This window comes from Wenjunlia vitaminophila DSM 41686 (genome assembly GCF_000380165.1).
Taxonomy (GTDB): Bacteria; Actinomycetota; Actinomycetes; order Streptomycetales; family Streptomycetaceae; genus Wenjunlia; species Wenjunlia vitaminophila.
Genome location: NZ_KB904634.1, coordinates 57672 through 115342, shown reverse-complemented (window position 1 = coordinate 115342; position 57671 = coordinate 57672). Strand labels below are relative to the sequence as shown.

The window sequence follows — 57671 nt, the reverse complement described above, 5'->3', positions numbered from 1 at the left end:
CACAAGCCGGTGAAGCAGTACAGCGGCGGCATGCGCCGGCGCCTCGACCTCGCCGCCGGGATGATCCTCGCCCCGAGGGTGCTGTTCCTCGACGAGCCGACCACGGGCCTCGACCCGCGCAGCCGCAACGAGGTGTGGCAGGCGGTGCGCTCCCTGGTGGCCGGGGGCACCACCGTGCTGCTCACCACCCAGTACCTGGACGAGGCGGACAAGCTCGCCCACCGCATCGCCGTCATCGACCACGGGCGGGTCGTCGCCGACGACACCCCCGGCGAGCTGAAGGGCGCCATCGGTGGGGACCGCGTCGAGGTGGTCCTGCACGACCAGGCCGACGTCCCCGCCGCCACCCGGATCCTGGTCCGCGCCTGCGGTACCGAGCCCGAGGTGGACGCCGAGGAACGCCGGCTGCACGCGCCGGTCGTCAACCGGGTGGCCACCCTCACCGAGGTGCTGCGCACCCTGGAGGACCAGGGGATAGGCGTGGCCGACATCGGGTTGCGCCGGCCCACCCTTGACGAGGTGTTCCTGCACCTCACCGGGCGCCGCGCCGAACAGTCAGCCCCCGGTGGGGGACCCGCGGAGCCCGCCGGAACCGACCCGGCCGGGCAGCGGACACACAAGGAGAGCACCGTCGCATGACCGCCGTCACCAACCCGACCCCGAGCCCCCTGGCCCCGACGCCCCCCGTGGTCCAGCTCCCGCGGAGCCGTGCCTACTGGGCGGTCGCCGACTGCCTGACCATCGTCCGCCGCGACCTGATCCACCGGGTCAGGGAGCCGGCCGGCATCGTCTGGCAGCTCGCCTTCCCCATCGTCTCCGTACTGCTGTACGGCTACGTCTTCGGCAGCGCCATGACGGTGCCCGGCGGCGGGGACTACCAGGAGTTCCTGATGCCCGGCATGTTCGTCATGACGATGGCCTTCGGGTTCATGAACACGGCCACCGCGGTGGTCTCCGACAAGGCCAAGGGCGTCACCGACCGCTTCCGTTCGATGCCGATGGCTCCCTCGGCGGTGGTCACCGGCCGGGGCATCGCCGACATCATCGGCGCCTGCATCGACCTGGTCATCCTCGGACTGTGCGCACTGGCGATCGGCTGGTCGCCCGACGACGGGCCCGTGGCGGCGGTCGCCGGGTTCGCCCTGCTCCTGCTGCTGCGCTTCGCCCTGCTCTGGGTGGGCGTCTTCCTCGGCCTGCTGATACCCAGCGTGGAGACCGCGGGCAACCTGTACGCCCTGGTCTTCCCGCTCACCATGATCTCGAACGTCTTCGTCGCGCCCAGCCTCATGCCCGACTGGCTCGGCGCCATCGCCACCTGGAACCCGCTGTCCGCCACGGTCACCGCCACCCGGGACCTGTTCGGCAACCCCGTCGCCAGCGGCGGTGGCTGGGCGGACGACCACGCCACGCTGCTCGCCGTGGGCTGGCCGCTGCTGCTCACCGCGATCTTCCTGCCGCTGGCCGTGCGCCGCTTCCAACGCCTGAGCCGCTGAGCGCCGGCCCGTGCTCGCCACGAGCCGACGCGGACCGCGGACGGGCCCGGCCCCGGGGGAATCCCGGGGCCGGGCCCGACCGCTCCGTGCTGGCTCCGTGTTTCGGAACGCCGGTGGATCACCGGTTCGGTGGCGCCGCGCTGATGTCGGCGAGCGCCGACCGCTCGTCCCGTTCGATCGCCAGATCACCGATGCTCACCACGCCGACGGTGTGACCGTCCTGCGTCACCGGCAGCCGACGCAGCGCGTTGCTGCGCATCAACTGCACGGCCGCGGCGGCGTCGTCCTCCGGCTGCACCGTGACCACCGGACCGCTGCACACGCTGTACACGGTGGTCTGGTCCGGATCGCGTCCTTCGGCCAGGCAGCGCACCACCAGGTCCCGGTCGGTGACCAGGCCCTGCAGTTGCTCGCCCTCGACGACCAGGATCGCACCGATGTCCTCGTCCCGCATCCGACGGGCGACCTCGGTGACCGAGGCCAGGCTCTCGATGGTGACCGGGGCGCCGGTCATGACGTCGCGTACCTGCTGAGCCACGACTTCTCCTCGCAGTGGATGGGTGTGTCCTGCGCTGGTTCGCCGCGCCGCTCGACGCCCGGACCCCCGTCGCACCCGGCCGGCGGCCGTCGCACGTGAACGATCCGGTGTGCGGTCCCGGTCGCCCCGGTCCGTCGGTCTGTGCCGACGGACCGGGCCGGGCGCGCACCGGGTGCACGTGACGACGTGTCGCCTTCGCGGGCACCCGGGGTGCGGGCACCGTTCGCCGGCGCCGTCAGGTCAGCGTCGCATCCTCCCCACGGCAGCCGTGGCGAACCCAAGCAGCACCGCCACACCTCCGGCGATGGCGTTGCTGATGATGATCCTCTTGGTGTCCACATTGCCGGCCACCACGAAGGGCGCGATGATCGTCCACACGCCGATCGCCGCCGCGGCCATGCTCATGCCCCGGGTCCGCTCGTAGACCGAGCCGAAGCCGAAGGCGAGCACCGCCAGGGCCAGTCCGGTGATCAGGTTGTTGGTCCTGATCGTGGTGGCGCCGTTGAAGCCCACGATCCAGGGCGAGACCGCCAGGTAAAGACCGGTGAGCAGACTCAGCCCCTCGATCCCTTGAGCCACGGGCGTCGAAGCCGCCCGCTCGTACTGGGCCCGCATGGCCACCAGATCGGGGTGGTGTTCAATGCGAGTCGTGGTCACAGTGACCACCTCCTAGGCATTTGCTCCACAAGCGCCGGGTTAGCCGCCACCCGGGGGCCAAAACCTCACCCCGGGGAATGACGGGCGAAGGCCGGGCAGGATTCCACTCCGCGGGACGGAACGGGGCAATGAGGCGGTGAGCGGTGACGGAGGGTGAGTGACCGACGCCGTGGAATGGTGACGCTGAGTGAGTGGTGAGTGATGTCGAGTCACCCACGGCGGGCCGCCAGGACCCACGGGTCCATGGCAGGAAAGGAGGGAAACTCGACCTTGTCGCCATCGCCGTCCCCGCTGACCATGGGGAGATGTCTACGCGTTCCGTGCTGATCGTGCTGTTCGACGGCGTGCAGAGCCTGGACGTCACCGGTCCGCTCGAGGTCTTCGCCGGGGCCAGCCAGTACACGGAGGCCCGGGGGGCCGGCCGGAGCTACACCGTGCGCACCGCCTCACCGGGAGGCACGCCGGTCCGCTGCTCCAGCGGGCTGCGCCTGAGCCCGGACGCGGACCTGGAACGCTGTTCCGCGCCGCACACCCTGATCGTTCCGGGCGGGGACGGGGCGCTGCGCCACGAGAACGAACGGGTCGTCGCCTGGCTGCGCGGGAAGGCTCCACGGGCCGCCCGGACCGCGTCTGTGTGCACCGGCGCCTTCCTGCTGGCCGAGGCCGGACTGCTGGCCGGACGCCGGGCCACCACCCACTGGGCCCTGGCGGACACGCTGGCCTCCCGCTACCCGGAAGTGACCGTGGACCCCGCGCCGGTCTTCGTCCGGGACGGCGCGGTGTTCACCTCGGCCGGCGTCACCACCGGCATCGACCTCGCCCTGGAGCTGGTGGAGCAGGACCTGGGCAGACACGCCGCGCTGACCATCGCCCGGCACCTGGTGGTGTTCCTGCGCCGGCCGGGGAACCAGCGACAGTTCAGCAGCCACCTGGAGGCCCAGACCGCGCACCGGGAGCCGCTGCGGGAGGTGCAGCGGTGGATCGCCGAGCACCCCGCAGACGACCTGTCGGTGGCGGCGCTGGCCCGCCGCGCCGCGCTGTCCCCCCGGCAGTTCGCCCGCGCCTTCGCGGCCGAGGTCGGCGTGCCGCCGGGCAGGTACGTGGACCGGGTGCGGCTCGAGGCGGCCCGCCGGTTGCTCGAGGACACCCGGGACGGGATCGAGGAGGTGGCCAAGGCCTGCGGCTACCGGACCACCGAGGCGATGCGCCGGGCCTTCCACCGCGAGCTCGCCGTCTCGCCCGCCGAGTACCGGCGCCGGTTCTCGCCGGCAGCCTCCTCCCCGGCGACCCCCTGAGCACTTCCGTGGACCGCGGCTCGGGCCGCTCGGCGCAGCCCCTGGGACGACACCGGCGCCCCGTGCCCGGTCCCCGGTCCGTCCCCCGCGGACAGCGACCACCGACAAGGAGTTCCCCCGTGCAGATCGCCATCCTGGTCTTCGACCGGTTCACCGCACTGGACGCCGTCGGACCCTATGAGGTCCTCAGCCGGCTGCCGGGAGCCGAGGTGGTGTTCACCGCCGAGTCCCGCGGGCCGGTGCGCGCGGAGACCGGGAGCCTGGCCCTGGTCGCCGACGCCGCGCTGGACGAGGTGCCCCGGCCCGACGTGGTGGTGGTCGCCGGTGGCCCGGGCCAGGGGGCGTGCATGGCGCCGGGCCCGGTGCTGAGCTGGCTGAGGGCCGTGGACGCCACCAGTGCGCACACCACGTCGGTGTGCACCGGTTCGCTGCTGCTCGCGGCGGCGGGCCTGCTCGTCGGCCGCAGGGCCACCACCCACTGGCTGGCGATCGACCAGTTGGCGGACCTCGGTGCGATCCCGGTGCACGAGCGGTTCGTGGCGGACGGCAAGTACCTCACCGCGGCGGGTGTCTCCGCCGGGATGGACATGGCGCTGTCCCTGGCCGACCGGATCGCCGGGGAGCAGGTGGCACGGACGATCCAACTCGGCTTGGAGTACGCACCGCAGCCACCGCACGGCGTGGCGCCGGGGTGCGCCGCGACAGCGGCTCCGGCGATCGTGGAGGGGCTGCGTGCCCGACGCCGGCAGATCCTGACCTGAGCGGGTGGTGCACCGGCACCCCGCGGCCGGGGCGGGTTTGCCGGCGCGGGGCACGTGGTACTGGCGTGACGGACCACGGCTGCCCACCGCGCCGCGCCGCTGGCAGCCGGGAAGCGCCGCGGGCCGGCGCGGGAGCCACGAGCCACGGAGGAGCGGCGATGAAGACCCACGAGCAGCGGGTGAAGGAGATCGTCGCCCGGCACTTCGGCGTCGCCCCCGGCGACGTCGGGTACACCTCCCACTTCGTCGACGACTTCGGCGCCGACGAGGCGAGCCTGCGCCTGCTGCTGGAGACACTCCAGCGGGAGCTGTGCTTCGACATCCTGGAGAGCGACACCCAGAACCTGCTGACCCCCAAGCAGGTCGCCGAGTTCATCCAGGAGTACTGCGGTCAGTGACCCCTGCCCCCGGCCCCCGGCGCCCGCGGGACCGCCGCACCCGGGGGCCGGAGACGGTCACGTCAGTTCCGGCCAGCCGAAGTACTGGGCGAACCCGGAGGGCAACTGGCTGATCAGCTTGTTGACCTCGCCGCCGCTGACGTCCTCGCCCAGCACGGACAGCACCGCCCGGGCGTGCATGTCGGCGATCCGCTCGTCATCACCCGTGGCCTCGGCCACATGGTGGATGAACTCGGTCACGCCCCAGTTCTGCGGGGCGGCCTCGGCCTGGTTGAGGGCCTCGGCCAGCTCGGGTGGGAGCTGGTCGGCCAGGTGCTCGGCCGACGCGGGGGTCAGCCGCCTGCCCAGCGTGGCCACCACGGCCTCGGTGATCCGACCCGCCTCGTCGGCGGCGTACTCGTCACGGTCGCGGACCGCCGCGACTATCTCTCCGTACTTCATGGACTGCTCCGCTCTGGATGCTTGTCCCGGCTCACACCGGCCGTGAATACCACTCCTCTGCCCCGTTAAACCGGGTCGAAGAGCAGCGAAAACCTCAATGCTGACTCATGGGCGAATACCCGGGAAATCGGGCCGCACTCACCCGGTGCGGCCCGGCGGAGGACCCGCGCAGAGCTGTTCCCGTCGCTGCCGGTGAAAACTTCCGCGGCCAAAACGAAACCCCAGGCGCCCCACTGGCAGTACCCCTTCTGGGTGGACATCAGCCACCCACCACTCGCAGCCGGACCGAGAGGCCGGTTGTCCAGCGACAGTCAGGAATGGGTCATGAACATGGGTCTGTTCGACAGGAGTAGGGACTACATCCTCGCCATGTTCCGCGTCCTGGTGGGGTTCCTGTTTGCCTGCCACGGGGCGGCGACGTTGTTCGACGTGCTGGGCGGGCCCAACAGCGGGCAGGTGCCTGGCGCCGGCGCCTGGCCCGACTGGTGGGCCGCGGTCATCCAGTTGTTCGGCGGAGCCCTGGTCGCCGTGGGGCTCGGCACCCGTGCCTCAGCCGTCCTGTGTTCGGGGTCGATGGCCTACGCGTACTTCGTCGAGCACCAGAGTGAGGCGTTGTTCCCGCTGGAGAACGGCGGGGAGAGAGCGGCGATGTTCTGCTGGGCCTTCCTCATCATCGCGTTCAGCGGGCCCGGAAGGTGGGCGCTGGACTCGCTGATCCAACGCCAGCGGGCCGCGGCGCGGTCGCAGAAGTCGCCCGCGGTGCCCGCCTGACCCACCGCTGTCGATCCGGAGCCCACCGCACCGACATGCCGCTGGCCGGCACGGGGTGCCGACCCGGCACCGGTCGGTGGCCACGCCCCTGGGGGCCTCCGGGTCGTCAGCCCTGCTTCTTGTGCGGTTTCCCGGTGACCGCGGCGTGCCCGTCCCCGCTGACCAGGGTCTGCCCGTCCCCGCTGGCCGGAGCCTGCTTCGTGTGATCCGGACGGAGCATGTCCACCACGCGCAGCAGCTCCATCGGCAGGGGGAAGATCAGCGTGGAGTTCCGCTCCGCGGACACCTCGGCCATCGTGGAAAGGATGCGCAACTGCATCGCCGCCGGGTGCCCCTCCAGGCGCTCGGCGGCGTCGCTCAAGGTCGCCGCCGCCTCGAACTCCCCCTTGGCGTGGATGACCTTGGCCCGCCGGTCCCGTTCGGACTCCGCCTGCCTGGCCATGGCCCGCCGCATCACCTCGGGCAGCTCCACGTCCTTGACCTCCACCAGCGACACCTTGACACCCCAGGGCTGGGTCACGTCGTCGATGATGTTGCGCAACCGCTGGTTGATCGCCTCCCGGTTGACCAGCAGCTCGTCGAGGTCCACCTGCCCCAGGATGCTGCGCAGCGTGGTCTGGGAGATCTGGGAGGTGCCCTTGATGTGGTCCTCGATGGCCAGGACCGACCGGTTGGGTTCCACCACGTTGAAGTACGCCACCGCGTTCACCCGGACCGTGACGTTGTCCTTGGTGATGATGTCCTGTGGCGGGATGCTCATGGTGACGGTCCGCAGGGACACCCGGACCATCCGGTCGACGTACGGGATCAGGAAGAACAACCCCGGCCCCTTGGCCCCCCCGGTCACCCGCCCCAACCGGAAGATCACGGCCCGTTCGTACTCCGGGATGATCCGCACCGACATCATCGCCAGGATGAGCACGACCAGGACGACGACCACGATGACGACGATGCCGGCGGTACTCACAGCCGCCCCGTCTCGTCGGCGCGGGTCGTGGGCATCAGGGTCCTGATGTCCCTGGGCAGGACGCGACTGAGGCGTTCCATGAGCTCGGGTGACACAGCGGCGTCGAGGACCTCGAGCACCGCGGTGGCGTCCCGGATCGCGGCGTCCTCGGGGGAGCCGGTTCGCCAGGAGATCCGGCCGAGGAACGTGGTGAGGTCGAACCGGTCACCCTTGCCCCGCTGCTCGCGGGTCCGGTCGTGTGCCGCGGTCACCCGCAGCACGTGTTCGCCCACCTCCGCGGGGAGCTGGGCGGCGAGGTGCTCGGCCACCCCGTCGGGCACCCGTTCCGCCACGGTCTCCAGCGTCGCCCGAACGGCGCGTTCCGCGGCGCCGCGGTCCGGCAACCCCGCTCTCGCCTGTACCTGACCGATCAGTTCGTCGTGGCGCATGGTCGTCCTCGTTCCTGGTCGGGACTCAACGCTGGTAGAGACCGACCAGGGTGCCGCTGGCCAGTTGCCGGTTGTCGACGATGTCGTGCACCTGGTCGGCCGAGGCGCCGTCCGGGATGGAGACCGGCTCGGGCAGCGCGTACAGGTGGAAGAAGTACCGGTGCGCCGGATCGCCGGTCGGGGGCTGGGGGCCGCCCCAGCCACGCTCCCGGTAGCCGTTGGTGTGCGGGGAGCCGCCGAGGGGTGTCTGTCCTGCCTCGGTGCCGGCGCTTCCCGGGTCGATGCCGGTGACCAGCCAGTGCAGGAAGTTCCCCGACGGGGCGTCCGGGTCCTCGCAGAGCAGGACCAGTTCTGCCGTGCCTTCGGGGATGTCAGACCAGGTCAGCGGCGGTGAGACGTTGTCCCCGTCCTTGGCGTAGCGACGGGGGATCACGGTGTGGTCGCTGAACGCGGCGCTGAGGAGTTCTATGCCAGCCATAGCCGTCGGTAGTACCCCTGGACAGGCCAGCCATGCCGCCGCGCCCCTCCGGTCCGCGCGTTGCTGGACCGGTGGGGCGCCGAACGCTCGTCCGTCCCCTGCGGTCCGTTACGGTCCGTGCTCTGTGTGCCCGCGGCGAGCACTGTCGGGGAACTGGTGTCCGAATTCAGGGGTGGTGAACCGGACGGCCGTGCGTCCCGTCAGGTCATAGGCCCCCCGCGATCGTGTCGAGGTACGCGGCGAGGTCCGCGGGACGGGAGTACATCGGGCCGTGACCGGTGTCCCACTCGGTGGTCCGCGCTCCCATGCGGGCGGCGAGTTCCCGCTGGGTGGCGACCGGCAGCGCCCGGTCCTCGGTGGCGACCAGGTAGTGGGTGGGCAGGTCGCGCCAGGCGGGAACCCCGGAGGGGTTCGCCTCTATGCCCAGGCGGGGGAACTTCTGTACGGCGCCGGCGATCGCGTTGCGCTCGGGGGTGGCGTCGGCGGACATGACCGTGCCGTAGTCCGGGCGGTCGAGGTAGGAGTAGCCGTCCTCGGTGACCTTCAGGTGCTGGAACAGCAGGCTGCCGGGATGGCGGCGGACGATGTCGCCGACCGTCTCGCCCTCGTCGGGCGCGAACCCGGCGATGTAGGCGAGGGCCGCGACGTCGTCCCGGCCGCGGGCCGCGTTGGTGACGACGGCGCCGCCGTACGACCAGCCGACCAGGAGGACGGGGCCTTTGACGGTGGACAGGACCCGGTGGACGACCGCGACGTCGCCGTCGAGGGACTCCAGCGGCAACTGGACGGCGACCGGTTCGTGGCCGAGGGCACGCAGGGCGGTGATGGTCTCGCTCCAGCAGGAGCCGTCGGCCCACAGGCCGTGGACGAGGACGATCGCGGGCATCGTGGGAACTCCGTGGACGTGGTGGATGTCGGACTCGGGCGCGACCGGGAACGAGGCCGCGGAGGACCATTCCAGCAGCACCGCGCCGTGCACGGGGCGGAACCCCCGATCGCGCTCCCGCACACCGGCCCCCGGGGACCCTCCCCGGCGGGAAACCCAGATGCCGGCCGGTGGGCCGGCATGTTGTGATGCCCGCCATGGACCGACCCCGACACCCCACCGGCGGTGACCCCGACCTGTGGGACGCAGTGGAGCAGAACCTCGCCGAGCACGCCTGTCACCTGCACCGGCACCTGGGTGGCTGCACCGTCGTGGAGACGGACGACCTGCTGGTCGCCGACAGCGGCCTGGACGACGACACCTTCAACATCGTCGCTGCGGCACGCCTCGCCCCGGACACGGCCCCGGCCCGGGTCAGGCAGACCGTCCGGTCCCTGACCGCCACGGGACGCCCCTTCTCCTGGTGGGTCGGACCCGCCTCCACACCGGCCGAACTCCCCGCACTCCTGGAGGCCGCCGGTGTGCACGCGTCCGGGACGGAGTCGGGCATGTGGCGGGACCTCGAGGAGCCCCTGCCCGAGCCACGCGCCGGGGGCCTGGACATCCGCCGGGTGACCACCCAGGGGCAACTCGCCGACTTCTCAGCCGTCCTGGCCGCGAACTGGGACCCACCCGCCGCGACCGTGCGCCGCTTCTTCGCCGAGGCGGCCCCGTGGGCGTTGGCCCCGACGAGCCCGGCCCGCTACCTGGTCGGCTACGTCGAGGGCCGACCGGTGTGCTCGGCCGAGGTGTTCCTGCACGCGGGGGTCGCCGGCATCTACAACATCGCCACCCTGGCCACCGACCGGCAGCGAGGACACGGCGGCGCCATCACCCTGGCCGCCGTGCGCGCCGCGTACGACGAGGGCGCGCGCACCGCGGTCCTCCAGGCGTCCGCGGACGGCGAACGCGTCTACCGGCGGCTGGGGTTCGACTCCTGCGGCACGTTCACCGAGTACGCCATCGTTCCCTGAGACGGCCCGGAGACCAGCCCCCGGGGCGCCGTCGCCGGTCAGAGCGGCGGCTCGGCCGACACCGTGCGGAACGTGAGGGTGAACTCGACCGGCTCCGGGCGGAGCTGGTGCTCCGGCAGCACCCCGGGGCCGCAGGACGCACTGCCGACGCCGTGCATGGCGTGGTCCAGGTTCACCCACACCGTGTCCCGGGAGGGGACCAGGTCCAGGGGGTGCCGTGCGGCGTCGAGGTGCTCGCTCGTCCAGCGCCGCGCGGTGAACCAGAACGTCGGCTCGCCGTCCACGCGCAGTCCGTTGCCCTCGGCGTCGGACAGCCGGGCCCACCGCACGTCGATGCGGGCGCCGTTCTCCTGGGGACGGACGTACGGGGTCTGGAGGGCGTCGACCGAGCGTTCCCAGCGGCCCACCGCGGCGGCCTCCCTGGAGTCCGGGTACGCCTCCTCGGGGCCACCGCCGAACCACGTGGCCGCGTCGAGCGCCGCGGGAACGCCGAGGCGCACCCCGAGCCGCGGCAGGGTGCACGGCCACTGGCCTTCCGGGTCCACCCGGACGGTGAGCCGGAGCAGCTCCCCGGTGGCTGTCCACCGGTAGGTGGTGCGCAGGGCGACGTCCGTCGCCGCGGGTGCCACCCGGGACCGCACCACGAGCTCCCGGCCCCGGAGCGTCACCGCGTCCACCCGGTGCTGCATCCGGTGCAGGCCGACCTGCCGCCAGAGCAGGGCGTGACAGGGCTCGGACGGGGAGGCCGCCCCCTCGTCGTTGTCGGTGGGCGCGCGCCAGACGTCCAGGCGGGGGCCGGTGAGGTCCAGGGAGCCCAGCCGCACCAGCGTGCCCGACGCGGTGTCGAAGGTGGCCGGACCCAGGACGACCACCGAGCCGCGGTCGCGGGGGACGGCCGCGGCGGGGGCAGCACGGCCCCCGGCCAGCGCTCGGCGCCCGGGGCCGCGGTCCGCCGGGAACTGCCCCCAGGCCACCAGGTGACCGGCGGGCGCCCACGCGGTGTCGGACGCCAGGACCGCCCGCACGGTCCACCATGCCTCTCCCGGCGGTGCCGAGGCGGACAGCGGCGCCGCGGGAAGCGTGAGCCCGGCGGACTCCCCGGGCGCGAGCGGGGGGACCGCGAGCGGTCCCCCGTCCACCGCCGCGCCCTCCACCTCCCGGGACCACGAGAAGCTCAGGTGCGACAGGTCAACCATGTCGTGCAGGTTGGTTACCCGCACCGTCCCCGGCTCCGGGCCGCCCACGATGCGGACGGGTTGGATCACCTTCCGGTACTCCAGCAGGGCGGGGGAGGGGGTGCGGTCGGGGAACAGCAGGCCGTCGCAGACGAAGTTGCCGTCGTGGACCTCCTCACCGAAGTCACCGCCGTAGGCGTAGAACGGCGTGCCGTCGGCGGCGCGCCTGACCAGTCCGTGGTCGATCCACTCCCACACGAACCCGCCCTGGCAGCGCTCGTGGGCCTCGAACAGCCGCTGGTACTCGCTGAGGCCGCCCGGCCCGTTGCCCATGGCGTGGCCGTACTCGCACTGGATGAACGGCAGGGTGCGCCGCCTGGCTACCAGCTCCGGATCGGCGGTGCCGGTGGCCAGCCAGGCGTCGAGCGGGGCGGAGGTGCCGTCGGGGGCCACGGGCTGGTCCTCGACGCGCAGACCGATCCGCTCCACCTCGGCGTGCGACGCGTACATCCGTGAGTAGACGTCGACGTCGGCGCTGGACAGGTCTCCCTCGTAGTGGATCGGCCGGTCCGGATCGCGCCGTCTGATCCACGCCGACATCGCGGTCAGGCCCCGACCGGTCCCGCACTCGTTGCCCAGCGACCACATGATCACGCAGGGGTGGTTCTTGTCCCGCTCCACCATGCGTTCGGCACGGTCCAGCAGCGCGGGGGTCCAGCGGTCGTCGTCCACCGGGTTGCCCCGCCAGCCCACGGTGGCGAAGCCGTGGGTCTCCAGGTCGCACTCGTCGATGACCCACAGCCCCAGCTCGTCGCAGAGGTCCAGGAACGCCGGGTGCGGCGGGTAGTGGCTGGTGCGGACGGCGTTGATGTTGTGCTGCTTCATCAGCAGCAGGTCACGGCGCATGGTGTCGGCGTCCAACGCCCGACCGGTGCGGGGGTGGAACTCGTGGCGGTTGACCCCGCGGAACAGGACACGCCGGCCGTTGACCCGCAGCACCCCGTCCTCGACCCGGACGGTGCGGAAACCCAGCCGCAGCGGGATGCGCTCGCCGCCGGTGCTCAGCTCGGCGTCGTACAACCGCGGTTCCTCGGCCGACCACGGCCGCACCGGCACCGTTGCCGGTTCCCCGGTGGCCAGGTCGAGGCCGAGCTCGGGAACGGTCACCCGGCCCGCGGGGGAGCAGTCCACCCGGAGCGTTCCGTGTCCGCGGCGGTGGTCGTACGAGGCGTGGACGAAGAAGTCCGCGACCGAACCGTGCGGTCGGTGCAGCAGGGTGACGTCCCGGAAGATCCCGGGCAACCACCACATGTCCTGGTCCTCCAGGTAGCTGCCCGACGACCACTGGTGCACCCGGACCGCGAGCACGTTGCCGCGGTCGCGCAGCAGGTCCCCCACCGCGAACTCGTGCGGCAGCCGGCTCCCCTTGAACGACCCGAGTTCCTGGCCGTTGAACCAGACCCGGGCGCAGGACTCCACGCCGTCGAAGCGCAGCACCGCCGCACCGTCGGGCCAGTCCCCGGGGAGGTCGAAGACCAGGCGGTGGTCACCGGTCGGGTTCTCGGTGGGGACCCGGGGCGGGTCGAGCGGGAAGGGGTACCGCACGTTGGTGTACGCGGGAGCGCCGTACCCGTGCAGGCACCAGTGCGAGGGCACCGGCAACGTGTCCCAGGCCGAGTCGTCGTGGTCGGGCCGGACGAACGCCTCGTCCCACGTGGTCGCGGTCGGGGCGAACCGGAAGCGCCAGGAGCCGTTGAGGCTCAACCGGCGGGCATCGGACGACGGGTACCAGGCGCGCGGCGGCAGACCACCGGTGCCGGGTGAGACGTCCTCGTGGAAGGGCGGGCGGGCGGCGTCCTGCGGGACGGTCATGTGCTCTCCCTCGGTGGTGGTCGGTCTCAGCCGGCGGTCCCGGACCCCGACGGACCGCCGAGGCGGGCGACGTACCGCAGCCCACCCAGGAGGTGGCGGCGGAAGTCGGGGTCGGCGTAGATCTCCCGGGTGTGGCCGAGGGACGTGAAGAACGACCGGCCGCCGCCGTCCAGTTCGCGGGACCACGCCAGTGGGTGGTCGGCCCCCATGGTGCCGGAACCGTAGCTGTCCTCGTCCACCCGGAGCAGGACCCGCACGCGCCCACGGGGGTTGTCCTGGAACTCGTACCACTCGTCGACCAGCGGCCAGGTGTCACCGAGGTGCCGGGTGGCCGGGTGGTCGTGGTCCTCGACCACCACCACCCCCGGTTGCAGCGGGGGGTGGTGGGTGAAACGGGCGCCGATCAGCTCGCCGAAGTACGGCCAGTGGAGTTCCGTTCCCGCGGCGGAGTGCACCCCCACGAAGCCACCACCCGCGGCCATGTACCCGCGCAGGGCGTCGCGCGCCTCGGGGGTGAGCACCTCCCGCATGGTGGAGAGGAAGACCACGGCCCGGACGGTGCCGAGGTCGTCCGTGAAGGCGTCGGGGTCCTCGGTGTGCCGCACCGAGAAGCCGTGCTCGGCACCGAGGGCCCGGAACGCGGCGACACCGTCGGGGATGGAGTCGTGGCGGTACCCGTTGGTGCGGGTGAACACGAGCACGCTGGGGGGTCGCATGGCCCCCATCGTAGGAGCCGCCCCTAGGGCCTGTCTGATAAGTAGCGTCGTCCGCCCGGAGGGCGGGGGTCGCGGCGTCTGGTGCGTGCGATCGCAAGGCGGAGGGTCGTCCTCGTACTGGGCGTACGTGGACGATCCCGACAACGCAGCGAGCGTGCGTGCCAGGCGTCACGACCCAGGCGGGATTTATCAGACAGGCCCTAGCGGACCGGCGCGCGCCGCAGGGGCTCCCGGGATCAGCCCCAGCGGAAGGACCAGTGGTCCCTGCCCCGCAGATGCTCGCGCGCGTAGCGGGCCAGCGTGCCTCCGCACCGCCGTACGTTGTCGGGGCAGAACGCGAGGTGTTCGGCCGCCACCGCCACGGCCTGGTCGAGCGTCCGCGGTGGCCCCGCCACCGAGACGTGCAGCACGCCGTGCTCCTCCAGCGCGACGACCCGCACCCCGAACCTGTCCTCCCAGCTCCGCAGCACCGCGCTGGACTGCGCGGCGTCGTGGCCGTCACAGCCCCCCGGCCGGCCGGTCCAACCGACGGCGGCCAACACGTCGGCCCCACGCCCCGCCGGAACGAGGCCCACCCGGGGCCGACACAGCATCGCGTGCTCCACCAGCTCACCGGCGACCCTGGCCGCCACCACGTCGGGATCGTCCTCGGGCGGCGGGGTGGCGGCCAGGCCGGGCCACCGGGGACGGGGGGAGGCAGAGGTGCCTTCCCAGCAGGTCCTGGGGGCCTGGTGGGGGGCCGGGGGGACGTGCCGCGCCCACCACCACCGCAGGAGCGCCTCGGCGTCGAACGCGCCCGGGTCGGAGCCCGGGTGCGGGGCGGGCGCGCGGTCCCAGGGACGCCCGCGGCGCCCGCCGAGCAGCACCGGCCACAGCCCCGTCGTCCGGTGCGCGGGAAGCAGCCGCGCCCAGGAGTCCCCCGTCGCCTCCTCGTCCGCGCGCCACAGCAGGGAGTGGCGCCGGCCGCCGCGGCTGCTGGCCGACGCGCCCCGTAGCGGACCGTGGCCGGCGGACACCGTGGAGCGGCCCGCGCCGTGAAGGGGGGTGCCGCCCCGGGCGCGCGAGGGGCGAGGAGGCAACGTCATGACCCGAACCCTAGGCACCGGGTCGGACAGTGGCTCTCGACGCCCGGCGCGAAGCGGGCCGGCTGCCTCAAGGCCCGCTGGGGACGCCCGTGGGCCGTCCACCACCGCGCTCCGGCCTATCCCTCGGAGGCCAGCCGGTAGGTGCAGACGTGCACGCCCGTGCTGCTGGTGACGGTGGAGACCAGCTCCAGGGTCCGCAGCACGCCGTTGTCGGGGAAGATCGTCTTGCCGCCGCCGAGGATCACCGGCTCGATCATGAGGCGGAGCTCGTCCACCATCCCCTCGCCAAGCAGGGCGCGCACGAGCGTGGGGCTCCCCATGACGACCAGGTCGCCCCCGTCGGAGTCCCGCAGCTTCCGGATGCCGGCGACGGCCTCCTCACCGGGGATGCGTGTGGTGTTGTCCCAGGTCAGCTCCGCGTCGCTCAGCGTCGAGGAGACGACGTACTTGGGGATGGCGTTCATCCGGTCGGCGAACGGGTCACCGGCCCGCTCGGGCCACGCCGCGGCCATCGTCTGCCACGTGCGGCGCCCGAACAGCAGAGCCTCGGCCTTGGTCATCACGTCGTTGAAGACGGGACCCATGACCTCGGGGTCGAAGAACGGGCCCGACCAGCCGCCGTGGGCGAAACCACCGTCGGTGTCCTCCTGGGGGCCGCCCGGGGCCTGCACGACGCCGTCCAGGCTGATGAACTCGCTGACCACGATCCGCATGGGACTTGCTCCTTCTGTTCGCTACGGGACTACGGTTGTTCAGACCGTCGTGGGGCGCGGAAGTCATCGCACCACGTGATCCCGCAGTGGTGACCTAGGGCACAGGATCGTACGTCCCTTCGGCCGCGCCCGTGGCCACCTTGCCGGGCCGGGTCGCTCGGTACGCGCCGCCAGCGGTGACGACCGCCACCCGGAGTCGCCCCCTTGGTTCCGGGTTCCGGGCCTCCGCCGAGCGCGCACCGGGGAAACCCGCTCGCCCTGTCGCCTCCTCGACGGGACCCTGTGGGCATGGAGTTCCTCTGCTACCACCGCGACCGTCCCGGCTCGCTGCCGCTGCGCCACGAGCTACTGGAAGAGCACTGGTCGTATATGGACCGGTATGCCAAAACGATGATCGCCCGGGGTCCGACCCTCGCCGACGACGGCGACACACCCACCGGAAGCGTGCACATCGTCGGCCTGCCCGATCCCGCCGCCGCCCGCGCGTTCGCCTTCGACGAGCCCAACTACCAGGCCGGCGCCTACCGGGACGTGCTGCTGCGACGGTGGCACAACACCCTGGGACGCACCATGTGGGACTTCCCGGGCGGACGGACCGGCGGCAACCGGTACCTCGTGCTCGGCCTCGGCCTGGGGCAGATCGCCGACCTCGCCGTGCCGCCCAACCAGGACGAGCTGGTCGCCTACGGGCCGCTGCTGTCCGACGACGGCACCACCTGGCTGGGCACGGCGGCGCTGCTGCGGGCGCCGGACCCGGACGCGGCACGCGCCATCCTGACCCCGGACCGGTACGCCGACATCGAGGTGCACAACTGGCAGTTCGGCGGGCGGCCGTCATGACCCGAGTTCCCGAACTCGCCGCACCCCGCAACTGGCGACGAACTACCGCCGTGGAGAACCAGCCGGTGCTGGCCACGCCCCGAAAGGCATGGCCAGCACCAGTGAGCCGGGTGCGAGCGGATTCACGGAACGGAAAACCCGATGCTCGCCCGGGAAGCGGCGGAAACGGGCTGTCGAAGACCCGTCCCGGGCGCCGGCCGTCAACCCGTCACAGGATTTCGATGGCGTTGACCTTCGGCGGGCGGTTCGGGAAGGTGATCTCACGCCACCGTTCGATCTTCACCGAATCGCCATTGGCGTCGTAGTAGATCAAGTCGTTGTTCCCGGTGGAGATCTTGTCGACCCACCACCCACCGAAGGAGGTCTTCCCGCGGTTCGCGTAGCAGTCCACGCTCTGGCGCCCGCCACTGTGCGACCAGATCTTCAGGAAGTTCTCCCCGCCACGGCATTGGACGTGGTCGATGGCGAAGGCGTTGCCGCTCGGCACGGTCATGGTGAACGCGGCAGCGGCAGCGAACGCCACGGTCACGGAACGCGCGACCCTCTTGGCATGTGAGATCACAAGTTCTCCTTACTTTGCATGGCGCACCGGGGGCTCAGTTCGCAGCCACCGTGAGTGGAATCTGGCTGAACGCGCATATCCATGACCCCGCCGTGCGGCCATCACGTCCCCTTGTCTCTGCTTGCGCGGACCACGATCCGGTGAGAATGCGGTGCCGGGCAATCCGCCTTGCGGGCACGGCTGGAATTCACTCCCGAATGTCCAGATACTGACTAGTTGCTCATGTTGTCGTATTGATGCGACGAAATGCTGTGTAGCGCTATGCGTATACCCTGGGTGAGGTTCCGGGAGGGGCGGGCGGCAAACCCAGTGAAAAGTTCACTCGGAGGTTGAATTCGGTGCTCCGGGCACGGGCGGCCATCAATGGGTGCCGCGGTTCCGTCGGTCAGGGCGCCACCGAGCACCCGCGGGGCAGCCGACCGTCACCCGGGTGCCTCGCCGGCAGCCCGAGCCCGCCGGCAACGCCCGCCACGCCTGAATAATCACTTGCCTGTCGGACCGCTGTTCAGGATCATGCGCACGATGAGCGGCATACCCGAGCGGTGGAGCCGGGCCAGCGTCTACCCCGACATGTGGGCGGACCCTGACGAGGATCCCCGCAACAGCGACGGAGCCAGCCCGGACGGTGAGTTGGCGACGCTTCAGGACTTCCTGCGCGGCTACCGACTGACCCTGCGGATGAAGTGCGAGGGCTTGGAGCCGGAGCAGATGGCGCGCCGTTCGGTACCGCCGTCAACGATGTCCCTGCTGGGCCTGGTCCGCCACCTCGCCGAGGTGGAGCGGGACTGGCGCAACTGGATCGTGCCGGGGGACCCGGCACCGAAGTTGTACGGGGCGCGTGACGCCGACTTCGACGGGGTCGCCGCGGAGCAGGCGCTGGTCGAGGGCGCGTTCGCCGATCTGGCTCGCGAACAGGCGGCGACGGACGCGGCCTTCGCCGAGTACGCGGATCTGGGCGCCCGGGTGGGCAAGGACGGCAACTCCGTCCGCGAACTGTGGGTGCACCGGATCGAGGAGTACGCCCGCCACTGCGGCCACGCCGACCTGCTGCGCGAACGCATCGACGGCCGGGTGGGGCAGTAGCGCACCCGACCCGCCGGAGGCAGAGACGTGCGGCGTACGGATCACGGCGGTGCCAGGACGGTCCGGGGAAGCGAGGTTGCGTGGACGAGGTGCAGCGGTTCCGCCAGGCGCTGGTGGCGTGGGCGGCGGGCGGAGCGGAGGCGGGTGCGGCCGCCGCGGTCGCGCGGGAGCTGGCCGGCGGCGTCGTGCGGACGGTCGTGCTCGTCGAGGGAAGCAGTGACCAGGTCGCGCTCGAAGCGCTGGCGACGCGCCACGGCCGCGACCTCGGCGCAGAGGGCGTCGCGGTCGTACCCCTCGGCGGTGCCACGGGCATCGGGCGTTTCCTGGACGTGTGCGGCCCTTCGGGGCTCGGCCTCCCGCTGGCCGGTCTGTGCGACGTCGGAGAGGAACGGCACTTCCGGCGTCACCTCGAGCGGGTCGGTCTCGGGTCCGGTCTGACACGGGCCGAACTGGAGACCCTGGGGTTCCACGTGTGCGTGGCCGACCTGGAGGACGAGCTGATCCGCGCGGTCGGGGCCGAGGGCGTGCAGCGGGTCATCGAGGCCCAGGGCGAGCTGCGCCCCTTCCACACCTTCCAGGGGCAGCCGGCACAGCGGGAACGGCCCGTGGAGCACCAGCTACGGCGCTTCTTGGGCACGCACAGCGGTCGCAAGGCGCTCTACGCACAGGCGTTGGTCGCGCACCTGCACCTCGAGCGCGTTCCCCGGCCGCTGGAGCGCCTCCTCGCGCACGTCTGACGCGGGCCCGGTGCCGGCGGCCACGTCCGGACCCGGTTCGGGGTGGCTGGTGGCCGGCGGATCACGCGAGGTTGCCGGTCCCTCCGCCATCAGCCGTGAACGAGTGCAGGTCGGCTACGGCGAGGGTTTGTTCCGCGCCGTGCGCGTCGAAGGTGCCGACGCGCCGGAAACCGAGGCGGGTGGCGAGCCTGAGTGAACGCGCGTTGGCGGTCTGGGTCACCACCAGGACCGGCTGGTCGGGCAGCTCGTCGGCGGCGGCGCGCAACACAGCCGTGGCGGCCTCGAACGCCAGCCCCGCACCCCAACTGCCGCGCCGGAGCAGGTAGGTCAGCTCCAGCTCCGCGCCCTCCTCGGTGACGTGCCCGGGAAGGTCGGCGGAACGGCGGTCGAGCACCAGCGTCCCGAGGAACCGGTTGGTTTCCCTGTCGGCGATGACGTAGGTGCCGGGCCTGCTGGCGACGGCGCTGACGCCGTTGGCGTCGAAGTACTGCTCGACGACGTCACGGGGCCGCGGGCCGCCGAGGTGGGCCCGGACCCGCGGATCGGTCTGGAGTTCGATGAGGCCGTCGATGTCGGTGTTGTGCGCCTTCCGCAGCCTGAGTCGATCCGTGGTGATCTCCATGGCGGACAGCGTGGGCGGTGCGTTCATCGGGTCTCCTTCGTGGATACCCCGGCCTTCGGGCCGGGGTGTGCCTCGAGCTTGGCGTGCTCGGCGAGTGGTGTGGATGAGCGCTGGGCCTGTGCCCGACGTTCGAAGGGGTCGAGCGGCGCGGGCGTAGCGGGCGGCGAGGTCCGCGAACGCGGTGGCCAGTTGGGGTGGGCCGATGACCTCGACATCGGTGTCGAAGCGGCCGATGGCCGCGGCGAGTCCGGTCCACGACCAGGCGCCGAGGGTGAGTCGGCAGCGGTGAGGGCCGAGTGCCTCGACGATCCCGTCCTGGACGAAGGGTGCGACGTCGGCGGCCGGGAGGTGGAGGACGACGTCGCCCAGGCAGGGCCATTCGGTGGTGGTGCCGTCGTTGCCGCGGAACCGGCTGGTGATGAAGGTGGAGACGTCGCCGCCGGGGAGTTGGCGAGGGGTGAAACGGGGGCCGGTGGGGGTGCGGGGGTGGACGCGGTCGACGCGGAAGGTGCGCCAGTCCTCGCGGTCGAGGTCCCAGGCCACGAGGTACCAGCGGTGACGCCAGGTGACCAGGTGGTGGGGTTGCACGCGGCGGGGGTTGTCGGCCGGGGCGCTCGAGCCCGGCGCGTAGTCGAGGCGCAGTTCCTCGCGGGCGTCGATGACGTGGCTCAGGGCCGTCACGACCTGAGCGTCGACCTGGGGGGTGCCGCCGGCCGCGGGCGGTTGGACGGCGGTGACGCGCAGCAGGTCGATGCGGTGGCGTAGGCGGGGTGGCATGACCTGGCGGAGGGTGGCCAGGGCGCGGGTGGCGTCTTCGGCGAGGGGGGTGCCGGGTGCCGCGGTCTGTAGCGCGACGGCCAGGGCTACGGCCTGGTCGTCGTCGAACAGCAAGGGAGGCAGGTGGGTGCCCGCCTCCAGCCGGTAGCCGCCGGCCGGTCCTTTGACGGTTCTGATCGGGTAGCCGAGTTCGCGCAGGCGGTCGATGTCACGGCGCACGGTGCGCGAGGTGACGCCGAGGCGCTCGGCGAGGTCGTCGCCGGACCAGTCACGGCGCGTCTGAAGGAGCGAGAGCAGCGCGAGCAGGCGGGAGGACGTCTTCTGCATGACACACACCTTCGCCCGAGTACAGGACAGAACCTGTCCGCTACGTCTGCCATCGTGGCACACGAGCCGCCCGGGAAGGCACCGCACCCGGTCACGGCAGCCGCCGGTCCGGATGCTCGGCGGCGTGTTCGTCACATCGAGGCGAGGAGCCGGTCATGTCCGTCACGACCACCACCCACCTGAACTTCCGAGGCGCCGCACGCGAGGCGCTGGACTTCTACCAGTCCGTCTTCGGCGGACGCACCGTCGCGGTCACCTACGGGGACGCGGGCGCCGTGCGGGACGAGAGCGAGGCGGACTGGGTGATGTGGGGCGAGGTGGTCGGCGACAACGGCTTCCACGTCATGGCCTACGACGTGCCCTCGAAGCTGCCCTGGGACCAGGGCGAGAACCCGTTCTTCGTCTCCGTACGCGGTGACGACGCCGAGGAGATCAGCGCCCTGTGGGACAAGCTCGCAAAAGGGGCGACCATTGTCCGTCCGCTGGAGCCCGCGCAGTGGGCGCCGCTGTACGGCATGCTCACCGACGGGTTCGGCGTCACCTGGGTCCTGGACGTCGCCGCCCCGCGCCACGGCTGATCCAGCCGACCCGACGCGCCCGCGCCGTCCAGGCCGCCACACCCTCACCCACCTGGTCAGGCCCCCGCAGGTGTCCTCCACACCTCCTCCCTCGACCCGCCGCTCCTCCCCGGTCCGGTGCCTCACCCGGGGTCAACGATCCAGCCGCCCGGGAGCGATGTCCGACCGGGTCCCACCGCGCGTCACCTGTTGGCGGGCGCCGAGGAGGATCTCGCTGACTTCCTGGACCCGGCCACCCGCTGGGCCGCCAGGCACCTGCCGGACCACGCGGAGCGCGTCGGCAACGCGCTCGCCCGCGCGCCGACACCGCCGCCGCGCGGCTGAGTGCGCACGTGGCTCCCCTGCCGGCAGCGCCACGGGAGCCACACCGGCCCGTGCTCCCACCGCGGACACCCAGCCGCGGGTACGGCGTCGGTGTGGAGGGCGGGCCGTGGCCGTGTGCCCAACATCACAGCGGGTGCGGCCACCGGGAGGCCGCCGGTCCCGGTGACCGTGCGTGCCCGAGTGCTCGACGCCGGGTGTCCGCTCGACGGGCGGGAACGCGCCTGGGCCGGCGCAATCGCCGGTGACTGACTACTGACCGTGGCCGATGGCGTCGGCGGTCTCACCCGGCGCGGTCGCTCGCCTCCGACTGGTGAGCGTGGCGTGCTCCAGCGCCTCCCGCGGAGGGGGCGCGGCGACTGCTCCCACTTCCCGGACCGAAGTGGCATCGTTCTCATCTGGCATCGTTCCCACATCAGGTGCGGCACCGGCGCGACCGCGCGGACGCATCGCCGGGACCGGTTCAGGCCCCCGCGGGTTCCCCCCGCACCCACCCGCCCTCACGGAGAGCACATGAGCCACTCCTCAGGCCGGTCCGGACCGGGCTGGCTCCCACCTCCCCGCGCCGGCCTGGCCGTGGCCCCCGCGGCGGTGACGCCGGTCTGGCCCACCCCCCAGTCGGTGGTGCTCCCTCGGCCGGGGGGTTTCCCGCTGCCGGCCCGGGTGGCCCTGGTCACCGGCCGGGGCGCCGACCGGGCGGCGGTCGGGCTGGTGCACGCCGTCCTGCGGGCGGTGGGGGTGGAGGTGCTGCCCGAGGGGCGGCACGCCGACACCGTGGTCCACCTCGGTGACGACGCTCCCCAGGACCCCACGGGCCGTGTCCTGGCCGAGTTGGGGGTCCGCGGCCCGGAGGGGTTGCCGGCGGGTGGGTACGTCCTCGCCACGGGTACCGGTGGCGGCGGGGTGCGGCACCTCGTGCTGCACGGAGTGGACCCGGCCGGCGCCTTCTACGCGGCGCAGAGCCTGCGCCAGTTGCTGGGCGTCGGGCCCGACGGGCGGGGTCCCGCGGTGTCCGACGGAACCGCGGGCCTGCCCTGGATCGAGATCCGTGACTGGCCGGACGTGGCCCTGCGCGGCACCATCGAGGGCTTCTACGGTGCTCCCTGGTCGCACCGCGACCGGCTCGACCACCTGGACTTCCTGGGCCGGACCAAGCAGAACGCGTACGTGTACTCACCCAAGGACGACCCCTATCTGCGGGAGCGGTGGCGGGACCGCTACCCGGAGGACTGGTTGGGGCCGCTGCGGGCGCTGGTGGAACGGGCCAGGGCCAACCACGTGGAGTTCACCTACGCGCTCTCACCCGGCCTGACCGTCTGCTACTCCCTGCCCGCCGACCTGCGGGCGTTGCTGGACAAGTTCCAGGTCATGTGGGACCTGGGGGTGCGCAGCTTCGCCGTGCCGCTGGACGACGTCCCCATCGACCGGTTCCCCCACGAGGAGGACGCGCCGAGGTTCGGCGCCGGCGAGGCGGCGCTCGGCCTGGCCCAGTCCCACCTGCTCAACGAGGTCAAGCGGGCGTTCATCGACACACACCCGGGCGCGCACCCGCTCCAGATGGTCCCCACCGCCTACGCCTCGGTGCGGGACAGGCCGTACAAGCAGGCACTGCGCGAGCACCTCGACCCCGGGATCGTCGTGGAGTGGACCGGTGAGGGGGTCGTGGCGCCGCTGGTCAGTGCCGAGCAGGCCCGCGCGGCCATGGCCACCTACGGTCACCAGGTCCTGCTGTGGGACAACTACCCGACCAACGACTACGTCACCTCCCGCCTGCTCCTCGGCCCCTACACCGGCCGTGATGCCGGCGCCGCCCGGCTCCTCGCCGGGATCACGGCGAACCCGATGAACCAGGAGGCCCCGTCCCGGATCGCCCTGTTCACCAGCGCGGGCTTCGGTTGGAACGCCGACGCCTATGACGCCGAGGCGGCCCTCGACGCGGCCGTCGCCGACCTCGGCGGCTCCGCGGCGTCCGCCCTGCGGGTCCTGGTGGACAACAGCCGCTCCTGCGAGCTCTCCCCGACCGAGTCGCCGGCGCTGACCGCCCTGGTCGACGCCTTCTGGGCAGGCTGGGACGGCGCCGTTGACCTGGGTGCCGCGGCCCGTGACCTGGACCTCTACTTCCAGCGGATGACCAGGGTGCCGCACGGACTCGCCCGGGAGCCGGGCCTCGTCGCGTTCGTCGAGCAGGCCGGGCCCTGGATCGGCAAGCTGGCGGCCTACGGTCGGGCCGGCCGCACGGCGGTGCGGACGCTGCTCGCGGTACGGGCGGGGGACCGGCCCCATGCGGAACGGGAGGCCCGTGCCCTGGGCCGGCAACGCCGCGCCCTGGACGCGATCGTCCAGCAGGTCGCCGTGGGCGTGATGGACCCGTTCCTGGACCGGGTGGCCAAGGAGGCGGCCTCCGCCCGGTGACCCCTGGGCGCCGCCGTCGCGGTGGGCGCCCCGCCGTCCGTCGTCGCCCCGCCGTCCGTCGCCACGGTTCCCTGACGGCGACCGTGTTCCGCCCCCCGGAGTCGTTCGCCCGCGCCGGCCTCCGCCCCCGGTGGGACTCCCGCTGTGCGCCGCTGTGACCAGCTTCTCGTGAATCGTTTCATGAAACGGCGGGTGTCGCCCCGGGGATGGCTCGCGGCTCGACCGCCCGGCGCTGCCGCGGTGTCACCCCTGCCTGTCACGCGAGATTGGGTGACGCTGGCGAAGTCCTGGGAAGTTTCGAGCCGCGACCCCTTGACGTGGTGATTCATGGACGCGTAATTTCCGGGAAATCAGCATTGAATCCTTTCACTGGCTGGCGACCTCCGAGGCAGGCCCATGAGGAGCCCCACCATGAACAAGTCCGACTCCGTTCGGCCGCCCGTCCTTGCTCTGCGCGGTGTGAGCAAGTCCTTCGGCGCGGTACGGGCGTTGCGGGACGTGTCCCTCGAGCTGCACGCCGGGGAGGCGCACGCGCTCGCCGGCGAGAACGGGGCCGGCAAGTCCACGTTGATCAAGACCCTGGCCGGGGTGCACCGCCCGGACGTCGGCGAGGTCTTGCTCAACGGCGAGCCGGTCGTCTTCCACGGACCCAAGGACGCCCGCGACGCGGGGATCGCGGTGATCTACCAGGAGCCGACGCTCTTCCCCGACCTGACCATCGCCGAGAACATCTTCATGGGGCGGCAGCCCCGAAGGTCGCTGGGCCGGATCGACCACCGGGCGGTCCGGCGGACCACCGGGGAGCTGATGCGGCGGCTCGGGGTGAGCCTGGACGCCGACCGGTTGGCGCGCGGCCTGTCCATCGCGGACCAACAGATCGTCGAGATCGCCAAGGCCCTCTCCTTCGACGCCCGTGTGCTGATCATGGACGAGCCCACCGCGGCGCTCACCGGCAGCGAGGTGGCCCGGCTGTTCTCCGTGGTGGAGGCGCTGCGCGCGGAGGGTGCCGCGGTGCTGTTCATCTCGCACCGTCTGGAGGAGATCTTCAGCCTGTGCCAGCGGGTCACCACCCTGCGGGACGGCCGCTGGATATCCAGCGAGCCGGTGGCCGGGCTGACCGAGGACGACCTGGTGCGCCGGATGGTCGGCCGGGACCTCGACGAGCTGTACCCCAAGCAACAGACCACGATCGGTCAGGTCGCCCTGTCCGTGCGCCGGCTGACCCGCGAGGGGGTGTTCCGGGACGTCTCGTTCGAGGTGCGCCGCGGGGAGATCGTGGCGCTCGCGGGCCTGGTCGGTGCCGGGCGCACCGAGGTCGCCCAGGCGGTGTTCGGGGTGGACCGGGCGGACGCCGGCGAGGTGCGGGTGGACGGCAGGGCACTGCCGCCGGCCTCACCGACGGCGGCGATGGACGCCGGTCTCGCCCTCGTCCCGGAGGACCGCAGGCAGCGGGGCCTGGTGATGGAGATGTCCATCGAACGCAACATCGGCCTCACCGGCCTCGGCTCGCTCGGCCGTGGTGGCCTGGTGCGCCGTGCCCTGGAACGGGGACGCGCCGCGGACTGGGCGGCCCGGCTGCAACTGAAGTACAACCGCCTCTCGGACAGCGTCGAGGTGCTCTCCGGGGGCAACCAGCAGAAGGTGGTGCTGGCCAAGTGGCTGGCCACCAAGCCGTCCGTGCTCATCGTGGACGAGCCCACCCGCGGCATCGACGTCGGCACCAAGGCCGAGGTGCACCGGGCGCTGTCCGCGCTCGCCGCCGACGGGCTCGCCGTCCTGATGATCTCCTCCGACCTGCCCGAGGTGCTGGGCATGGCCGATCGGGTGCTGGTGATGCACGAGGGGCTCCTGGTCGCCGAGATCCCCCGGAGCGAGGCCACCGAGGAGTCGGTGATGGCGGCGGCCACCGGACGGAACACGCACAGCGGGAGGGCCGCATGACCACGACGCTCCAGACCCCCGCGCCGCCCGGGGCGTCCGAACGCTCCTCTCGTTCGCTGGTGGACACCGTCTTCCGGGCGCGGGAGATCAGCATCGCCGGGGCGCTGGTCCTGCTGGTCCTCGGCACCTGGCTGACCAACCACCGGTTCCTGTCCGAACAGGGCACCAAGGACCTGATGCTCAACGCGTCGATCCTGGTGCTCCTGGCCGTCGGCCAGTCGGTGGTGGTGATCACGCGGAACATCGACCTGTCGGTCGGTTCGGTGGTGGGCCTGTCGGCCTTCGCCTGCGGCACCTTCGTCTCGGACACCGACCGCAACGCGGTGCTCGTGCTGCTGCTGGGCATGGGCATCGGAGCGGTGTGCGGGCTGGTCAACGGATTCCTGGTGAGCTTCGGCCGGGTGCCGGCGCTGGTGGTCACCCTCGGCACGCTCTACATCATCCAGGGCATCGACCACTGGTGGGCGCACGGCGAGCAGATCAACGCGTCCGAGGTGCCCGAGGGCGTCCTCGACCTGGGGAGCGGAAGCGTGATCGGGCTGCCCTACCTGTCCCTGATCGCTGCCGCGGTCCTGGTCGCCGTCGCCTACTACCTGCGGAGCTACCGCAGCGGCCGGGAGCTCTACGCGATCGGCTCCAACCCCGACGCGGCCCGGCTCGCCGGCGTCCCGATCCGGCGCCGGGTGCTCACCGCCTACGTGCTGTGCGGCACCATCGCCGGGTTCGCCGGGGCGCTGTGGCTGGCCCGCTTCGGCACCGTGGTCGCGGACAACGCGCACGGCTGGGAGCTGACCGTGGTCAGCGCCGTGGTGGTCGGCGGCGTGGCCATCGTCGGCGGTGTCGGCACCGTCTGGGGCGCCGCGCTGGGTGCCATGTTGCTCACCACCATCGGCAGCGCCCTGGTGGTGCTGAAGGTGGACCCCTTCTGGGAGGACGCCATCACCGGCGCCCTGCTGCTCGCCGCGATCACCGCGGACCGGATCGTCAACGTGCGCATGACCCGTGCGCTGAGGAAGAGGAGCGCCCGCCATGGCCATGGCGCCTGAACCCACGGGGCCCGCGGCGGGCGAGGCCGCGCCGATCGCCTTCGAGTGGAGCCGGCTGCTGCGCTGGGACGTCGCCGTGGGCATCCTGCTGGTGGCCGTCTTCGCCACCGGCGCCGGCAGCACCAGCGACTTCGCCAGCTCGAGCAACCTGTCCTTCGCCCTCAACGACATCGCCGAGGTGGGGCTGATCGCGCTGCCGATGACCCTGCTGGTGGTCGCGGGCCAGATCGACCTGTCGGTCGCCTCCATGCTGGGCCTCGCCAGCTCCCTGGTGGGCCAGTTGTGGGACGCCGGCTGGACCTTCGAGACCATCGTCCCGGTCGTCCTGGTCGTGGGCGTGCTCGGCGGACTGCTCAACGGATGGCTGGTGACCAGCGTCGGACTGCCCTCGCTCGCGGTCACCATCGGCACGCTGACCCTGTTCCGCGGACTGGCCTCGGTGGTCCTCGGCACCGAGGCGGTGACCCAGTTCCCCGCCACCTACACCGACTGGGTCAGGGAGGACGTGCCGGGGACCTTCGTCCCCTACCCCATCGCCCTGTTCGCCGTCGTGGCCGTGGTCACCGCGGTGGTGCTGCACGCCACGGGTGTCGGCCGATCCCTGTACGCCATCGGTTCGCAGGAGGACGCCGCGTTCTTCGCCGGCATCCGGGTGCGCCGCATCAAACTCGTCCTCTTCGCCGTGAGCGGCCTGTTCGCCGCCTTCGCCGGGATCGTCTACACCCTGCGCTACGGCAGTGCCCGGGCGGACAACGGCCTGGGGCTCGAGATGGTCGTGATCGCCTCGGTGCTCCTCGGCGGCGTCGACTTCAACGGTGGCCGGGGCACCCTCGGCGGCGCGGTCGCCGGCCTGTTGCTGATCGGCATCCTGAAGAACCTGCTGACGCTCAACGACGTGACCAACGAGGTCCAGGTGATCGTCACCGGGCTGTTGCTGGTCCTGTCGGTGCTCACCCCGCGGCTCGTCGAGTCGGTCACCACCCGGCGCCAGTCCCGCGCCCTGCGGGCCGGTGACGCGCCGACCCCACCACCCCCGTCCCCACGTCCCGGCCTTTCGACGAGAACCGGCTGACGACGAGAGCTGACACCCCATCATGTCCCCGCAACCCCGGAAGGGCCCCTCATGACCACGCGCTCCACCGTCCGGCGCCGCGGCACCGCTGCCACCGCCGTGGCCTGTGCCCTCCTCGTCGTGGCCGGGTGCTCCGGCACCACCAAGGACTCCGAGGAGGACAACACCAAGCCGGAGAAGAAGACCGAGGCCACGGCGAACCCCGACGCCCCCATCAAGGAGGGGCTGAAGGTCGCCTTCCTGCCCAAGCAGATCAACAACCCGTACGAGACCATCGTGGACAAGGCCGGGATGGCCGCGGCCAAGGAGTACGGCGGGGACGCCAAGGAGGTCGGCCCGTCCGACGCCAGCGCCTCTTCCCAGGTGTCCTACATCAACACCCTGATCCAGCAGAAGCAGGACGCCATCCTGATCGCGGCGAACGACCCCAACGCCGTCTGCGGCCCGCTCCAGCAGGCCATGGACCAGGGCATAGCCGTGGTCGCCTACGACTCCGACACCGCCAAGGACTGCCGCCAGGTCTTCATCAACCAGGCCAGCTCCGAGGAGATCGGCCGGAGCCTGGTGCGCAACCTCGGCAAGCAACTCAACTACAAGGGCAAGTTCGCGATCCTGTCGGCCACCCAGAACGCGACCAACCAGAACACCTGGATCGACTTCATGAAGAAGGAGTTGGAGGACCCCAAGTACAAGGGCATGGAACTGGTCAAGGTCGCCTACGGTGACGACGACGACCAGAAGTCCTTCCAGCAGACGCAGGGGCTCCTCCAGGCGTACCCGGACCTGAAGGGCATCATCTCGCCCACCACCGTCGGCATCGCGGCGGCGGCCCGCTACGTCAGCGACTCGTCCTACAAGGGCAAGGTCGTCATCAACGGGCTCGGCACGCCCAACCAGATGCGCAAGTACGTCAAGGACGGCACGGTCGAGCAGTTCTCCCTGTGGGACCCGAACGACCTGGGCTACCTGTCGTCGTACACCGCCGCGGCCCTCGCCTCGGGTCAGATCACCGGCGCCGAGGGGGAGACCTACAAGGCCGGCAAGCTGGGCGAGTTCACCGTGGGCAAGGACGGAGAGGTGATCCTCGGCCCGCCCACCATTTTCGACAAGAGCAACATCGACAAGTACGACTTCTGATCCGTCGGTCCACCGGCGCCGCCGTGCGCGCCCCCGCTCCCCTCCCCGCCGCTGCCGACCCCGAGGCGGGGAGGGTGACCCCGGCGGGCCCCGCGGTGGCGCCGGCCCCGAGACGTCACCCACCCACCCACCACCGAAGGAGGCGCAGTGCAGCGGGTGTGCTTCGTGTTGCGGGTCCGCGAGGACCGGATCGAGGAGTACCGGGAGCGGCACGCGGCGGTCTGGCCCGAGATGCGGCAGGCGCTGTCCGCGAGCGGCTGGAGCAACTACTCGCTCTTCCTGCGCGACGACGGCCTGCTGGTGGGCTACCTGGAGACCGAGGACTTCGACGCCGCCCGCGCGGCCATGGCAGCCACCGAGGTCAACGCCCGCTGGCAGGCGGAGATGGCCGGGTTCTTCGAGGACGACGGCGGCGTGGGAGGGACGGGCGGCGCCCGCCCCGACGAGGCCATGCGGCCCCTGCCCGAGGTGTTCCACCTTCCCTAGGGGCCGGTGCCCCACGAGACCGTCGGCAGCCCCGGCCGACGCCCCAGCCAGCAGTGAGGAGAAGCCCCATGCGTGTCCCGGCGACCGCCCGCAAACCGAAGGTCGGCCTGGTGGCGGGTGGGCTGGGTGCCTACTGGCCCCAGTTCCCCGACCTCCTGCCACAGCTCCGCCGCTCCGCCGCCCGGGTCGCCGAGCGGATGCGGGAGTTCGACGCCGAGGTGGTGGACGTCGGTTTCGTCTCCGACGCCCAGGAGGGCGCGGCGGCGGCGGAGCGGCTGCGCGCCGCCGACTGCGACGTGATCGTTGGTTTCCTGACCACGTACATGACCGCCACGATGCTGGTGCCCATCGCCCAACGGGGCGGCGCACCGGTGTTGCTGATCAACCTCCAGCCCACCGAGGCGATGGACCACGCCTCGTTCGACACCGGTCAGTGGCTGGCCTACTGCGGCGCCTGCCCGCTGCCCGAGATGGCCAACGCGTTCCAGCGGGTCGGGGTCCCCTTCCGTTCGGTCTCCGGCTACCTGGAGGACGAACGGGCCTGGGACCGGATCGGCCGCTGGGTCCGCGCGGCCGGCGTGCGGTCGGTGCTGCGCCACGGCCGGCACGGCCTGATGGGCCACCTCTACCCGGGCATGTACGACGTCTCCACGGACCTGACCATGGTCAGCGCCAACCTCGGCGGGCACGTGGAGGTACTGGAGTTCGACGACCTGCGGGTGCGTGTCCAGGAGGCCACCGAGGAGCAGGTCGCGGCGAAGCTCGCCGAGGCGCGCGGGACGTTCGAGCTCGCCGACTCGGTGGTCGAGGAGGACCTGCGCTGGGCGGCCCGGGTCTCCGTGGGTCTCGACGCCCTGGTCGCCGACTTCGACCTGGACACCCTCGCCTACTACCACCGCGGTCTTGAGGGGGAGGTCCACGAACGGCTGGGCGCCGGCGTGATCCTCGGTGCCTCGCTGCTGACCGCCCGGGGGGTGCCGGCCTGCGGCGAGTACGAGCTGCGGACGTCGTTGGCGATGCTGATCGCGGACCGGCTCGGCGCCGGGGGCTCCTTCACCGAGCTCCAGGCGCTGAACTTCCGGGACGGCGTGGTGGAGATGGGCCACGACGGGCCCGGTCACCTGGCGATCAGCGAGCGCCGGCCGCTGCTGCGTGGCCTCGGTGTCTACCACGGCAAACGCGGCTGGGGCGTGTCGGTGGAGTTCGACGTGCGGCAGGGCCCCGTGACGTTGCTCGGCGTCGGCCAGGGCCGCGACGGACGGTACCGCCTGGTCGCCGCCGAGGGGGAGGTCGTCGGTGGTCCCCTGCTCCAGATCGGCAACACCACCTCGCGGGTGGACTTCGGCAGGGACCCGGGGGAGTGGACCGACGAGTGGAGCGGCAGCGGTGTCGGGCACCACTGGACGCTCGCCGTCGGGCACCTCCTGCCCGACCTCAGGTGCCTGGCCGATCTCACCGGCCTGGACCTGGTGACGGTCGGGGCCTGAACCCGGTCCGCCGCCCGGGCGGATCGGCGCGGATCGAGGTGGTCGGGACTCGGGGACGGAAGCGGTGGGAATGGCCAGCATCAAGGACGTGGCCCGGCGGGCCGGGGTGTCGGTGGGCACCGTGTCCAACGTGATCAACCGGCCGGAGATGGTGGCCGAGGACACCCGCCGCCGGGTACTGGCGGCGATCGAGCTGCTCGGCTACGTCCGCAGCGAGTCCGCGCGGCACCTGCGCGCCGGACACAGCAGGATCGTCGCCCTGCTGGTGCTGGACATGGGCAACCCCTTCTTCGTGGAGCTGGCCAGGGGCGCGGAGCGGGCCGCCCGCGCCGCCGGGCTGGGGGTGATGGTCTGCAACTGCGCGGAGAGCCCCCGGGAGGAGGCGGAGTACCTGGCCCTGTTCGCCGAGCAACGGGTGCGCGGGGTGCTGGTGACCCCGGCCGAAACCAGCGGGCGGAACCTGGACGACTTCCGCCGCCACGGCATCCCGTTCGTCCTCGCGGACCGGTCGGCGCCGGCCGGGGAGGTGTGCTCGGTCTCCATGGACGACGTCACCGGGGGCACCCTGGCCGTGCGGCACCTGCTGGCCGGCGGTCACCGCAGGATCGCCCACGTCAGCGGCCCGATGCACCTGACCCAGTGCCAGGACCGGTACCGCGGTGCGCTGCTCGCGGCGGCCGAGGCCGGGCTGTCCCGCGACAGTGTGGTGCTGGTCGGCGCGGAGCGGCTGGACGTGGCGGCCGGCCGGGACGCCGGCGCCCGGCTGCTGGGTCTGCCCGAGCGGCCCACGGCGGTGTTCTGCGCCAACGACCTGATCGCGCTGGGAGTGCTCCAGGCGCTGTACGCGGCCGGGGTGCGGGTGCCGGAGGACGTGTCGCTGGTCGGCTACGACGACATCGAGTTCGCCGCGGCGGCCACGGTCCCGCTGACCTCCGTGCGCCGGCCGGCCTTCCGCATCGGCCGCACCGCGGCGGAGCTGTTGATCGAGGAGACCTCCGGGGACGCCCGGGACCACCAGCACCGAAGCGTCGTCTTCCAGCCGGAACTGGTGGTCCGGGACTCCAGCATGGCCAGACGCCGGGACTGAGCCCGCCGCGGAGCCGGGCCCGGGTTGCTCACCCGAAGCGCGCGGCCAGCAGGCGGTAGAGGGAGGGGGCGACACCCCGCAGGCGGTGCGGCAGGCGCAGCCAGCCCGGAACGTACACCTCGCTCCGGCCCCGGCGGACCGCGCTCCACACCGCGTCCGCCACCCGGTCAGCGGGGACCGGCCGGGGCCGGGAGCGGAGGTAGGGGGCGCCCCGGCGTTCGAAGAACGGCGTGTCCACCACGCCGGGGACCACCAGCGAGACCCGCACTCCGGTCCCGGCCAGCTCGTAGCGCAGGCTGTCGGCGAAGGCGGTCAGCGCCGCCTTGGCCGCGGAGTACACCGCTTCCTCCCGCACCGCGAGCTGCCCGGCGATCGACCCGACGAGCACCAGGTGGCCCTGACCGCGGTCCACCATCGGGGGCAGGACCAGCCGGGTCAGGTGGAGCACCGAGAGCAGGTCCACCTCCAGGACGCGGGTGATGGCGGACGGCGGCATGGTGCGGAAGGGACCGGCCCAGCCCACTCCCGCCCCGGCGACCAGCAGGTCGACCCGGCCGGCGACGGCCAGTGCCCGGGTGGCCAGCCGGGCGCTGCCGTCCGGGGTGGCGAGGTCGGCAGGGAGGGCAGTGCCCCGGGTCCTCCTGGCCACCCGGTCGAGCCGCTGCCGGTCCCGCCCACTGAGCAGCAGGTGCCATCCGCCCTCGGCCGCCAGCCGCTCGGCGACCGCGGTGCCGATCCCCGACGACGCCCCGGTCACCAGGGCCACGCGCAGGTCCGACGCCGGGGGAGCGGCGGGAGCGGCCCGGCGTAGCACTGGTGCTGTCAAGAAGTCAGACATTACAGGCAATCATGCAGGCTTGTCTGATAATGGGCAACTCGGGACGGGTCTGAGTGACCCGCTGAGGCGGTCGGTGTCCGGATCGCGCCCGACGGGAACGGCCGCGGCGTCCCGAACCGGGTGACGGGGCATCATCGCAGGATGACGGCAACCCCACCGGAGGAGCGCGCCGGAACCGTCGAACCGCCCCGATCGCGGCGCGCCCTGCTCGCCGGCTCCGTCGGCAACTTCATCGAGTGGTACGAGTTCGGCGCCTACGGGTACTTCGCCACGATCATCGCCACGGCGTTCTTCACCCCCGAGGGGGCCAGTGACGTGGAGGGGCTGGTCAAGACCTACGCGTCGTTCGCCCTGGCGTTCTTCTTCCGCCCCCTGGGCGCCGCCCTCTTCGGCCGGGTCGGCGACCGGGTGGGCCGGCGCCCCACCCTGATCCTGGTCCTGCTGCTGATGACCGGGGCGACCACCCTGATCGGCGTGCTGCCCACCTACGCCACCGTGGGTGCCGCCGCTCCCTGGCTGCTCACCTCACTGCGGGTCCTCCAGGGACTGTCCGCCGGTGGCGAGTTCGGCGGGGCGGTGTCGGTGATGACGGAGTTCGCGCCGCCCGGCCGCCGCGGACTGTACGGGGCCTGGCAGTCGTTCACCGTGGCCCTGGGGCTGCTCGCCGGGGCGGGTCTCGCCGCCCTGCTCGCCACCGTGCTCACCCAGGACCAGCTCGAGCGGTGGGGGTGGCGGGTGCCGTTCCTGCTGGCGCTGCCGCTGGGCCTGGTCGCGCTGTGGCTGCGGCTGCGGCTGGAGGAGACCCCGTCCTTCCGGCGGTCCCGCCCCCACCCACCCCCGCCGCCGGTCCCCGCCCCGGGACCGACGCCGGCCCGGCTGCCCGTCGAGGACGGGGCCGCACCGCTGCCCCGGGGAACAGCCGGCGCCATCGCGCTGGGGGTGGGGCGGATCATGGGCTGGTCCGCGGCCGGCTACACCTTCCTGGTGGTGCTGCCCGCCTACCTCCAGACCTCGCTGAACGCCACGTTCCGCCAGGCGCTGCTCGCCACGGTGCTGGCCAACCTCGGCTTCGCCGCCAGCATCCTGCCCGCGGGGGCGCTGAGCGACCGGATCGGCCGGCGCGCCGTGATGCTGACCGGCGCCGTGCTGGTGACCCTGCTGGCCCTGCCCCTGCTCAACCTCCTCCAGGACCCCGCGGCCCCCCAGCCGGTGCGGGGCGGGGCCGTCTTCCTGGCCGGAGCGGTGGTGGGACTGCTCGCCGGCCCCGGCCCGGCGATGCTCGCCGAGGCGTTCCCCACCTCCGTCCGCTACACCGGGCTCGGCCTGGCCTACGGCCTGTCCAACGCGGTCTTCTCCGGGTCCGCCGGACTCATCATCACCGAGACCGTCGAACACACCGGCAGCGTGGACGTACCCGCCTACTACGCCGCGGCGACCTGTGCGGTGAGCATCCCCGCCCTGCTCACCCTGCGCGGCGACGCCCACCGGCACCGCCTCGGCGACCGGCCGGCCGCCGGGTCCGCGGTCGGCCACCCACCACCGGGCCCACCCAACGACCAGGAGGTACGGCCATGCGGGTGATCGGGGTGCTCTCCGGCACCTCCCACGACGCGGTGGACGCCGCCGCCGCAGAACTGGTGCCCGACGGCAGGACGCTACTGTTGACCCCACTGGGCCGGATCGGCTCCGGCTACCCGGCAGACCTGAGGGACGAGTTGGCGGCGGCGCTCCCCCCGGCCGCCACCACGATGCGGCAGGTGTGCGCGCTGGACACCCGGATCGGACAGGCCTTCGCGGCGGTGGCGGACCGGGCCAACCGGGAACTGTGCGGCGGGCGGGCCGACCTGGTGGTCTCCCACGGCCAGACGGTGTACCACTGGGTACAGGACGGCCTGGTGCGCGGGACGCTGCAACTCGGCCAGCCGGCGTGGATCGCCGAACGCACCGGTTGCCCCGTCGTCTCGGACCTGCGGGCTAGGGACGTCGCCGCGGGGGGACAGGGCGCGCCCCTGGTGGGCCTGGTGGACCTGCTCTGGCTGCGCGGCCGGCCCGGCGTCCCCGTCGCGCTCAACCTCGGCGGCATCGCCAACGTCACGGTGCCGCGCGGCCCCGCCGGGCCCAGCGCGTTCGACACCGGCCCCGCCAACGCCCTGATCGACGCCGCCGTCACCCACCTGACGGGCGGTCGGCTCGACCACGACAGGGACGGGCGGATCGCCGCCGCGGGCGTCGTGCACCCGGTGCTGCTCCGCCGGCTCCTGGACGAGCCGTACTACGCCCTGTCACCCCCGAAGACGACCGGCAAGGAGCTGTTCAACGGGGCGTACCTCAGGGCCGCGCTCGAGGGCCTCGGTCCGCTGGCGGGCCGGGACGTCGTCGCCACGGTCACCGAGCTGACCGCGCGCACCGTCGCCGAGGCGGTGCGGTCCCACGGGGCCACCGAGGTGATCGCCTCCGGCGGCGGCGTCCGCAACCCCACCCTGATGGCCCGGCTCCGCGCGGCCCTGGGCGAGGTGCCGTTGCGCGTCTCGGACGACCTCGGCCTGCCCGCCGCGGACAAGGAGGCCCACGCGTTCGCGGTGCTCGGCTGGCTCACCCTGCACGGACTCGCCGGCACGGAGCCGGGCTGCACCGGGGCCCGGGGCCCGTCGGTGCTGGGGTCCATCACTCCGGGGCGGCACCGGCTGCGCCTGCCCCCGCCGGTGCCGGTACCCGAACGGCTGGCCTTCGTCGCGCCGCCCTCCGGGGCCCCGCCCTCCGGGGCCCAACACCGCTGAGTGGACGGGAGGGGCGGACGGGAAGGGGGGACACGGTCTGCGCGGCCCGGGCGGTCAGTCGCCGCCGGGCACGTCCGTGTGCGCCCCGGCGGTGGCCGCCGTGCCCGCGTCCGTGAGGAGCAGCTCGGCAGCCGCGTCCGGGTCGCCGGTCGCCAGGGCGGTCAACAGGTCGGCGTGGTGTTCGGCGATCTTCCGCCACCCCCCGGTGTGCGGCGGACCCTCCGTCAGGTGCGGCCCGGACAGGCTCGGCTCGATGGTCCGCCAGAGCCGGGCGAGGAAGGAGTTGCCGCTGGCGGCGCAGACCCGGCGGTGGAAGGAGGTGTCGGCGTCCTGGAAGTCGGAGATGTCGGCGCGGTCGGCCGCCCGGCGCATGGCGTCCACGTCCTCGGCGAGCAGCCGCAGCGCCTCGGTGGTGATCCGGGACGCCGCGGCCCTGATGGCGTACTCCTCGAGCAGCGCCCGCACCTCCCTGACCTCCCGGGCCTGCTCCTCGGTGATCTCCGCGACGTAGTTGCCGCGGTGGGAGACGGACCTGACCAGCCCCTCGTGGGCCAGCCGCTTGATCGCCTCGCGGGCGGGGGCCTGACTGGTGCCCAACTGGCGTGCGATCTCCGACTCGACGAGGCGCTGGCCGGGGACGAGTTCACCGCTGACGATGCCGCGCCGCAGGAACTCGTAGACCCGGTCGGAGAGCAGCCGGCGCTGTGGCGGCTCGTCCCGCGCCCGGGCCCGCCCTCCGCCCGCGCCGCCGATGACGGGCCCGCCCTCCGCCCGCTGCCGCTCCTGCCAGATCCGGGCGACGGTGGACTGCGACAGGCCCACCGCCTTGGCCAGCGACCGGGTGGACGGGACGGGCACCCCCCGCCTGGCGTCGGCCAGGGCCGCGGCGACGAGCCGCTCCGCCTCCGGGCGTGCCGGGCTGCGCGGACGCCCGGGGCGCGGGGCGTCGGCGAGCCCGTCCATGCCGCGTTCCAGGAACCGGCCGCGCCACTTGCTGACGGTGGCCGGGCTCACCTCGAGCCGGGCGGCGACTGCCTTGGCGCTCAGGCCGTCGGCGCAGCAGAGCACGATGCGGCTGCGCAGGCTCAGCACGCCGTCGGCACTCGCGGCCCAGGAACTCAGGGTGACCCGTTCGCTCTCGGTGAGGACCAGGGACCCCTTCGGCGGCGGGTGGGCGGTCATGGGCCCAGAGTAGCGCTGTTTTGGCTACTTAGGACTCATTAACCGAGGGGAAGGTTCCCCTCAACTCGACGCAGAAACCCTTCTGTTGAGGGCATCCTCGCTTGCCTCGTCCGAGACCATCGTTAATTTGTTTGACTGACCCATTAAAGCGTGTTTCCCGGCGCCCGGCGGGCGCCCGCGGCTGCTGCCGGCCCTACCCACGGGAGCGTGCGTGGTTCCGGACGGCGGAATGGTCGCGAGGAGCACTGTTCCACCCGATTCGGGGTACCTGGAGGTCTTCGCCAGCGGGAACCAACACACGAATGGAGTACCGATGGCTCAGACACACAGCGACGTCGAGGACGTCGTGGCGTTGTTGAAGGACCAGCACCAGCAGATCCGCGAGCAGTTCACCCGGGTGGAGACGGCGAGCGGCCAGGAGCGCCGGGAGCGCTTCGGTGAGCTGGTGCGACTGCTGGCCGTGCACGAGACCGCGGAGGAGGAGGTGGTGCACCCGGCGGCCCGCAGGGCGTTCGACCAGGGCAAGCAGGTCGTCAACCACCGGCTCGAGGAGGAGCGGGAGGCCAAGCGGCTCCTGCGTGACCTGGAGAACATGAACCCGGACGAGCCGGAGTTCATGGCGATGTTCAGGAGGCTGCGGGACGCGGTGCTCGCGCACGCCGACGCCGAGGAGAGGTACGAGTTCGAGGAGCTGCGGGCGCACACCGAGCCGAAACGGCTCGCGATGATGGCCAAGGCGGTCAGGGCCGCCGAGGCGACCGCGCCGACCCATCCGCACCCCGGTGCGGAGGGCGCGGCCAAGAACATGGCCATGGGTCCCTTCGCCTCGGTGATGGACCGCACCCGCGACACCGTGCGCAAGGTGATGGAACGCCGCAAGGGCTGATCCGTCCGGGGACGCGGCCGGCTCACGGCCACGTCCTCCCGGGAACCGGGGACGCACCCGGACGGTCGGGCGACGGGAGTCCCCGGTTCGGCGCGCCGGGGCGCGGTCACCCCACGTGGTCGGAGAGCTCCGGGGCGAGTCCGGAGGCGGCGAGCAGCCGCTCGGCCACCCGGACCGAGTCCACCAGCGGGTGCAGCGCCAGGGCGCGCAGCGCCGCGGCCCGGCAGCCGGTGAGCGCGGCCTCGATGGTGGCCCGCTCCACCGCCTTGACGCTCAGCATCAGGCCGAGTTGGTCCGCGGCGACGGGCCCGGTGGCGAGCGGACGCGCCCCGCCCGCGGTCACCAGGCACGGCACCTCCACCACGGCGTCCGCGTCCAGGCCGGGAACGGCGCTGCGGTTGGGCACGTTCAGGATCAGCGTGGTCCGTTCGTTGTGGGCGATGGCCCGCATCAGCGCCAGGGCGATCCGTTCGTAGCCCCCGCCGTCCAGGTCGCAGGAGTCCCGCTCCCAGTCGCCGGTCGCGCTGCGGTTCTCCGCCATGTACGTCGCCTCGCGCTCCGACCGGGTGCGTTCCCAGGCCTCCAGCGCCCCGCCCCGGCCCGAGCCCACCTCGGCGTAGAACCCCTCCTGCTGCTGGTGGAGGAACTCCCCCCGGGTGGCCGGTGCCTGGAGCACGGCCCGCACCGCCTCGCGGTTGAAGTAGTAGTAGTGCAGGTACTCGTTGGGCAGCGCACGCAGGGCCCGCAGCCAGGTCGCGCCGAACAGCTTGCCCTCTTCGAACGACTCCAGGGCCGCCGGGTCGTCCAGCAGCCTCGGCAGGTGGTCGCGTCCGTCCACGACCAGCGCCCGCAGCCAGCCCAGGTGGTTGAGGCCCACGTAGTCGTACTCCGCCAGGTCCGGGTCCACCCCCAGCGCCCGCGCGGCGCGGCGGCACAGCCCCACGGGGGAGTCACAGATGCCGATCACGCGCTCGCCGAGCACCCGCCGCATCGCCTCGGTGACCATGCCCGCCGGGTTGGTGAAGTTGATGACCCAGGCGTCCGGTGCCACCGTGGCCACGCGCTCGGCGATCCGGATCGCCACCGGCAGGGTGCGCAGCCCGTACAGCACGCCCCCGGCGCCGACCGTCTCCTGACCCAGCACGCCCTCGTTCAGTGGAACCCGCTCGTCGCGGGTGCGGCCGGCGAGGCCCCCGACCCGGATCGCGGAGAAGACGAAGTCGGCCCCCCGCAGCGCGTCGTCGAGGTCGGTGGTGGCGCGCACCGCCGGCGCGGCCCCGCGGCCCCTGGCCTGCTCGGCGAGCACCGCGCCGATCGCGTCGAGACGCCGCCGGTCGGTGTCGTACAGCACCACCTCGGTGCACCGCCCCGCCCGCGCCCCGGAACCGTCGTCCCCGGCGTCGTCGAGCAGCGCCCGGTACACCAGCGGCACCCGGAACCCGCCTCCGCCCAGCACCGTCAACCTCATCCGGTCCTCACCTCCCCACCTCGGCGCCGCCCGGCACCGGACGCGCGTGTCACCGCCCGACGGCGGGGCGATGGGCAACGGACGTCGCGGACGCGGCCGACGCGTGACCACATGCGCGCAATCTACCTCTGATCTTGCACGGTGCGCGGCCCTTCGGGACGGCGGTGGGAGCGCATCCGCACACTGCCCCGGACGGCGCCGGCGGCACCGGCACGCCAGGCGCGACCTCGTTCCTGAGCCCGCTCGGGGAGGAGGGCGCCCGCATTTCCGCCGGGCGACGCCCGCGGGAGTGATCATCCCCTTGCAATCGGACCGTCCGGCGTGCAAGGTGCGCACCAAGACCCCGGTGACGCGGGAGATTCGGCTCCTCCGGGCGGCCCCGCGCGCGGCAACGTCCCGTCAAGCGTGCGCCAAGCACACGTCCAGCACACTGGGGAACTCCTCAGCGCCACAGGGAAGGGAACACGGTGAGCACTGCTGAACCACCCGAACCGATCGATCCGCTGGCGGCGTTGCGCGCCCCTGGCGACCCCGAGTGCGACGTCTACCTCACCGGTACCGTGTTCCTCGACATCATCTTCACCGGCCTCGACCACGCCCCCGTGCGCGGCACCGAGTCCTGGGCCCGCGGGATGGGGTCCAGCCCCGGCGGCATCGCCAACATGGCCACCGCGCTGGCCCGTCTCGGCCTGCACACCACCCTCGCCTCCGTCTTCGGCACCGACGTGTACGGCGACTACTGCTGGGAGAGCCTCGCCGTCAGCGAGGGGGTGGACCTCTCCCCGTCGTGGCGGCTGCCCGGCTGGCACTCGCCGGTCACCGTCTCCATGGCCTACGAGGGCGAGCGCACCATGGTGACGCACGAGCACCCGGCTCCCGCACTGGGCGACGACTGCCTCCCGCCCCGGTCCCGGGCCTGCGTCGCCGCGTTCGAACCCGGTCGGCGGGACGAGTGGGTGCGGCGGGCCCACGCCCAGGGCAGTCAGATCTTCGCCGACGTGGGCTGGGACGACAGCGGCCGGTGGGACCCCGCGACCCTGGCCGACCTGCCGTACTGCCAGGCGTTCCTGCCCAACACGGTCGAGGCCCAGCACTACACCCGCACCGACACCCCGGAGCGCGCCGTGCGTGCCCTGGCCGACCTGGTGCCGGTCGCCGTCGTCACCCGGGGGGCCCGGGGCGCCGTCGCGGTGGACTCCCTCACCCAGGAGACGGCCGACGTGCCGGGCCTGGAGGTGGAGGCGTTGGACCCGACGGGCGCCGGTGACGTGTTCATCGCCGGGTTCGTCACCGGGACCCTCGCCGGTTGGCCCCTCGCCCACCGGCTCGCCTTCGCCAACCTGACCGCCGCGCTGTCGGTGCAGCACTTCGGCGGCTCGCTGTCCGCCCCCGGCTGGCCCGAGGTGGCGGCGTGGTGGAGCCAGGCCACCGCGCTGGCCAGGACCAGGGGGCGGGCCAGCGACGTGGAGGTGGCCCGGCGCTACGGCTTCCTCGACGACCTGATGCCGTGTGCGGTGCGCTGCTGGCCCCGACCGCGGGCGCTGCCCACCGTCGGCTTCAGGGGGAAGTGACCATGCGGATACCGGCTCCTCCCCGGACCACCCGCCGGGGAACCCTCCGCCGGGCGCGCGCCGTGGCCGGACTCGCCCTCGGCGCCGCCCTGCTGGCCACCGCCTGTGTGCCGGGCACCGACGGCTCCAACGCCACACGGGGCGGCCCCGGCGCCAGCACCGCGATACCCGACCCGGCCGGGGCCGGGAAGGTGACGCTGACCGTGTGGGACCAGGAGATACGCGGCGGCACCAACGGCGCGATCAAGGAACTCAACGACGAGTTCCAGGAGAAGTACCCGAACGTGCGCATACGACGGGTGGTCCGCAGCTTCGACAACCTCAAGACCACCCTGAAGCTCGCCCTGTCGGGCAACAACCCCCCGGACGTGGTCCAGGCCAACCAGGGCTACCCCGACATGGTGGCCTTCGTGCAGGCCGGCCTCATCCTCCCGCTCGACACCTACGCCGGCATCTACGACTGGAACACCCGTTACCCGGGGACGCTGCTCAACCTCAACCGGGTCTCCGCCGACGGCAGCACCTTCGGCACCGGCCGGCTGTACGGCATCTCCCAGACCGGCGAGTACATCGGCCTGTACTACAACAAGGACGTCCTGCGCGACGCCGGGCTGGAGCCCCCGAGGACCTGGGCGGACTTCACCGCGAGCCTGCCCCGGCTCAAGCAGCGGGGCGAGCTGCCCGTCCAGTTCGGCAACCTGGACCAGTTCCCGGCGATCCACACCTTCGGGGTGCTCCAGGACCAGTTCGACGCCGACCAGGCGCGGGACACCGTCCTCGGCCGCGGAGACGGCTTCGACAACGCGTCCACCAGGCGGGCCGCGGCCACCATCGTCGACTGGACCAAGCGCGGCTACCTGGCCGAGGGGGCCAACGGCCTCGGCTACGACGACGCCGCCAAGCAGTTCGCCTCCGGGGACGGCGCCTACCTGCTGACCGGTACCTGGCTGCTCGCCGACCTGAAGAAGTCGATGAGGGACCGGCTGGGCTTCATGCCGCCGCCCCCGGCCACCGCGGAGGGCCCCCCGGTCACCACCGGCGGCCAGGGACTCGCCTGGTCGGTCACCACCGGCACCAAGCACCCCGACGTGGCGGCGGCCTACCTGGACTTCATCACCAACGAGCACGCCGCGGACGTGATGACCAGGCACGGGGTGCTTCCCGCGGTGCCCGGCCGGGCCGCTGACCGGGTGTCCCCCGACACCGTGGACGGGCAGATGATCGCCGGCTGGAAGCGGCTCAACGCCGCCGACGGGCTGGTCCCGTACCTGGACTACGCCACCCCCACCTTCTACGACACGCTCTCCAAGAACCTCCAGGACGTCATCGGCGGCAAGGTCTCCCCGGACCGCCTCGCCACGACCCTGGACCGGGAGTACGACGCCTTCAGCGCGAAACGGCGCGCCGGGCGGGCCGGGACCGAGGACGAACGGTGAGGGCGGCCCACCGACGCGCCCCCGGCGAGCCGCGGGCGGTCGGCTACCTCTACGTGCTGCCCGCGCTCGTCGTGTACGGGGCCTTCCTGCTCTACCCGTTCGGCCAGTCGGTGTGGCTGTCCCTGCTGCACTGGGACGGCCTGACCGCGGCCACCTGGGCGGGCTCCGACAACTACCGGGACCTGTTCACCGACCCCGCGCTGCGCGCCCCGTTCTGGCACGCCCTGGTGCTGCTGCTGTTCTACTCGGCCCTGCCGGTGGCCCTCGGACTGCTGCTCGCCGCGACCATGTCGCGGATCAGGGTCCGTGGGCTGACGTTCTTCCGGGTCGTGCTCTTCCTGCCCCAGGTCCTGGCGATGGTGGTGGTCGGCGTCGCCTGGCGTTCCATCCTCGCCCCCGACGGGCTGCTCAACGACACCCTGGACGCGGTCGGGCTCGACGCGCTCTCCCGGCCGTGGCTGGGCGACAGCACCTGGGCGCTGCCCGCGGTGGGCGGCATCGGAACGTGGGTGGGCACCGGCCTGTGCATGGTGCTCTTCCTCGCCGGGGTGCAGCGCATCCCCAGGGAGCGCTACGAGGCGGCCCGGATCGACGGGGCGGGAGCGTTCCGGGAGTTCTGGTCGGTGACCCTCCCCGGGCTCCGGGCGGAGGTGGCGGTCGCGCTGACCCTGACCATCGTGGCGGGGCTGCGCAACTTCGACCTGATCTACATCACGACCAGCGGGGGCCCGGGCAACGCCACCTCGGTGCCGGCCTACGAGGTGTACCACCGGGCGTTCGAGACCAACCAGGTGGGCTCGGCCGCCGCGGTGGCGGTGGCCCTGGCGTTGATGATCTTCACTCTCACCGTCGCCGTCTCCAAGCTGGTGGAAGGGCGGCGCGGATGAGCACCCGTGGCGAACGCCTGCTGACGTACCTCATCCTGGGGTTCTTCTCCCTGGTGGCCCTCACCCCGGTGATCGGCGTCCTGTCCACGGCGCTGGGCCCGCAGTCCTCGTTGAGCACCGGCTTCACCCTGCCCGAGGGGTCGCCCGAGTGGGGGAACTTCGCCGACGCCTGGGACCGGGGTCACTTCGGCACCTACCTCGGCAGCTCGGTGCTGGTCTCGGTGGCGGTGGTGACCGCCACCACGGTCCTGGCGGTGCTCGCCGCCTACGCCTTCGCGTTGATGCGGTTCCCCGGGGCCACCGTCCTGTTCTACCTGTTCGTCCTCGGCCTGACCCTCCCCCAGGAGGCCCTGGTCATCCCGCTCTACTTCGACCTGCGGGAACTGGAGCTCACCGACACCTACTGGGCGCTGATCCTGCCGCAGACCGCGCAGTCCCTGGCGTTCGGGGTGTTCTGGATGCGCACCTACTTCCGGAACAGCTCGCCCACGGTGATCGAGGCGGCCCGGATCGACGGGGCCGGCACCTGGACGACGCTGTGGCGGATACTCGTCCCGATGGGCCGCCCGGCGATCTCCACCATGGTCGTCATCGTCTTCATGTGGACCTGGAACGAGTTCCTGCTGGCGCTGGTGATGGTCAGCGACGAGTCCCACCGCACCGTCCCGCTGGGCCTGGCGTTCTTCCAGGGACAGCAGAACTCCGACACCGCGCTGCTCGCCGCCGCCTCGGTGCTGGTGGCGCTGCCGGTGGTGGCCGTCTACCTGGCGCTGCAACGCCGGTTCATCGAGGGCATGCTGACCGGGGCCGTCAAGGAGTGAACGCGGGCCCCGGGGAAGGACCCGGACCGACCGTGTGGTCCGGGCCGCCGCCGTCGGCGGACGACCCGGAGCGGGGGGCGCGGCGGCGCCCCCCGCGCACGGTCACCCCACGGTGTCGGCCACCGAGGCGGCCAGGGCCGCACGGTCGAGCTTCCCCGACAGGGTCAGCGGCAGAGCCGAAAGCGGCAGGTAGACCGACGGCACCATGTGCCGGGGCAGCACCTCGCCCAGCGCCTTGCGCAGCACGTCCTCGTCCGGGGCGGGCCCGGCCGGGACGTAGGCCGCGGCCAGCGCCGGCTCCCCGCCAGGGGTCTCAGCCAGGACCACCGCACCCTCCCGGATGCCCGGCAGCTCCCGCAGGGCGGCCTCGACCTCCCCCAGCTCGATCCGGAAGCCGCGCAGCTTGACCTGGTCGTCCCGGCGTCCGAGGTACTCCAGTTCGCCGTCGTCGGTCTCCAGGGCGTAGTCCCCGGTGCGGTACCACACCCGGGGGCCGTCCCCGAGGTCGAGGCGGACGAAGCGCTGGCCGGTCAGCTCGGGACGGCCCAGGTACCCGTGGGCCACCCCACCGCCGCCGACGTACATCTCCCCGGGCACCCCGGGAGGCACCGGGCGGGAGTCCTCCAGCAGGGCGATGCGCAGGTGCGGCAGGGCACGGCCGATGGGGGTGCCCATCATGTGCCGGCGCAGCTCGTCGGGGACGACGACCTTGTCGGTGGCGTGCACGGTGATCTCGGTGATCCCGTACATGTTGTGCAGCTCCGCCCGCGGGGCGAGGCCGAGGTCCTGCCAGCGCAGCACCGCCGGCACGTTGACCGGCTCGCCGCCGAACACCACGTAGCGCAGCGCGGGCAGCGGGACCGGCCGCTCGACCAGCTCGTTGACCAGGTAGCCGAAGACCGAGGGGACCTGGCTGAGCACGGTGACCCCGCGCCCGGCCAGCAGGTCCACCAGCGCCGAGGGGTCGGTGGTGGCCTCGTCGGGGACCACCACCACCCGCCCTCCGCTGGTGAGCGCCCCCCAGATCTCCCAGACGCTGAAGTCGAAACTGTGCGAGTGGAAGAACGACCAGACGTCGTCCGGACCGAACGTGTACGAGGTGCAGCCGTCGAGCAGCGCCCGCACGTTGGCGTGGCGGACCACCACTCCCTTGGGCTGACCGGTGGAGCCCGAGGTGTAGATCACGTACGCGGTGTCCTCGGGCACCTCGTGCGCGTGGGCCGCGGAACGCCCGGTGGCCGTCACGGACAGCCGGCCGGTGCCCGGCTCCTCGTCCACCAGGTGCCCCACGGCCGAGTCCGTGATGATGTGGTCCTGGCGGGGGGCCGGGTAGCGGGGATCGACGGGTACGTAGCCGCAGCCGTGCATCCAGATCCCGAGCATGCCGGCGACCGCCGACACCCCGCGGTGGGTGCGCAACCCCACCAGACCCCCGCCCGGCACCCCGGCGTCCGCCAGCGCCCCGGCGATCGCCCGGGCGTCCTCCGCCAGCCGTGCGTACGTCGTCGTGTGTCCGCGGTCGTCCACGGCCACCGCCTCGGGCTGCGCCGCGGCCATGCGCAGGAACAGTTCCTCCATGCGCGCGCTGGCCTGTAGGCCGGTCACTTGCTCACCCACTTCCGGTCCGCGTGTCGTTCCCAACGGTGTCGGCCCCCTCACAGCGGGATGTTCCCGTGCTTGCGCACCGGCCCGACCTTGTGTTTCCGGCGCAGCAACCGCATCGCCCGGACGACGTGGTCCCGGGTCTCCGACGGCGCGATCACCGCGTCCACATAGCCGCGGTCCGCCGCCATGTAGGGGTTGCACAGCGTCTCCTCGTACCCGGCCACCAGCGTCTTGCGGAGGGTGTCCGGGTCGTCGGAGGCCGCGATCTGCCTGCGGTGCAGCACCTCCGCCGCACCCTGGGCACCCATCACGGCGATCTGCGCGGTCGGCCAGGCGAGGTTCACGTCGGCCCCCAGGTGCTTGGAGCCCATCACCCCGTAGCCCCCGCCGAACGCCTTGCGGACCACCACGGTGACCATGGGAACGCTGGCCTCGGCATAGGCGTAGATGAGCTTGGCGCCGCGCCTGATGATGCCTCCGCGTTCCTGTTCGACGCCCGGGGTGAACCCGGGGACGTCCACGAAGGTGAGCAGCGGGATGCCGAAGGCGTCGCAGAACCGGATGAACCGGGCTGCCTTCTCCGACGCGGCGATGTCGATGGCGCCACCGGCGTGCAGCGGCTGGTTGGCGACGATCCCCACCGAGCGGCCCTCGACCCGGCCGAAGGCGCAGATCATGTTGGGCGCGTACAGCGGTGAGACGTCCAGCAGCTCGCCCTCGTCCACCACCCGCCGGATGATGTCGAGCATGTCGTAGGGCCGGTTCTCCGCGTCCGGGACGGCGGAGTCCAGCCACGGGTCCCGCATGCCGGGGGTCCAGTCCCCGGCGTGGTCGTAGGCGGGCGGCTCCTCCTGGTTGTGCATGGGCAGGTAGCCGAGCAGGGTGCGCACGTAGTCGATGGCGTCCTGCTCGTCGGTCGCCAGGTAGTGGGCGTTGCCGGTCACCTCGTTGTGGGTGCGGGCCCCGCCCAGGCTCTCCTGGTCGGACTCCTCGCCGGTCACCGCCCTGATCACGTCCGGCCCCGTGACGAACATGTGTGAGAGGCCGTCCACCATGACGACGAAGTCGGTGATGGCGGGGGAGTACGCCGCGCCGCCCGCGCAGGGGCCCATCTGGAGCGAGATCTGCGGGACCACGCCGGAGAGCGCGACGTTGCGGCGGGCTATCTCCGCGTACTGGGCGAGGGAGACCACGCCCTCCTGGATCCGGGCGCCGCCGGAGTCGTTGAGGCCGATCAGCGGACAGCCGATGGACGCCGCCAGGTCCATCACCTTGATGATCTTCTCGCCGTACACCTCGCCGAGGGCCCCGCCGAAAACGGTGAAGTCCTGGGCGAACACGCACACGGTGCGGTCGTCGATGGTGCCGTGACCGGTCACCACGCCGTCCCCGTAGGGCCGTTGCTGCTCCATGCCGAAGTCGTGGCACCGGTGCCGCGCCATCTGGTCCAACTCGGTGAACGAGCCGGGATCGAGCAGCAGCTCGATGCGTTCGCGCGCGGTCAGCTTGCCCTTGGCGTGCTGTTTGGTCACCGCGGAGGTCGAGCCGGCGGACAGGGCCCGCTCCCGCCGCGCGTGGAACTCCTCGATCTTCCCGGCCGTTCCGCCGGGCCCCGTCAACGTCATGGCTGCCTCTCTGCGCTCGCCCGGTCGGGGACCGGCCAACCGGACGTCCCGGCGCCGTCCGCCCCCGCGGCGAGTGCCTCACGAACCTCGCTGACCAGCGCCCCCACCACGGCGTCGGGCTGGTCAAGGAGGTAGAAGTGGCCCCCCGGGTGCTGCCGCAGGCGCACCGGGCGGGTGGACTCCGCCTGCCAACCGCGCAGGTCCTCCAGCGGTGTCGCCGGGTCGTGGATGCCGCTGAACACCACCAGCGGGCAGTCCAACGGGGCCTGCCGCCGGTAGCGGTAGCCCTCGCAGACGCCGAAGTCGGCGCGGAGCGTGGGCAGGAGGAAGTCGATCAGGCTGGGCGAGGCGAGGATCTCGTCCGGCATCCCGCCCAGGGTGGCGACCGCTTCCAGGAACGCGTCGTCCGGCAGATGGGTGATGGCGCCGTGGAACGGGCCGGTGCTGGGCGCGGCAAGACCCGACACCCCCAGCAGCACCGGCGCCGGCGCACCACGGCCGCGCAGCTCCCGGGCCAGCTCGAACGCCAGCAGGGCCCCCATGCTGTGGCCGAAGAACGCGTACGGGCGGTCGTCGGGTTCCCCGGCCAGGGCGTCCGCCAGGGCCAGCACGATCTCCTGGTGCCCGGTCAGCGCCTTCTCCGCCACCCGGTCCTGGCGCCCGGGCAACTGGACGGCGTTGAGCTCCACGGACCGGGGCAGCCGGGACAGCCACGACCGGTAGGCCGCCGCGCCCCCGCCGGCGAACGGCAGGCACACCAGGCGCAGCGACGCCTCGGGACGGTCCTCGAACGAGGTGAACCACGGGGAGCGCCGTTGACCGGTGACGCGTCCGGTCACGGCGGTCCGCACCCCGCCGCCGGTCATGACCGCTCCTCGGGGTCGCCGCCGCCGAGCAGCGGACGCAGGTGCCGCACCAGGACCTGCACGTGCGGCGGGTTCAGCAGGGTGAGGTGATCGCCGGGCACGTCGGTGATCTCCAGCCGGGGGGCCACCGCGTCCCAGCCGAGCGCACGGTCGGGGCGGTAGAACTCAGGGTCGTTGATCCCCTCGGGCATGGGCTCGAGACCGATGTACAGGTGCAGCGGGCGGTCCCACGGACGGGGCCGGTAGCCCTGGACCATCCGGCGGGCGGTGCGCACCGCCTCGACCGTGGAGCGGAACAGGTCGATGCCGATGTCACCGGCGAGCACCTCCTCCACCCGCGCGTACAACAGCTCGAGCTGGCCCTGTTCGTCCAGCGGCAGCAACTCCTCCTCGGTGAGCCGCACCGAACGGTGGAAGATCAGCTCGAAGACCCTCGCGTAGTGGTGGGTGCGGTAGGCGAGGAGCCGCTGCGGGCTGCCCTTGTCCGGGGGAGTACCGGCCAGGGACGCCTCGAACAGGGTGACGAGGTCCACCTCCTCCCCGGCATCGACGAGCTGCTGGGCGACCTCGAAGGCGACGAGGCCACCGAAGGACAGCCCGCCCAGCCGGTAGGGCCCCTCGGGGAACTCCTCCCGGATGGCCGCGGTGTAGTGCGCGGCGAGGTCCTCCAGCCGTTCGAATCGCGCGATGTCAGGGTGCTCGAGCATGTAGAACGGCTGGTCGGGGCCGAGCTCGTCGGCCAGGAACTGGTACACCAGGGTGTTCATCCCGGTCTGGTGCACGGCGAAGAACGGCGGCTTGGAGCCCTGGGAACGCAGGGGGACGATCGGGGAGCGGGCCTCCTGGCCGTCCCCCGGGCGCAGCACGTCGGCGAGTTCGGCGACGGTCGGCTTGCCGAACAGCACCGCGAGGTCCAGGTCCCGGTCGAACCTGCGTTGGAGCCGGGAGATCACCCGCATGGCCAACAGCGAGTGCCCGCCCAGGGCGAAGAAGTTGTCGGTCACCCCCACCGGCCGCACTCCCAGCACGTCCTCCCAGACCTTGGCGATCAGCAGTTCCGTGCTGTCCCGGGGCGGGGTGAACGCCTCCACGTCCGCACGGGCGGGACGTTCGGGGGAGGGCAGCGCCGCGACGTCCGGGCGGCCGTGCCGGGTCAGGGGCAGGCCCCCGGCCAGCACGATGTCGTCGGGCACCAGGTGGGACGGCAGCGCCGCCTCCAGCGCGGTGAACAGCCTCGGCAGCAGCCGGCGCTCCCTGCGGTGGGTCAGCGGGTCGTTGGCGCACCGCGGCCAGGGCAGCGGCACCGGACGAGCGGCGTCCACGGCCGACCACAGTGCCACCCGCGCGGCCCCGGGCTGGTCCCACGGCCCTCCTACGGGGGTGAACAGCGCGTCCACGGTGCCGGGTTCCTCGCCGACCAGCAGCTCGGCGGCGTACCCGCAGTCGGCGGCCAGCGCGTGCAGGGCCTCGGGTTCGACGGCGTCGTCCGCGTCGATCGCCGCCCGCAGCGCCCCGGCGTTCCGCGGGCCCGAGCCCTCGGCCAGTGCGCGTGCCGCCACGGCGAGGCCGTGTGCCCTCAGGTCCGGGACGGAGCGCACCAGCAGGGCGTCCGGCCCCTTCGACAGCGCCTCCCGCAGCCCCTCCAGCGTCCCGCCGTCCTCCTCCCACGTCGAACGCACCAGGGACGGCTGCCCGTCGGGGGCGGCGCCCGCGTCCCCCGGCACCGTGCCGAAGGTGAGCAGGGCGTCGTAGCGGAAGCGGGACATCTCGTTGTGGGCCCGGCCACGCTTGGCCGTGATCCGGGTGACGCCCCCGTGCGGTGACTCGGCGACGATCCGCCGGAAGAAGTCCGGGTGCAGCACCAACTCCTCGTCCCTGCGGCAGTCCCGGTCCACCGCCTGGGCCAGCTCCCGGGCGTCGCGGTGGTCGAAGGAGTTGGCGAGTTGGATGTCCAGGTGCATCGCCGGCATCAGCGGCAGGCTCCGCACGTCGCCGACGAAGACCTGCCCGCCCGGGCGCAGCGCCCCCCGGGCCCGGTCGAGCACCCGGCGCAGGTACTCGGCGTGCGGGAAGTACTGCGCCACCGAGTTGATGACCACCAGGTCGAACGCGCCCTCGGGCACACCGGTGAAGTCGTCGCCCTCCTGGCAGCGCAGCGTCACCCGCTCGGCCACCGACGGGTCGAGCCGCCCCCGCACGTAGTCGATGGCCGCGGGGGACAGGTCCGTCGCCCAGTACTGCTCGCAGGCGCGGCTCAGTGGCAGCAGGAGCATCCCGGTGCCGCAGCCGATCTCCAGGACGCGGCGCGGCGCCAGCGCCCGCAGCCGGTCCAGGGTGGCGTCCAGCCACTCCCGCATCTCCTCCTGCGGGATCGCGGCACCGGTGAAGCTGCTGTTCCAGCCGACGGTGTTGAACTCGGCGTCGTCGGACGCGGCAGGACCGGCGTAGGTGTGCCCGAAGACCTCCCGCCACTGCCCGACCTGGTCGTCCTCCAGGTCGGCTGCGCCCCGGTCGGTGCCCTCGGCGACGGGCACCACGTGGGCGACCAACCGGCGTTCCTCGCCCCGGCCGTCGGCGGTCACCACGACCTGCTCCACCGTGGGCAGGGACACCAGGGCGTCCTCGACCTCCGCCGGGTCCACGACGTGTCCGCGCACCGTCATCCGGCGGTCGGTGCGGCCGAGCACCTCCAGCCGGCCGTCCCCGGTCCACCGCGCCAGGTCCCCGGTGCGCAGCAGCCGGGCGTGCCGGCGGTCGGAGAACGGGTCGGAGCGGAAGCGTTCCGCGGTCAGCGCGGGACGGCCCAGGTAGCCGCGGGCCACCGCGGGCCCGCCGAGGTGCAACTCGCCGGGCACGCCCACCGGGAGCGGCTCGCCGGTCCCGTCCATGACGTGTGCGGTGACCCCGGAGGTCGGCCGGAGCGCGGTGGGCGCGTCCGGCTCCGCACCGATCCGCGCCGCGGCGGCCAGGCCCGCGGTCTCGGCGGTGGCGTACACGTGGAACAGGGCCCTGCCGGCCGCCCACCGCCGCAGCGTCCCCGGGGCGCACCGCTCACCGGACACCAGCAGGGTGCGGACCCCCGGCAGCGCCCCGTCCCCGGGGAGCGCCGCCAGCAGCGCCGGGGTCACCCGGGCACAGGTCACCCCGGCGAGGGCCGCCGGGTCCGCCAGCAGCGCCGAGGCGGACACCGCCCGCTCGGGCAGCCGCAGCGTGGCCCCACTGACCAGCGCCAGGTGGAGTTCGAACAGGGCGTCGGCCGACCCGGGGGGAGCCAGGTGCAGCACCACGTCGTCGGAGGTCAGGCCGAAGCCGGTGCCGGCGGCGTGGGACATCGCGGAGACGGCGGCGCCGTCCAGCAGGACGGGCTTGGGCTCGCCGGTGGCGCCCGCGGTGGTCACCACCGCGGCCAGCCAGTCCTCGGCGACCCCGGTGGCGGGCGGCTCCGCCGGCTGCCGTTCGACGTTCCCGGCCTCCTCGTCCAGCAGCAGCACCTGGCAGTCCCGGGCGGGCAGCCCGCCGGCCGCGTCACCGACGCTCAGCACCAGGTGCGGTCGCACCTGCCGGACCTCGGCGGCCAACCGGGCCGGGGGGAGCTGGGGGTCGAGGACCAGCGGCGCCCCGCCGGCCCTGCTGACCGCGAGCAGCGCCTCCACCTCCGCCATCCGGTCCGGCAGCAGGATGCCGACCACCGTGTCCCGCCCCACCGCACGGCCGGCCAGGTGGTGGGCCAAACGGTTCACCCGCTGGTCCAGCTCCCGGTAGGTGAGCCGGCGTCCGCCCGACGCCACGGCCACCGCCTGCGGTGCCCGCGCCGCGTGGGCGGCCACCGCGCGCTGGGCCGAACCCGGCTCCGACGCCGGCCCCGTGGACCACTCGGCCAGGTGCCGCCGCTCCTCCCCGGTGAGCATCGGCACCTGGCGCAGCCGGCGCCGCGGGTCGGCGGTCAGCTCGGTGAGCAGGGTGGCCAGGTGCCCCAGGAGGCGTTCCGCGGCGTCGTCGGCGAGCCACGTCGGGTCGTAGGAGACGCGCAGCCCCAACCGTTCGCCGGGCAGCCCGGCGAGGGTCAGCGGGTAGTTGGTCCGCGTGTAGTACGTGAAGTCGTCGATGGTCAGGCCCTCGAAGCCCCGCCAGATCGCGGCGAGCGGGTCGTCGTCGAGGTTCTGCAGGACCTGCACGCTCTCGAACAGCTCCACACCGGGGGGCGTGGAGCTCCACTCCTGGATACGGGTCATCGGCACGTGCTCGTGGGCCCGGGCGGCCAGGGCGTCGGCCTGCACCTCGCGCAGCCAGTCCCCGACCTCGCGGTCCGGGTCCACGCGCAGCCGGGTGGGCACCGTGGTGACGAAGAGCCCCACCATGTCCTCCACGCCCTCCAGCTCGGGGGGCCGGCCGGAGGACACCCCGCCGAACACCACGTCGGCGCGGCCGGAGTAACGGGAGAGGAGGAGCCCCCACGCCGCCTGGAGCACCGTGTTCAGGGTCACCCGCTGCTCGGTCGCCGCCGCGGTCAGCGCCGCGGTCGCCCCGGCGTCGAGGGTGTGGCGGCGGGCGTGCTGCGCGTTGCCCGTCCGTGCCGGGCTGCTGAGCCGCAGCAACCGGGTCGGCTCGGTGAAGCCGTCGAGCCTGCGCCGCCAGAACGCCTCCGCCTCCGCGGGGTCCCGGCTGGCCAGCCACCGCACGTAGTCGCGGAACGGCCGTACCGGGGGCAGGGACGGAGCCTCACCGCGGGCCAGACTCCGGTAGGCGGCACCCACCTCGCGCAGCATGATGCCGGTGGACCAGCCGTCCTGGATGATGTGGTGCAGGCTGAACGCGAAACGGTGCCGGTCGTCGGCGAGCCGCGCGAGGTGGAGGCGGATCAACGGGGCCCGCTCCAGGTCGAACCCGTTCTTGCGGTCCTGTTCGAGCAGGTCCTCCTCGCGGGCCCGCCGCGCCTGCGGCGACAGGTCGGTCCAGTCGTGCTCCTCCAACGGGACCCGGGCCTCGCGGTGGACGACCTGGACCGGCTTGTCGAGGCGCTCCCAGCGGAACGAGGTGCGCAGTGAGGTGTGCCGGCCCAGCACGGTCTGCCAGGCCCGGCGGAACGTCTCGGGGTCCAGCGGGCCGTGGAAGGTGACCGCCGCCTGCTGGAGGTACACCGCGGAGTCGGGGTGGCGCAGGGTGTGGTAAAGCATGCCCTCCTGCATGGGCGACAGGACGTGGACGTCCTCCACGCCGCCGGGTGTGACGGCGCTGCGCTGCTGGTCCGTGGTCATGGGTGGTCCTTCGTGCGTCGGCGAGGCTCGGCGAACAGCTCCGCGAGTTCGTCTTCCGTCAGGTCGTCCCATCCGCCCGGGGGGCCGGCGGTGGGTGCGGTGGCCGCCGGGGGCGCGGCCGTGGACGCGTCGTCCGGCTGTCGTCCGGCGACGGGCGGTCGGGGGGCGGCGGGCACCTGTGGGGTGGCCCTGGCGAGCGCCCGCAGCGCGTCCGCGGAGCGCCGCGCCAACTCGCCGGCGAGTCCGGGGGAGCAGCGCCCGGCGTCGTACCACCAGTCCAGGTGCACCCGGCCACCGTCGAGGTAACAGCGCACCTCCACCGGGTTGCCCAGGCAGGCCGCGGCCGACCGGGCGCCGGTGGCCGCCCCGGGAACGGGCGTCAGCGGCCCCCCGTCGAGCTCGGCCACCTGGTGGCTCAGCGCGCCGAGGTAGCACACCATCACCTCGGGCTGCGGCAGGGCGGCGACGAGCGCGGCCGTCGGCGCGTGCAGCCGGTGCAGCACCCCGTACCCGAGCCCCTGCCGGGGAGTGGCGCGCAGCGCCTCACGGCTCCTGGCCAGGGCCCCCTGCACGCCCCGCCCGCCGGTGCTCAGCAGCACCGGGTGGACCGTGGTGCACGAACCGACGGTGCGCGACAGGTCCACGTCCGGCAGCGGTACCGCGCGCCCGTGTCCCTCCACGTCCACCAGCAGCCGGTCCTCACCGGTCACCTCCCGGTGGGCGACGGCCACCGCCGCGAGGACCGCCTCGTCCATCGGTGCCCGCCGGTCGCGCTGGACCGCGAGGAGCGCCGTCGTGACGTCCGCGTCCAGCACCGCCTGCGCGCACCGCACGTCGGCCCCGCCCCGCGGCGGCCCGGTGTCGTCCAGCGACAGGGCGGACCGCACCGCCCGGCGTTCCGGGGCCAGCCACCAGGAGCGCTCGGCGTGCACCTCCGGGTCGGCGGCGAGCGCCGCGACCCGCCGCGCCCAGTGCGACCAGGGGGTGGTCGCCGGCGGCAGCTCCACCGCGGCGCCCCCCAGGAGCTGTCGGCAGGCGGTGTTCAGGTCCTCGAGCAGCAGCCGCTCGGAGGCGATGTCCACCAGCAGGTGGTGCAGCACCAGCACGAGCCGGGTCGGACGGCGGTCGTCGCCGGGCAGGCAGGCCGCCCGCAGCAGCGCACCGCCCCGGTAGCCGTCCTCGGCGATCGCCCGGGTGAGCTCCTCGACGACCCGCTCGCTCGCCTGGTCGGCCTCCGCGCGCGCGTCCGCCGTGGCCGCGTCAACGACCAGCAGCGGCACCCGGAGCGGGGGTTCGGTCACCTCCTGCTCCCAGACCCCGTCCTGGTGCCTGACCCGCAACCGCAGCCCGTCGTGCGACGCCACCACCCGGGTCAGCGCCTCCTCGAGCGCCTCCGGCGCGAGCCGCGCCGGTGCGTCGAGGACCAGCGGCACGCAGAACCCGCTGGACCGCGGCTGCTCGAGGAGCCGTAGCTGGGAGGGCGTCAGCGGCACCGGGCCCGTGGTCGGACCCAGGTCCGCCGCGGCGCGCGGCCCACCCCCCGGCGCCACCCGGGCCGTGGCGGCGTCGATCGCGTCGGCGAGCGCCGCCACCGTCTGGTGGGCGAACACGTCCTGCGGGGCCATCACCAGCCCGGCCCTGGTCGCCCGGGACGCCAACTGCACGGCGATGAGGGAGTCCCCGCGCAGGTCGAAGAAGTTGGCGTCGGGCGGGACCTCCTCGACACCGAGCAGCTCGCTCCACAGGGCGGTGAGGACCTCGCGGGTGCCGGACGCCGCCGGGCCGCCCCGGTGGTCCGCGGAGCCGGCCGGCGGGGCGGCGACCCCCTCGGGGACCGGGTCCGCCTCGCGTCGCCCGACCGGGCGCACGGGCGCGTCGGGACCGAGGTGCGCGGAGGGTATCCAGTGCCGGTCCCGGCGGAACGGGTACCCGGGCAGCGACACCCGGCGCGGGGCGTGCCCGGCCCGGGCCGGGGACCAGTCGACGTCCACGCCCGCCGCCCACAGCGCGCCCAGCGCCAGGGCCAGCACCTCGGCGTCGTCGCCCGGCTCCGACGGGTGCCGGACCGTGCGCACCGCCCGGTGGGTGTCCCGCCACGCCTCGCTCCGGCGCGCCAGCGTGGTCAGGGCCCGGCCGGGCCCGACCTCCACCAGCACCCGGCGGTCCTCGGCCAGCAGCGCGGCGGCGTTGTCGGCGAACCGCACGGTCGCCCGCACCTGACGCGCCCAGCGCCCGTGGTCCACGGCCTCCTGCGCGGTCATCCAGGTGCCGGTGACGTTGGACAGCAGCGGCACCCGGGGCGGGCCCAGGGGGATGCCCCGGATCTCCTCGGCGAACCGGTCGGCGGCGTCCTGCACGGCGCCGGTGTGGAACGCGTGCGCGGTGCGCAGCGTCCGTACCCCCACCCCACGGGCGGTGAGCCGGTCCGCCAGCCGCCGCACCGCGTCCACCGGGCCGGCGACGACGCAGCCCCCGGGCTCGTTCACCGCCGAGAGCTCCACCCCTGACCCGGCGAGTTCCTCGACGAGCCGTTCCCCGGGGAGCTGCACCGACAGCATCGCTCCGGGCGGCGCCTGCGCCATCAGCCGTCCCCTGGCGGCCACCATCCGCACCGCGTCGGGCAGTTCGACGACCCCGGCGAGGCACGCCGCGGCGCACTCCCCGACGCTGTGCCCGGCGAGGGCGTCCGGCCGCACCCCCCGCTCGCCCAGCCACCCGGCGAGCGCGTACTCGACGCTGAACAACGCGGCCTGGGCCACGTCCGTGCGGTGCAGCGCCTCGTCGTCGCCGTCCAACAGCACGGCCAGCAGGTCCTGGCCCAGCTCCGTGGAGAACGCCTCGGCGCACTCCGTCAGGTGCTGCCGGAACCCCGCGTCGGAGCGGTACAGGCCCGCGGTCATGCCCGGGTACTGGGTTCCCTGGCCGGGCAGCAGGAACGCCACCGACGGGGCACCGTCCGGGGCCGTGCCGGTGTGGGCGCACGGGTGCCCGGGCGAGGCCAGGGCCCGCACGGCCTGGTCGTGGGTCCGGGCGACCACCGCGCGGCGGTGCGGGTGGGCCCGCCGGCCGTCGGCGAGGGTCGCCGCCACATCCACGAGGCGCTGCCCGGGCGCCGCCTGGAGGTGTGCGGCCAGACGTTGGGCGGTCCGGTCCAACTCCTCGGGGCCGCGCGCGCTGAGCAGCAGCACCTGCGGTTCCGGGGCCTGGCGCGCAACGGCGTCGGCGTCGGCCTCCACCCCGGTCGGCGGGGCCTCCTGGAGCACGAGGTGCACGTTGGTGCCGCCGGCCCCCAGCGAGCTGACCCCGGCCAGGAGCGGCCCCTCGGACGTCCACGGCTCGAGCCGGTCCTGCACCCGGAACGGCACCTCCCCCAGGCGCAGCTCGGGGTTGGGCGCGGTGTAGTGCACGGTGGGCGGCAGGGTCCGGTGCTCGAGGGCGAGGACCGTCTTGATCAGGCCCGGCATCCCCGAGGCGTACTCCAGGTGCCCCACGTTGGGTTTGACCGAGCCGATGGGGCAGGGACGGGTGCGCCCGGCGAAGGCACGGGCGAGCGCCGCGACCTCCACCGGGTCGCCGAGCGCGGTCCCCGTCCCGTGCGTCTCCACGTAGCCGATGTCGTCCGGCTCCACCCCGGCGATCGCCAGGGCGTCGGCGACCGCCTGCGCCTGCCCCTCGACGCTGGGGGCGCTGAACGCCATCTTCAGGGCCCCGTCGTTGTTGACCGCCGACCCCCTGATCACGGCGCGGATCCGATCGCCCGCGGCGAGGGCGTCGGCGAGCGGCCTGAGCACCACCACCCCGCCTCCGCTGCCGAAGACCGTGCCGGAGGCGGCGGCGTCGAACGCCCGGCACCGGCCGTCCCTGGAGACGATCGCCCCCGGCTCGTACAGGTAGCCCATCCGGTGCGGCACCTTGACGGTCATGCCGCCGGCCAGCGCCATGTCGCACTCGCCGCCCAGCAGGCTCTGGCAGGCCAGGTGCACCGCCACCAGCGCGCTGGAGCAGGCGGTCTGCACGGTCAGGCTCGGCCCGCGCAGGTCGAGGGCGTGCGAGACCCGGGTGGCGATGAACGCGCTGTCGCTGCCCGACATCAGGGAGAGCTGCTCGGTGTTCATCCCCGCGCCGAGCAGTTCCCGCGGGTCGTGGTGGGACAGGACGTGGTAGGCGAAGTAGGCGTTGCCGGAGCCGGTGCCGTACACGCCGATGTCGCCGTCGTACCGCTGCGGGTCCACCGCGGCGTCCTCCAGGGCGT

At 73.1% G+C, this 57671-nt stretch carries 47 protein-coding genes and 2 pseudogenes (2 of these 49 cut by a window edge); 27 read left to right on the top strand and 22 right to left on the bottom strand.

What is annotated here, in order from left to right:
- Both A3IG_RS0100410 and A3IG_RS0100405 read left to right on the top strand, forming a co-directional pair.
- Positions 1 to 639 carry the 3' portion of a daunorubicin resistance protein DrrA family ABC transporter ATP-binding protein gene (locus A3IG_RS0100410; protein ID WP_018381554.1) on the top strand. 396 nt of this gene lie to the left of the window's left edge, so the window shows 639 of its 1035 coding nt (coding positions 397-1035); the start codon falls outside the window, past its left edge; the stop codon is at positions 637 to 639.
- Entirely contained in the window at positions 636 to 1493 is an 858-nt protein-coding gene (locus A3IG_RS0100405; protein ID WP_018381553.1) for an ABC transporter permease, read from the top strand. The genes A3IG_RS0100410 and A3IG_RS0100405 overlap by 4 nt, the downstream gene beginning before the upstream one ends.
- A 118-nt stretch (positions 1494 to 1611) precedes the next feature.
- Here the strand turns inward: A3IG_RS0100405 and A3IG_RS0100400 are convergent, their stop codons facing one another.
- Positions 1612 to 2031 (bottom strand): CBS domain-containing protein, encoded by a 420-nt coding sequence (locus A3IG_RS0100400; protein ID WP_018381552.1) that lies wholly within the window; start codon positions 2029 to 2031, stop codon positions 1612 to 1614.
- 240 nt (positions 2032 to 2271) lie between these two features.
- Entirely contained in the window at positions 2272 to 2688 is a 417-nt protein-coding gene (locus A3IG_RS0100395) for an SPW repeat protein (protein ID WP_236719070.1), read from the bottom strand.
- A 305-nt stretch (positions 2689 to 2993) separates the two neighbouring features.
- Between A3IG_RS0100395 and A3IG_RS0100385 the strand changes: the two genes are divergently transcribed.
- From A3IG_RS0100385 to A3IG_RS28010, 3 genes are all read left to right on the top strand, one after another.
- On the top strand, positions 2994 to 3983 hold the full coding sequence (locus A3IG_RS0100385; protein ID WP_026219743.1) for a GlxA family transcriptional regulator: 990 nt from the start codon (positions 2994 to 2996) through the stop codon (positions 3981 to 3983).
- Between the two features lie 119 nt (positions 3984 to 4102).
- On the top strand, positions 4103 to 4744 hold the full coding sequence (locus A3IG_RS0100380) for a DJ-1/PfpI family protein (RefSeq protein WP_018381548.1): 642 nt from the start codon (positions 4103 to 4105) through the stop codon (positions 4742 to 4744).
- 158 nt (positions 4745 to 4902) lie between these two features.
- The gene (locus A3IG_RS28010; RefSeq protein ID WP_018381547.1) at positions 4903 to 5142 is read left to right on the top strand and encodes an acyl carrier protein; all 240 of its coding nucleotides are present in this window, start codon (positions 4903 to 4905) and stop codon (positions 5140 to 5142) included.
- A 57-nt stretch (positions 5143 to 5199) separates the two neighbouring features.
- Here the strand turns inward: A3IG_RS28010 and A3IG_RS0100370 are convergent, their stop codons facing one another.
- Entirely contained in the window at positions 5200 to 5583 is a 384-nt protein-coding gene (locus tag A3IG_RS0100370; RefSeq protein WP_018381546.1) for a DUF2267 domain-containing protein, read from the bottom strand.
- Between the two features lie 324 nt (positions 5584 to 5907).
- Here A3IG_RS0100370 and A3IG_RS0100365 point away from each other — a divergent pair, with 324 nt between their 5' ends.
- Positions 5908 to 6354 carry a DoxX family protein gene (locus A3IG_RS0100365; protein WP_018381545.1) on the top strand — a complete coding sequence of 149 codons (447 nt, stop codon included), beginning with the start codon at positions 5908 to 5910 and terminating at the stop codon, positions 6352 to 6354.
- Positions 6355 to 6460: 106 nt separating this feature from the next.
- Here A3IG_RS0100365 and A3IG_RS28005 read toward each other — a convergent pair whose 3' ends face one another.
- The 4 genes from A3IG_RS28005 to A3IG_RS0100345 form a co-directional block, all read right to left on the bottom strand.
- The gene (locus A3IG_RS28005) at positions 6461 to 7321 is read right to left on the bottom strand and encodes a slipin family protein (protein WP_018381544.1); all 861 of its coding nucleotides are present in this window, start codon (positions 7319 to 7321) and stop codon (positions 6461 to 6463) included.
- Entirely contained in the window at positions 7318 to 7749 is a 432-nt protein-coding gene (locus A3IG_RS0100355; RefSeq protein ID WP_018381543.1) for a DUF2267 domain-containing protein, read from the bottom strand. Before A3IG_RS0100355 ends, A3IG_RS28005 begins: the two co-directional genes overlap by 4 nt.
- Positions 7750 to 7774: 25 nt before the next feature.
- Positions 7775 to 8227 (bottom strand): YbhB/YbcL family Raf kinase inhibitor-like protein, encoded by a 453-nt coding sequence (locus A3IG_RS0100350; RefSeq protein ID WP_018381542.1) that lies wholly within the window; start codon positions 8225 to 8227, stop codon positions 7775 to 7777.
- Between the two features lie 205 nt (positions 8228 to 8432).
- Positions 8433 to 9236, bottom strand: a complete 804-nt coding sequence (locus tag A3IG_RS0100345) for an alpha/beta fold hydrolase (protein ID WP_018381541.1) — start codon at positions 9234 to 9236, stop codon at positions 8433 to 8435.
- Between the two features lie 125 nt (positions 9237 to 9361).
- Between A3IG_RS0100345 and A3IG_RS0100340 the strand changes: the two genes are divergently transcribed.
- Positions 9362 to 10126 (top strand): GNAT family N-acetyltransferase, encoded by a 765-nt coding sequence (locus tag A3IG_RS0100340; protein WP_026219741.1) that lies wholly within the window; start codon positions 9362 to 9364, stop codon positions 10124 to 10126.
- A gap of 38 nt (positions 10127 to 10164) precedes the next feature.
- Here A3IG_RS0100340 and A3IG_RS0100335 read toward each other — a convergent pair whose 3' ends face one another.
- The 4 genes from A3IG_RS0100335 to A3IG_RS0100320 all read right to left on the bottom strand — a co-directional run bounded on the left by A3IG_RS0100335 (position 10165) and on the right by A3IG_RS0100320 (position 15687).
- On the bottom strand, positions 10165 to 13173 hold the full coding sequence (locus A3IG_RS0100335) for a glycoside hydrolase family 2 TIM barrel-domain containing protein (protein ID WP_018381539.1): 3009 nt from the start codon (positions 13171 to 13173) through the stop codon (positions 10165 to 10167).
- A gap of 26 nt (positions 13174 to 13199) precedes the next feature.
- Positions 13200 to 13889, bottom strand: coding sequence for a ThuA domain-containing protein (locus A3IG_RS0100330; protein ID WP_018381538.1), 690 nt, complete (start codon positions 13887 to 13889; stop codon positions 13200 to 13202).
- Positions 13890 to 14125: 236 nt separating this feature from the next.
- Positions 14126 to 14974, bottom strand: a complete 849-nt coding sequence (locus A3IG_RS0100325) for a DUF4253 domain-containing protein (RefSeq protein WP_018381537.1) — start codon at positions 14972 to 14974, stop codon at positions 14126 to 14128.
- Between the two features lie 116 nt (positions 14975 to 15090).
- A complete protein-coding gene (locus A3IG_RS0100320; protein WP_018381536.1) occupies positions 15091 to 15687 on the bottom strand; it encodes a dihydrofolate reductase family protein in 597 nt (198 codons plus the stop codon).
- Between the two features lie 288 nt (positions 15688 to 15975).
- Between A3IG_RS0100320 and A3IG_RS0100315 the strand changes: the two genes are divergently transcribed.
- Positions 15976 to 16527 carry a YciI family protein gene (locus A3IG_RS0100315; RefSeq protein ID WP_018381535.1) on the top strand — a complete coding sequence of 184 codons (552 nt, stop codon included), beginning with the start codon at positions 15976 to 15978 and terminating at the stop codon, positions 16525 to 16527.
- 208 nt (positions 16528 to 16735) lie between these two features.
- Here the strand turns inward: A3IG_RS0100315 and A3IG_RS0100310 are convergent, their stop codons facing one another.
- Positions 16736 to 17089, bottom strand: coding sequence for a beta/gamma crystallin domain-containing protein (locus tag A3IG_RS0100310; RefSeq protein ID WP_018381534.1), 354 nt, complete (start codon positions 17087 to 17089; stop codon positions 16736 to 16738).
- Positions 17090 to 17611: 522 nt separating this feature from the next.
- Here A3IG_RS0100310 and A3IG_RS0100305 point away from each other — a divergent pair.
- Positions 17612 to 18172, top strand: a complete 561-nt coding sequence (locus A3IG_RS0100305; protein WP_018381533.1) for a DinB family protein — start codon at positions 17612 to 17614, stop codon at positions 18170 to 18172.
- 80 nt (positions 18173 to 18252) lie between these two features.
- On the top strand, positions 18253 to 18909 hold the full coding sequence (locus tag A3IG_RS0100300) for an ATP-dependent endonuclease (RefSeq protein WP_018381532.1): 657 nt from the start codon (positions 18253 to 18255) through the stop codon (positions 18907 to 18909).
- A 61-nt stretch (positions 18910 to 18970) separates the two neighbouring features.
- Here the strand turns inward: A3IG_RS0100300 and A3IG_RS34875 are convergent.
- Positions 18971 to 19501, bottom strand: a pseudogene (locus A3IG_RS34875) (GNAT family N-acetyltransferase); the annotation flags it as partial.
- A 141-nt stretch (positions 19502 to 19642) separates the two neighbouring features.
- Positions 19643 to 20635 (bottom strand): annotated as a pseudogene (locus A3IG_RS34870) (helix-turn-helix transcriptional regulator); the annotation flags it as partial.
- Between the two features lie 155 nt (positions 20636 to 20790).
- On the opposite strand from A3IG_RS34870, the gene A3IG_RS0100290 reads away from it, so the two are divergent.
- From A3IG_RS0100290 to A3IG_RS0100245, 10 genes are all read left to right on the top strand, one after another.
- A complete protein-coding gene (locus A3IG_RS0100290) occupies positions 20791 to 21213 on the top strand; it encodes a VOC family protein (RefSeq protein WP_018381530.1) in 423 nt (140 codons plus the stop codon).
- A 189-nt stretch (positions 21214 to 21402) separates the two neighbouring features.
- Entirely contained in the window at positions 21403 to 21537 is a 135-nt protein-coding gene (locus A3IG_RS35605) for a hypothetical protein (protein ID WP_018381529.1), read from the top strand.
- A gap of 510 nt (positions 21538 to 22047) precedes the next feature.
- Entirely contained in the window at positions 22048 to 23946 is a 1899-nt protein-coding gene (locus A3IG_RS27995) for a beta-N-acetylhexosaminidase family protein (RefSeq protein ID WP_018381528.1), read from the top strand.
- A 411-nt stretch (positions 23947 to 24357) separates the two neighbouring features.
- Entirely contained in the window at positions 24358 to 25887 is a 1530-nt protein-coding gene (locus A3IG_RS0100275; RefSeq protein WP_018381527.1) for a sugar ABC transporter ATP-binding protein, read from the top strand.
- On the top strand, positions 25884 to 26933 hold the full coding sequence (locus A3IG_RS0100270) for an ABC transporter permease (RefSeq protein WP_018381526.1): 1050 nt from the start codon (positions 25884 to 25886) through the stop codon (positions 26931 to 26933). The genes A3IG_RS0100275 and A3IG_RS0100270 overlap by 4 nt, the downstream gene beginning before the upstream one ends.
- Positions 26917 to 28005 (top strand): ABC transporter permease, encoded by a 1089-nt coding sequence (locus tag A3IG_RS0100265; RefSeq protein WP_018381525.1) that lies wholly within the window; start codon positions 26917 to 26919, stop codon positions 28003 to 28005. Before A3IG_RS0100270 ends, A3IG_RS0100265 begins: the two co-directional genes overlap by 17 nt.
- Before the next feature lie 51 nt (positions 28006 to 28056).
- A complete protein-coding gene (rhaS, locus tag A3IG_RS0100260; protein WP_018381524.1) occupies positions 28057 to 29142 on the top strand; it encodes a rhamnose ABC transporter substrate-binding protein in 1086 nt (361 codons plus the stop codon).
- A gap of 147 nt (positions 29143 to 29289) precedes the next feature.
- Complete coding sequence (locus tag A3IG_RS0100255) at positions 29290 to 29628, top strand: L-rhamnose mutarotase (protein ID WP_018381523.1); 339 nt, start codon at positions 29290 to 29292, stop codon at positions 29626 to 29628.
- Between the two features lie 68 nt (positions 29629 to 29696).
- Positions 29697 to 31115, top strand: coding sequence for an L-fucose/L-arabinose isomerase family protein (locus tag A3IG_RS0100250; protein ID WP_018381522.1), 1419 nt, complete (start codon positions 29697 to 29699; stop codon positions 31113 to 31115).
- Positions 31116 to 31185: 70 nt separating this feature from the next.
- Positions 31186 to 32202 (top strand): LacI family DNA-binding transcriptional regulator, encoded by a 1017-nt coding sequence (locus A3IG_RS0100245; protein ID WP_018381521.1) that lies wholly within the window; start codon positions 31186 to 31188, stop codon positions 32200 to 32202.
- 28 nt (positions 32203 to 32230) lie between these two features.
- On the opposite strand, the gene A3IG_RS0100240 is transcribed toward A3IG_RS0100245, so the two are convergent.
- Positions 32231 to 33040, bottom strand: coding sequence for an SDR family NAD(P)-dependent oxidoreductase (locus A3IG_RS0100240; RefSeq protein WP_078499872.1), 810 nt, complete (start codon positions 33038 to 33040; stop codon positions 32231 to 32233).
- Positions 33041 to 33181: 141 nt separating this feature from the next.
- On the opposite strand from A3IG_RS0100240, the gene A3IG_RS0100235 reads away from it, so the two are divergent.
- Both A3IG_RS0100235 and A3IG_RS0100230 read left to right on the top strand, forming a co-directional pair.
- Entirely contained in the window at positions 33182 to 34621 is a 1440-nt protein-coding gene (locus A3IG_RS0100235) for an MFS transporter (RefSeq protein WP_018381519.1), read from the top strand.
- Positions 34612 to 35817, top strand: a complete 1206-nt coding sequence (locus tag A3IG_RS0100230; protein ID WP_018381518.1) for an anhydro-N-acetylmuramic acid kinase — start codon at positions 34612 to 34614, stop codon at positions 35815 to 35817. Before A3IG_RS0100235 ends, A3IG_RS0100230 begins: the two co-directional genes overlap by 10 nt.
- Before the next feature lie 54 nt (positions 35818 to 35871).
- Here the strand turns inward: A3IG_RS0100230 and A3IG_RS32195 are convergent, their stop codons facing one another.
- Positions 35872 to 36999, bottom strand: a complete 1128-nt coding sequence (locus A3IG_RS32195; RefSeq protein ID WP_018381517.1) for an FCD domain-containing protein — start codon at positions 36997 to 36999, stop codon at positions 35872 to 35874.
- Between the two features lie 313 nt (positions 37000 to 37312).
- Here A3IG_RS32195 and A3IG_RS0100220 point away from each other — a divergent pair, with 313 nt between their 5' ends.
- Positions 37313 to 37885 carry a hemerythrin domain-containing protein gene (locus A3IG_RS0100220; RefSeq protein ID WP_018381516.1) on the top strand — a complete coding sequence of 191 codons (573 nt, stop codon included), beginning with the start codon at positions 37313 to 37315 and terminating at the stop codon, positions 37883 to 37885.
- Positions 37886 to 37991: 106 nt separating this feature from the next.
- On the opposite strand, the gene A3IG_RS0100215 is transcribed toward A3IG_RS0100220, so the two are convergent.
- The gene (locus A3IG_RS0100215) at positions 37992 to 39353 is read right to left on the bottom strand and encodes a 6-phospho-beta-glucosidase (RefSeq protein WP_018381515.1); all 1362 of its coding nucleotides are present in this window, start codon (positions 39351 to 39353) and stop codon (positions 37992 to 37994) included.
- Positions 39354 to 39820: 467 nt separating this feature from the next.
- Between A3IG_RS0100215 and A3IG_RS0100210 the strand changes: the two genes are divergently transcribed.
- From A3IG_RS0100210 to A3IG_RS0100195, 4 genes are read left to right on the top strand one after another with little or no spacing between them, the layout of a single operon-like run.
- A complete protein-coding gene (locus tag A3IG_RS0100210) occupies positions 39821 to 40924 on the top strand; it encodes a carbohydrate kinase family protein (RefSeq protein WP_018381514.1) in 1104 nt (367 codons plus the stop codon).
- Between the two features lie 2 nt (positions 40925 to 40926).
- A complete protein-coding gene (locus A3IG_RS0100205; protein ID WP_078499870.1) occupies positions 40927 to 42360 on the top strand; it encodes an extracellular solute-binding protein in 1434 nt (477 codons plus the stop codon).
- On the top strand, positions 42357 to 43247 hold the full coding sequence (locus A3IG_RS0100200; protein ID WP_018381512.1) for a carbohydrate ABC transporter permease: 891 nt from the start codon (positions 42357 to 42359) through the stop codon (positions 43245 to 43247). Before A3IG_RS0100205 ends, A3IG_RS0100200 begins: the two co-directional genes overlap by 4 nt.
- A complete protein-coding gene (locus A3IG_RS0100195) occupies positions 43244 to 44068 on the top strand; it encodes a carbohydrate ABC transporter permease (RefSeq protein ID WP_018381511.1) in 825 nt (274 codons plus the stop codon). The genes A3IG_RS0100200 and A3IG_RS0100195 overlap by 4 nt, the downstream gene beginning before the upstream one ends.
- 102 nt (positions 44069 to 44170) lie before the next feature.
- Here the strand turns inward: A3IG_RS0100195 and A3IG_RS0100190 are convergent, their stop codons facing one another.
- The 5 genes in view from A3IG_RS0100190 to A3IG_RS27985 are tightly spaced (at most 50 nt apart) and all read right to left on the bottom strand, a layout consistent with a single transcriptional unit that may run on beyond the window.
- Positions 44171 to 45673 carry an amino acid adenylation domain-containing protein gene (locus A3IG_RS0100190; RefSeq protein ID WP_236719071.1) on the bottom strand — a complete coding sequence of 501 codons (1503 nt, stop codon included), beginning with the start codon at positions 45671 to 45673 and terminating at the stop codon, positions 44171 to 44173.
- A 50-nt stretch (positions 45674 to 45723) separates the two neighbouring features.
- The gene (locus A3IG_RS0100185) at positions 45724 to 47298 is read right to left on the bottom strand and encodes an acyl-CoA carboxylase subunit beta (RefSeq protein ID WP_018381509.1); all 1575 of its coding nucleotides are present in this window, start codon (positions 47296 to 47298) and stop codon (positions 45724 to 45726) included.
- Entirely contained in the window at positions 47295 to 48164 is an 870-nt protein-coding gene (locus A3IG_RS0100180) for a thioesterase II family protein (protein ID WP_018381508.1), read from the bottom strand. The genes A3IG_RS0100185 and A3IG_RS0100180 overlap by 4 nt, the downstream gene beginning before the upstream one ends.
- Positions 48161 to 53419: a condensation domain-containing protein gene (locus tag A3IG_RS0100175; RefSeq protein WP_026219735.1), complete on the bottom strand. Its 5259-nt coding sequence runs from the start codon at positions 53417 to 53419 to the stop codon at positions 48161 to 48163. The genes A3IG_RS0100180 and A3IG_RS0100175 overlap by 4 nt, the downstream gene beginning before the upstream one ends.
- Positions 53416 to 57671 carry the 3' portion of a type I polyketide synthase gene (locus A3IG_RS27985; RefSeq protein WP_018381507.1) on the bottom strand. 331 nt of this gene lie beyond the right edge of the window, so only the last 4256 of its 4587 coding nucleotides appear in the window; its start codon lies beyond the right edge, outside the window; its stop codon occupies positions 53416 to 53418. The genes A3IG_RS0100175 and A3IG_RS27985 overlap by 4 nt, the downstream gene beginning before the upstream one ends.

Bases quoted from the DNA above. Each gene is read 5' to 3' on its own strand.
- A3IG_RS0100405 (WP_018381553.1), top strand. From the start codon at position 636: ATGACCGCCGTCACCAACCCGACCCCGAGCCCCCTGGCCCCGACGCCC.
- A3IG_RS0100385 (WP_026219743.1), top strand. From the start codon at position 2,994: ATGTCTACGCGTTCCGTGCTGATCGTGCTGTTCGACGGCGTGCAGAGC.
- A3IG_RS28010 (WP_018381547.1), top strand. From the start codon at position 4,903: ATGAAGACCCACGAGCAGCGGGTGAAGGAGATCGTCGCCCGGCACTTC.
- A3IG_RS0100370 (WP_018381546.1), bottom strand. From the start codon at position 5,583: ATGAAGTACGGAGAGATAGTCGCGGCGGTCCGCGACCGTGACGAGTAC.
- A3IG_RS0100365 (WP_018381545.1), top strand. From the start codon at position 5,908: ATGAACATGGGTCTGTTCGACAGGAGTAGGGACTACATCCTCGCCATG.
- A3IG_RS0100355 (WP_018381543.1), bottom strand. From the start codon at position 7,749: ATGCGCCACGACGAACTGATCGGTCAGGTACAGGCGAGAGCGGGGTTG.
- A3IG_RS0100350 (WP_018381542.1), bottom strand. From the start codon at position 8,227: ATGGCTGGCATAGAACTCCTCAGCGCCGCGTTCAGCGACCACACCGTG.
- A3IG_RS0100335 (WP_018381539.1), bottom strand. From the start codon at position 13,173: ATGACCGTCCCGCAGGACGCCGCCCGCCCGCCCTTCCACGAGGACGTC.
- A3IG_RS0100330 (WP_018381538.1), bottom strand. From the start codon at position 13,889: ATGCGACCCCCCAGCGTGCTCGTGTTCACCCGCACCAACGGGTACCGC.
- A3IG_RS0100325 (WP_018381537.1), bottom strand. From the start codon at position 14,974: ATGACGTTGCCTCCTCGCCCCTCGCGCGCCCGGGGCGGCACCCCCCTT.
- A3IG_RS0100320 (WP_018381536.1), bottom strand. From the start codon at position 15,687: ATGCGGATCGTGGTCAGCGAGTTCATCAGCCTGGACGGCGTCGTGCAG.
- A3IG_RS0100315 (WP_018381535.1), top strand. From the start codon at position 15,976: ATGGAGTTCCTCTGCTACCACCGCGACCGTCCCGGCTCGCTGCCGCTG.
- A3IG_RS0100305 (WP_018381533.1), top strand. From the start codon at position 17,612: ATGAGCGGCATACCCGAGCGGTGGAGCCGGGCCAGCGTCTACCCCGAC.
- A3IG_RS0100290 (WP_018381530.1), top strand. From the start codon at position 20,791: ATGTCCGTCACGACCACCACCCACCTGAACTTCCGAGGCGCCGCACGC.
- A3IG_RS27995 (WP_018381528.1), top strand. From the start codon at position 22,048: ATGAGCCACTCCTCAGGCCGGTCCGGACCGGGCTGGCTCCCACCTCCC.
- A3IG_RS0100275 (WP_018381527.1), top strand. From the start codon at position 24,358: ATGAACAAGTCCGACTCCGTTCGGCCGCCCGTCCTTGCTCTGCGCGGT.
- A3IG_RS0100270 (WP_018381526.1), top strand. From the start codon at position 25,884: ATGACCACGACGCTCCAGACCCCCGCGCCGCCCGGGGCGTCCGAACGC.
- A3IG_RS0100265 (WP_018381525.1), top strand. From the start codon at position 26,917: ATGGCCATGGCGCCTGAACCCACGGGGCCCGCGGCGGGCGAGGCCGCG.
- rhaS (WP_018381524.1), top strand. From the start codon at position 28,057: ATGACCACGCGCTCCACCGTCCGGCGCCGCGGCACCGCTGCCACCGCC.
- A3IG_RS0100250 (WP_018381522.1), top strand. From the start codon at position 29,697: ATGCGTGTCCCGGCGACCGCCCGCAAACCGAAGGTCGGCCTGGTGGCG.
- A3IG_RS0100245 (WP_018381521.1), top strand. From the start codon at position 31,186: ATGGCCAGCATCAAGGACGTGGCCCGGCGGGCCGGGGTGTCGGTGGGC.
- A3IG_RS0100240 (WP_078499872.1), bottom strand. From the start codon at position 33,040: ATGTCTGACTTCTTGACAGCACCAGTGCTACGCCGGGCCGCTCCCGCC.
- A3IG_RS0100235 (WP_018381519.1), top strand. From the start codon at position 33,182: ATGACGGCAACCCCACCGGAGGAGCGCGCCGGAACCGTCGAACCGCCC.
- A3IG_RS0100230 (WP_018381518.1), top strand. From the start codon at position 34,612: ATGCGGGTGATCGGGGTGCTCTCCGGCACCTCCCACGACGCGGTGGAC.
- A3IG_RS32195 (WP_018381517.1), bottom strand. From the start codon at position 36,999: ATGACCGCCCACCCGCCGCCGAAGGGGTCCCTGGTCCTCACCGAGAGC.
- A3IG_RS0100220 (WP_018381516.1), top strand. From the start codon at position 37,313: ATGGCTCAGACACACAGCGACGTCGAGGACGTCGTGGCGTTGTTGAAG.
- A3IG_RS0100215 (WP_018381515.1), bottom strand. From the start codon at position 39,353: ATGAGGTTGACGGTGCTGGGCGGAGGCGGGTTCCGGGTGCCGCTGGTG.
- A3IG_RS0100205 (WP_078499870.1), top strand. From the start codon at position 40,927: ATGCGGATACCGGCTCCTCCCCGGACCACCCGCCGGGGAACCCTCCGC.
- A3IG_RS0100195 (WP_018381511.1), top strand. From the start codon at position 43,244: ATGAGCACCCGTGGCGAACGCCTGCTGACGTACCTCATCCTGGGGTTC.
- A3IG_RS0100185 (WP_018381509.1), bottom strand. From the start codon at position 47,298: ATGACGTTGACGGGGCCCGGCGGAACGGCCGGGAAGATCGAGGAGTTC.
- A3IG_RS0100180 (WP_018381508.1), bottom strand. From the start codon at position 48,164: ATGACCGGCGGCGGGGTGCGGACCGCCGTGACCGGACGCGTCACCGGT.
- A3IG_RS0100175 (WP_026219735.1), bottom strand. From the start codon at position 53,419: ATGACCACGGACCAGCAGCGCAGCGCCGTCACACCCGGCGGCGTGGAG.